Annotated in this window: 30 protein-coding genes and 1 pseudogene (1 of these 31 only partly in view); 10 read left to right on the top strand and 21 right to left on the bottom strand. The window is 72.9% G+C overall.

What is annotated here, in order from left to right; genetic code table 11:
* From ACZ4AA_RS31210 to ACZ4AA_RS31185, 6 genes and pseudogenes are all read right to left on the bottom strand, one after another.
* Positions 1-3097, bottom strand: the start of a protein-coding gene (locus ACZ4AA_RS31210; protein ID WP_467610154.1) for a type I polyketide synthase. The gene continues 3464 nt to the left of window position 1, outside the view; 3097 of the gene's 6561 nt are visible here — the first part of the coding sequence; the start codon lies at positions 3095-3097; its stop codon lies beyond the left edge, outside the window.
* 12 nt (positions 3098-3109) lie between these two features.
* Positions 3110-8689 (bottom strand): annotated as a pseudogene (locus ACZ4AA_RS31205) (type I polyketide synthase); the annotation flags it as partial.
* Between the two features lie 72 nt (positions 8690-8761).
* Positions 8762-11875: a type I polyketide synthase gene (locus ACZ4AA_RS31200; RefSeq protein ID WP_467610151.1), complete on the bottom strand. Its 3114-nt coding sequence runs from the start codon at positions 11873-11875 to the stop codon at positions 8762-8764.
* 158 nt (positions 11876-12033) lie between these two features.
* Positions 12034-12771 (bottom strand): thioesterase II family protein, encoded by a 738-nt coding sequence (locus tag ACZ4AA_RS31195; RefSeq protein WP_467610149.1) that lies wholly within the window; start codon positions 12769-12771, stop codon positions 12034-12036.
* Positions 12768-14018 (bottom strand): cytochrome P450, encoded by a 1251-nt coding sequence (locus ACZ4AA_RS31190; RefSeq protein ID WP_467610146.1) that lies wholly within the window; start codon positions 14016-14018, stop codon positions 12768-12770. The genes ACZ4AA_RS31195 and ACZ4AA_RS31190 overlap by 4 nt, the downstream gene beginning before the upstream one ends.
* The gene (locus ACZ4AA_RS31185; protein ID WP_467610144.1) at positions 14015-14329 is read right to left on the bottom strand and encodes a phosphopantetheine-binding protein; all 315 of its coding nucleotides are present in this window, start codon (positions 14327-14329) and stop codon (positions 14015-14017) included. The genes ACZ4AA_RS31190 and ACZ4AA_RS31185 overlap by 4 nt, the downstream gene beginning before the upstream one ends.
* A gap of 332 nt (positions 14330-14661) precedes the next feature.
* On the opposite strand from ACZ4AA_RS31185, the gene ACZ4AA_RS31180 reads away from it, so the two are divergent.
* On the top strand, positions 14662-15498 hold the full coding sequence (locus tag ACZ4AA_RS31180) for a putative nonproteinogenic amino acid hydroxylase (RefSeq protein WP_467610142.1): 837 nt from the start codon (positions 14662-14664) through the stop codon (positions 15496-15498).
* 140 nt (positions 15499-15638) lie between these two features.
* On the opposite strand, the gene ACZ4AA_RS31175 is transcribed toward ACZ4AA_RS31180, so the two are convergent.
* Complete coding sequence (locus ACZ4AA_RS31175; protein ID WP_467610139.1) at positions 15639-16565, bottom strand: phytanoyl-CoA dioxygenase family protein; 927 nt, start codon at positions 16563-16565, stop codon at positions 15639-15641.
* Between the two features lie 583 nt (positions 16566-17148).
* Between ACZ4AA_RS31175 and ACZ4AA_RS31170 the strand changes: the two genes are divergently transcribed.
* On the top strand, positions 17149-18534 hold the full coding sequence (locus ACZ4AA_RS31170; RefSeq protein ID WP_467610137.1) for an aminotransferase-like domain-containing protein: 1386 nt from the start codon (positions 17149-17151) through the stop codon (positions 18532-18534).
* A 53-nt stretch (positions 18535-18587) separates the two neighbouring features.
* Here ACZ4AA_RS31170 and ACZ4AA_RS31165 read toward each other — a convergent pair whose 3' ends face one another.
* Entirely contained in the window at positions 18588-19310 is a 723-nt protein-coding gene (locus ACZ4AA_RS31165; protein WP_467610135.1) for a class I SAM-dependent methyltransferase, read from the bottom strand.
* Between the two features lie 52 nt (positions 19311-19362).
* Positions 19363-19878 carry a hypothetical protein gene (locus tag ACZ4AA_RS31160; RefSeq protein WP_467610133.1) on the bottom strand — a complete coding sequence of 172 codons (516 nt, stop codon included), beginning with the start codon at positions 19876-19878 and terminating at the stop codon, positions 19363-19365.
* Between the two features lie 135 nt (positions 19879-20013).
* Here ACZ4AA_RS31160 and ACZ4AA_RS31155 point away from each other — a divergent pair, with 135 nt between their 5' ends.
* Positions 20014-21300 carry a sensor histidine kinase gene (locus ACZ4AA_RS31155; RefSeq protein WP_467610130.1) on the top strand — a complete coding sequence of 429 codons (1287 nt, stop codon included), beginning with the start codon at positions 20014-20016 and terminating at the stop codon, positions 21298-21300.
* Complete coding sequence (locus ACZ4AA_RS31150) at positions 21288-21938, top strand: response regulator transcription factor (protein WP_467610128.1); 651 nt, start codon at positions 21288-21290, stop codon at positions 21936-21938. The genes ACZ4AA_RS31155 and ACZ4AA_RS31150 overlap by 13 nt, the downstream gene beginning before the upstream one ends.
* A 117-nt stretch (positions 21939-22055) precedes the next feature.
* Here ACZ4AA_RS31150 and ACZ4AA_RS31145 read toward each other — a convergent pair whose 3' ends face one another.
* From ACZ4AA_RS31145 to ACZ4AA_RS31090, 12 genes are all read right to left on the bottom strand, one after another.
* Entirely contained in the window at positions 22056-22583 is a 528-nt protein-coding gene (locus tag ACZ4AA_RS31145; protein WP_467610125.1) for a GNAT family N-acetyltransferase, read from the bottom strand.
* Between the two features lie 188 nt (positions 22584-22771).
* A complete protein-coding gene (locus ACZ4AA_RS31140; protein WP_467610123.1) occupies positions 22772-23533 on the bottom strand; it encodes an ABC transporter permease in 762 nt (253 codons plus the stop codon).
* Complete coding sequence (locus ACZ4AA_RS31135) at positions 23530-24504, bottom strand: ATP-binding cassette domain-containing protein (RefSeq protein ID WP_467610120.1); 975 nt, start codon at positions 24502-24504, stop codon at positions 23530-23532. Before ACZ4AA_RS31135 ends, ACZ4AA_RS31140 begins: the two co-directional genes overlap by 4 nt.
* Before the next feature lie 229 nt (positions 24505-24733).
* Complete coding sequence (locus ACZ4AA_RS31130; protein ID WP_467610117.1) at positions 24734-25456, bottom strand: thioesterase II family protein; 723 nt, start codon at positions 25454-25456, stop codon at positions 24734-24736.
* A 44-nt stretch (positions 25457-25500) separates the two neighbouring features.
* The gene (locus ACZ4AA_RS31125; RefSeq protein WP_467610113.1) at positions 25501-30486 is read right to left on the bottom strand and encodes a non-ribosomal peptide synthetase; all 4986 of its coding nucleotides are present in this window, start codon (positions 30484-30486) and stop codon (positions 25501-25503) included.
* Complete coding sequence (locus ACZ4AA_RS31120) at positions 30483-38267, bottom strand: amino acid adenylation domain-containing protein (RefSeq protein ID WP_467610111.1); 7785 nt, start codon at positions 38265-38267, stop codon at positions 30483-30485. The genes ACZ4AA_RS31125 and ACZ4AA_RS31120 overlap by 4 nt, the downstream gene beginning before the upstream one ends.
* Before the next feature lie 10 nt (positions 38268-38277).
* The gene (locus tag ACZ4AA_RS31115; protein WP_467610109.1) at positions 38278-46047 is read right to left on the bottom strand and encodes an amino acid adenylation domain-containing protein; all 7770 of its coding nucleotides are present in this window, start codon (positions 46045-46047) and stop codon (positions 38278-38280) included.
* Positions 46048-46094: 47 nt separating this feature from the next.
* Positions 46095-47282 (bottom strand): NAD(P)/FAD-dependent oxidoreductase, encoded by a 1188-nt coding sequence (locus ACZ4AA_RS31110; RefSeq protein WP_467610107.1) that lies wholly within the window; start codon positions 47280-47282, stop codon positions 46095-46097.
* Positions 47283-47371: 89 nt separating this feature from the next.
* Entirely contained in the window at positions 47372-47599 is a 228-nt protein-coding gene (locus ACZ4AA_RS31105) for an acyl carrier protein (protein ID WP_467610105.1), read from the bottom strand.
* Positions 47599-49167, bottom strand: a complete 1569-nt coding sequence (locus ACZ4AA_RS31100; RefSeq protein ID WP_467610103.1) for an amino acid adenylation domain-containing protein — start codon at positions 49165-49167, stop codon at positions 47599-47601. The genes ACZ4AA_RS31105 and ACZ4AA_RS31100 overlap by 1 nt, the downstream gene beginning before the upstream one ends.
* Positions 49168-49359: 192 nt before the next feature.
* Positions 49360-50187: an LmbU family transcriptional regulator gene (locus ACZ4AA_RS31095; RefSeq protein WP_467610099.1), complete on the bottom strand. Its 828-nt coding sequence runs from the start codon at positions 50185-50187 to the stop codon at positions 49360-49362.
* Between the two features lie 108 nt (positions 50188-50295).
* A complete protein-coding gene (locus ACZ4AA_RS31090) occupies positions 50296-50514 on the bottom strand; it encodes an MbtH family protein (protein ID WP_467610097.1) in 219 nt (72 codons plus the stop codon).
* 464 nt (positions 50515-50978) lie between these two features.
* Here ACZ4AA_RS31090 and ACZ4AA_RS31085 point away from each other — a divergent pair, with 464 nt between their 5' ends.
* From ACZ4AA_RS31085 to ACZ4AA_RS31060, 6 genes are all read left to right on the top strand, one after another.
* A complete protein-coding gene (locus ACZ4AA_RS31085) occupies positions 50979-51773 on the top strand; it encodes a thioesterase II family protein (protein WP_467610095.1) in 795 nt (264 codons plus the stop codon).
* A gap of 270 nt (positions 51774-52043) precedes the next feature.
* On the top strand, positions 52044-53219 hold the full coding sequence (locus ACZ4AA_RS31080; protein ID WP_467610093.1) for a serine hydrolase domain-containing protein: 1176 nt from the start codon (positions 52044-52046) through the stop codon (positions 53217-53219).
* A 41-nt stretch (positions 53220-53260) separates the two neighbouring features.
* Positions 53261-54289 carry an N-acetyl-gamma-glutamyl-phosphate reductase gene (gene argC / locus ACZ4AA_RS31075; protein ID WP_467610090.1) on the top strand — a complete coding sequence of 343 codons (1029 nt, stop codon included), beginning with the start codon at positions 53261-53263 and terminating at the stop codon, positions 54287-54289.
* 55 nt (positions 54290-54344) lie between these two features.
* Positions 54345-55496, top strand: coding sequence for a bifunctional glutamate N-acetyltransferase/amino-acid acetyltransferase ArgJ (argJ, locus tag ACZ4AA_RS31070; protein WP_467610088.1), 1152 nt, complete (start codon positions 54345-54347; stop codon positions 55494-55496).
* A 56-nt stretch (positions 55497-55552) separates the two neighbouring features.
* Positions 55553-56824, top strand: coding sequence for an acetylornithine transaminase (locus tag ACZ4AA_RS31065; RefSeq protein WP_467610195.1), 1272 nt, complete (start codon positions 55553-55555; stop codon positions 56822-56824).
* Between the two features lie 145 nt (positions 56825-56969).
* Positions 56970-57656: a DUF4097 family beta strand repeat-containing protein gene (locus ACZ4AA_RS31060; protein WP_467610086.1), complete on the top strand. Its 687-nt coding sequence runs from the start codon at positions 56970-56972 to the stop codon at positions 57654-57656.
* The last annotated feature ends 15 nt before the right edge of the window (positions 57657-57671 follow it).

Raw genomic sequence — 57671 nt, 5'->3', positions numbered from 1 at the left:
CCAGGGAGCGGCGTCCGCTGTCGTCGGCGGCGCCGACGGCGACGCGTATCCGCAGCTCGCCGGTGTCGGGCAGGATCAGGGGGACGGCCAGGGTGAGTTCCTCGACGGTGCCGCATCCGGCGTGGGCGCCGGCCGACAGCGCGAGGTCCAGGCAGGCCGTCGCGGGGACGACGACGGTGTCGAACACGGTGTGGTCGGCCAGCCAGCCGTGGGTGCGCAGGGACCACAGGTCGGTGAAGACCAGCTCGCCGGTGCCGGGGTGGTCCACCACGGCGCCGAGCAGCGGGTGCCGGGGGGCGGTGAGGCCCGCGGAGGTGACGTCCGCGCTCCGGGTTCCGGCGAGGAAGTCCAGCCAGTAGCGCTGCCGTTGGAAGGCGTAGGTGGGCAGGTCGACCGTGCGGCGCGCGCCGAACAGGGCACGGAGGTCCACCGGGGTGCCGCTGACGTGCAGCTGGGCCAGGGCGCCGAGCAGTGCCTGCGGGGCCGTGCGGTCGCGCCGTGACGCCGGGACGACCAGGGTGTCGTGCGCGCCCTCGGCGGCGAGGGCTTCCTTGGTGATGCCGGTGAGGGTCGCGCCGGGCCCCACTTCCACGAAGACGCCCGCGCCGGTGGCGCGGGCGCTGTCCACCGCGTCCCAGTAGCGCACGGGGTCGCGGACGTGGTCGACCCAGTGGCGGGCGGACGTCAGCTCCTGGAGCGTGGCCGGGCGGCCCAGGCGGGTGGAGACGACGGGGATCGTCATCTCGCCGTCGGGCAGGTCGCCGAGCTCCGCCGCGAACGCGTCGAGGATCGGGTCCATCAGCGGGGAGTGGAAGGCGTGGCCGACCGGGAGGAGCTTGGCCGAGATCTTGTCGGCGGTGAGCTTCTCGCGCAGGGCGTGGATCTGGTCGCGCAGGCCGGAGACGACCACGGACTCGGGTCCGTTGACGGCGGCGACGCCGATGCGGTCGTGGCCGCCGAGGAGGGTGGCGATGTGCCGGTGCGAGGTGCGGACGGCGAGCATGGCGCCGGGTTCGGTGACCGTCTGCATGAGGCGTCCGCGGGCGGCGACCAGGCGGGTCGCGGTGTCCAGGTCCAGGACGCCGGAGACATGGGCGGCGGCGATCTCGCCGACGGAGTGGCCGATGAGCCGGGCGGGGGTCGGGGCGTAGCGGGTCAGGAGCCGGTAGAGGCTGACCTGGAGGGTGAACAGGGCGGGCTGGGCGATGTCCGTGCGGTCGCGGTCGCGGCCGGTGGGCTCGTCGGCGAGCAGGAGGGGCTTGAGCGGGTGGGGCAGGTGGGTGTCGAAGCGGGCGCAGATCTCGTCGAGGCTTTGCGCGAAGGCGGGGTAGGTGTCGTACAGCTCGCGTGCGGCGCCTTCCCAGGGGGAGCCCTGGCCGGGGAAGAGGTAGACCAGGTCGGCGGGGTCGCCGGCGGTGCCGTGCACGACGGCGGCGGAGTCCTGGCCCTGGCTCAAGGACTGGAGGGCGTCGAGGAGTTCGTCGCGGTCGTGGCCCAGGACCACCGCGCGGTGCTCGAAGAGGGTGCGGCTGGAGAGCAGTGACGAGCCGGTGCCCAGGAGGTCGGGGTCCCTCGCGGCGGCGACGGCGTCGTGCAGGGTGCGTGCCTGGTCGCGCAGTGCCTGGTCCGAGCGGGCCGACAGCGCCCAGGGCACCGGGGTGCCCTGGCAGTGGGGCGGGTGGTCCTCGTCGTCCTCGTCGTCCTCGGGGGGTGCCTGTTCCAGGACGACGTGGGCGTTGGTGCCGCTGACCCCGAACGCGGAGACGCCCGCGCGCCGGGGCCGGCTGTCCGCGGTGGTCCATTCGCGGGCCTCGGTCAGCAGTTCCACGGCTCCGGCCGACCAGTCGACATGGGTGGAGGGCCGGTCGACGTGCAGGGTCCGGGGCAGGACGCCGTGGCGCATCGCCATGACCATCTTGATGATGCCGCCGACCCCGGCGGCGGCCTGGGTGTGGCCGATGTTCGACTTCAACGACCCCAGCCACAGCGGGTCTTGGGTGTCGCGGTCCTGGCCGTAGGTGGCGAGCAGGGCGCCGGCCTCGATGGGGTCGCCGAGGGTGGTGCCGGTGCCGTGGGCCTCGACCGCGTCGACGTCGCCGGCGCTCAGGCGGGCGTCGGCCAGGGCGGCGCGGATCACGCGCTGCTGCGCGGGACCGCTGGGTGCGGTCAGGCCGTTGGAGGCGCCGTCCTGGTTGACGGCCGAGCCGCGGATCACTCCCCAGATGCGGCGGTTGTTGCGGCGGGCGTCGGAGAGCCGTTCCAGGACGAGCATGCCGACGCCCTCGGCGAAGCCGGTGCCGTCCGCCGCGTCCGCGAACGCCTTGCACCGGCCGTCGACCGACAGGCCCCGCTGCTTGGACATCTCCCGGAACACCTGGGGCATCCCGACGACGGTGACGCCGCCGGCCAGAGCCAGTGTGCACTCGCCCTGGCGCAGCGACTGCACCGCCTGGTGCACCGCGACCAGCGAGGACGAGCAGGCGGTGTCGGTGGAGACGGCCGGGCCCTCCAGGCCCAGGGCGTAGGCGATGCGCCCGGAGGCCACGCTGAGCAGGGAACCGGTCTGGGCGTAGCCCGCGATGGCCTCGGGGGTGGTGAAGTGGTTGCCGTAGCCGAAGTAGGCGAGTCCGGCGAACACCGCGGTGTCGCTGCCGCGCAGGGACTCGGGGTCGATGCCGGCCCGTTCCACGCACTCCCACGAGGTTTCCAGCAGCAGGCGCTGCTGCGGGTCGGCGGACAGGGCCTCGCGCGGGCTGATCCCGAAGAATTCGGCGTCGAAGTCACCGGCGTCGTAGAGGAATCCGCCCTTGCGGGTGTAGCAGGTGCCGGGGTGGTCGGGGTCGGGGTCGTGGAAGGTGTCCAGGTTCCAGTTGCGGTCGCCGGGGAAGTCGCCGACGACGTCCGCGCCCTGGAGTACGAGCTCCCACAGGTCCTCGGGGGAGGTGACCCCGCCCGGGTAGCGGCAGGCGGCGCCCACGATCGCGATGGGTTCGGCGGCGGCGTCGGTCAGTTCCTGAAGGCGCCTGCGGGTCTCGATCAGCTCGATCGAGGTGCGCTTGAGGTAGTCGAGGACCTCGGCGTTGTTGTCGTTTGTCATCTGCCTTTTCCCCTAGCCGAGCTCTTTGTCGAGCAGCGCGAGAAGCTCTCCCGCCGAGGCCGCGCCGATCTGGCCGACGATGGCGGCCGGCGAGGCGTCGTCGCCCGCCGTCGGGCGGACTCGGCCCTGCAAGGTGCCGAGCAGTGTGGAAATCGTGGTCCGGTCCCGCTCCGCGAGGGTGCGCAGCGTGTCGTCGAGCCGGGCGCCCAGTTCCTCGATCTCCTTGACCAGGTGATCGGCCGGTGACAGCTGCTGGGCGGCGCCGGGGTCCGGGGTGATGCGCGTGCCCAGGAAGTGGGCGACGGCGGTGGGGGTGGGGTGGTCGAAGACGAGGGTGGCGGGCAGTTTCAGGCCGGTGGCCGCCGCCAGTTTGTTGCGCAGTTCCAGGGCGGTGAGCGAGTCGATGCCCAGTGTCTTGAACGTCGCGGTGGGGCCGACCCGTCCGGTGTCGGCGTGGGCGAGGACCAGGGCGGTCTGTGCCCGTACGGCCTCCAGCAGCACGGTGTGGGCCTCGTCGGCGGGCAGTGAGCGCAGCCGCTGTTCCAGCGGCACGTCGGCGCTCCCGGGGCCGGCGGGGCCTTGGGGTCCGGGGGTGGTCCGGGCGAGGGTGCGCAGCAGCGGGGAGACCGTCTGCCCGGCCTGGGCGGTGCCGGTGGCGGCCAGGTCGAGGAGGGCCGGCACGAGGACGGGTTCGTCGGCGGTGACGGCCGCGTCGAAGAGGGCGAGGCCTTCGCGTGAGGACAGGGGTTTGACGCCGTGGCGGCGCATGCGTTCGACGTCGGCTTCGCCGATGGCGGCGCTCATGTCGCTGCGTTCGGCCCAAAAGCCCCAGCACAGCGCGGTGGCGGCGAGTTTCTGGCCGTGGCGGGCCTCGGCGAGGCCGTTGAGGAAGGCGTTGGCGGCGGCGTAGTTGGCCTGTCCGGGGGTGCCCAGGACGCTGGAGACGGAGGAGAACAGCACGAACGCGGAGAGCTGGAGGTGTGCGGTCAGTTCGTGCAGGTGCCAGGCGCCGTGGACCTTCGGCGCGAGGACGGCGTCGAGGCGGTCCTCGGTCAGGGCCTGGACGACGCCGTCGTCCAGGACGCCGGCGCAGTGGATCACCGCGGTCAGCGGGTGCTCGGAGGGGATGGCGGCGAGCAGGTCGGCGACGGCGTCGCGGCTGGTGACGTCGCAGGCCACGATGTCGGCGTGGGCGCCGGCCGCGGTCAGCTCCGCGCTGAGCGCGGTCGCGGCGGGGGCGGCCGGGCCGCGTCTGCTGGTCAGCAGCAGCCGGCGTACCCCGTGGCGTTCGGCGAGGTGGCGGGCCAGGATCGCGCCGAGGCCGCTGGTGCCGCCGGTGATGAGGACCGTGCCGGAGCCGAGCGCGGCCGCCCGTGGTGTCCTGTCGCGGGGCGGTGCGGGGCTGGCGTGGGCCAGTCGGGGGGTGCTCACGCGGCCGGCCCGGATCTTGAGCTGGGCTTCGCCGGTGGCGGCGGCCGCCGGGAGGAGGGCCAGGGACTCGGGCCGGCCGTCGGTGTCGATCAGGGTGAAGCGCTGCGGGTTCTCGGACTGCGCGGTGCGTACGAAGCCCCAGACCGCGGCCGCCGCGGGGTCGGCGTGGGCGACCTGGTCGTCGTGGAAGGCGTCGCGGGTCACCAGGGCCAGGCGGGAGGCGGCGAACCGTTCGTCGGCGAGCCAGTCCTGGGTCCGGCGCAGCACCTGGTGCAGGCGCTGTCCGGTGGCGGCGGGCGTATCGGTACGGTCGGCGTCGCTCTCGTCGAGGCGGGCGATGACGACGGGGGGTGGTGTCGCGCCGGAGGCGGCGAGCGGGGCGTTGGGGGCCGGTCCGTCCGCTGCTTCCGGCGCGGTGTCGTGGCCGGCCGGTGCTGCGGGGGGAACGGCGAGGGGGGTCCAGTCGACCTGGAACAGGGCGTCCTGGTGGTCGAAGCCCAGCGCGGTGAGCTGGTCGGCGTCCGCGGGGCGCAGGCTCAGTGAGGCGATGGCGCCGAGCGGTGTCCCGCTGCCGTCCGCGAGGGTCACGGACAGGGTGTCGTCCCCCGCGGGGGCGAGCCGCAGGCGCAGGCCGGCCGGGCGGGTGGAGCCCAGGCGCAGTCCGGTGCAGTGGACGGGCAGCAGGCCCTGGGGCCGGGAGGCGCCGGTGGGCTCGCCCGGGGCCGGGAGCAGGGCTGTGGTCAGCAGGGCCGGGTGGATTCGGAAGCCGCTGTGTTCGGCGCTGTCGGCCGCGGGCGGTGCGACCTCGGCGAACAGGGTGTCGCCCTTGCGCCACAGTGTGCGGGTGCCGCGCAGCAGGGGGCCGAGGGTGAGGCCGGCGGCGGCCAGGGCGGTGTGTTCGCCGTCGGCGGGCACGAGGCTCGCGCCGGGGGGCGGCCAGGCGGTGAGGCCGTCGAGGGCGGGGGCCTGCGCGTTGCCGCGGTCAAGGGTTCCGGTGGCGTTGCGGGTCCAGGGGCTGTCGCCGTCGGCGCGTGAGTGGATGCCGATCACGCCGTTGCCGTCGGCCAGGACGCGGATCTCGCGTTCGCCGGTGCGGGAGAGCACCAGCGGGGTGTCCAGGGTGAGTTCGCCGACGGTGTCGCAGCCGCTGCGGTGCGCCGCCCAGGCCGCGAGGTCGGCCAGCACCGCCCAGGGCACCAGGACGGCGCCGTGGACGACGTGGTCGGCGAGCCAGGGGTGGCGCTCCAGCGACAGACGTCCGCCGCCCACCACTCCCCCGCCGTCGCTACCGCCGTCGGCGGCGCCGTCGGGCAGGTCGATCACGGTGTCGAGCAGGGGGTGGTCCGAGGTGCTCGCGGCGGTGGTCTCGGCGGGGGTGTTCAGCCAGTAGCGGCGGCGCTGGAAGGCGTACGTGGGCAGCTCGGCCCCTGGTGCGTCGGTGTCGGGGAAGGCCGCGTCCCAGGAGACGGCGGTGCCCGCGACGAAGGCCTCGGCCGCCGACCGGTAGAGCCGGGCGAGGCCGCCCTCGCCGCGGCGCAGTGAGCCCACCACGTGTCCGGTGGCGCCGGGGGTGGTGTCGAACATCTCCTGGACGGTCATCACGAGCAGCGGGTGCGGGCTGAGTTCGACGACGGTGCTGTCGGGTTCCCGGGCGAGAAGGCGTGTCATGGCGGTGGCGAACTGCACCGGGCGGCGCAGGTTGCGGTACCAGTAGCCGGTGTCCAGTTCGAGGGGGTCGATCAGGTCGCCGGTGACGGTGGAGTAGATCGCCACCGGGGTGGGCCGGGGGGTGACGGGACCGAGTTCCCGCTGGAGGCGGCCGTCGAAGCGGTCCATCAGCGGTGAGTGGCCGGGGACGCTGGACTTGATCAGCCGGGCGCGGGCGCCCTGGGCCTGGCAGGCCGCGAGGAGTTCCTCGACCGCCGCGGTCTCGCCGGAGACCGTCGTGGAGCCGGGTCCGTTCACGGCGGCGATGCCGATGCGGGACTCCTGGCCCGCGAGGAGCTGCTGCACACGGTCCTCGGGCAGCAGGATGCCGGCCATGCTGCCCTGCCCGGTGACCGTGGCCAGCAGGCGTGAGCGCAGGGCGACGATCCTGGCGGCGTCCTCCAGGCTCAGGGCGCCGGCGACGTAGGCGGCGGCGATCTCGCCCTGGGAGTGGCCGATGACGACGTCGGGGCTGACCCCGAGCGAGCGCCACACCTGGGCGAGCGCGACCATCACCGCGAACAGCACCGGCTGGACGACGTCGATGTCCTCCAGGTCCGCGGACCGGGGCCCGCCGCAGACGGTGTCGATCAGCGGCCAGGACACCCACGGCTCCAACGCCTTGGCGCAGGCGTGCAGTTCGGCGGCGAAGACGGGTGAGGTCTCCATCAGTTCGCGGCCCATCGCGATCCACTGGGCGCCCTGGCCGGGGAAGACGAAGACCGTTCTGCCGACCGGTCCGGCGGTGCCGGACACCGCTCCGCCGGCGGGTTCCTGTCCCGCGGCGACGGCGGCGAGGCGGTCCAGGAGTTCGTCGCGGTCGGCGCCGATGACGACCTGGCGGTGCTCGAAGAGCGAGCGGGTGCGCACCAGCGCCCGTCCCACGTCCGCGGCGCTCGGGCCGGTGTCGGCGGCGACGTGCTCGCGCAGCCGTGCCGCCTGCTCGCGCAGGGCCTGCTCGGAGCGGGCAGAGAGCACCCAGGGAACGGCCGCGCCGGCGGCGGGCCGCACGGCGTCGGGGTCCGGGGCCGGGTGCGGTTCGGGTGCGGCGGGGGCCGGGGCCGGGTGCGGTTCGGCTGCGGCGGGGGCCTGTTCGAGGATCAGGTGGGCGTTGGTGCCGCTGATGCCGAAGGAGGAGACGCCCGCGCGCCGGGGCCGGCCGTCCGCGGTGGTCCATTCGCGGGCCTCGGTCAGCAGTTCCACGGCTCCGGCCGACCAGTCGACATGGGTGGAGGGCCGATCCACGTGCAGGGTCCGGGGCAGGACGCCGTGGCGCATCGCCATGACCATCTTGATGATGCCGCCGACCCCGGCGGCGGCCTGGGTGTGGCCGATGTTCGACTTCAACGACCCCAGCCACAGCGGGTCTTGGGCCTCGCGGCCCTGGCCGTAGGTGGCGAGCAGGGCTTCGGCCTCCATGGGGTCGCCGAGCCGGGTGCCGGTGCCGTGGGCCTCGACCGCGTCCACCGCGCCGGCCGGGAGTCCGGCGTCGGCCAGGGCGGCCCGGATGACCCGCTGCTGGGCCAGCGTGTTCGGGGCGGTCAGCCCGTTGGAGGCGCCGTCCTGGTTGATGGCCGAGCCGCGGATGACCGCCCAGATCCGGCGGTTGTTGCGGCGCGCGTCGCGGAGCCGTTCCAGGACCAGGACGCCCGCGCCCTCGGAGAAGCCGGTGCCGTCCGCCGCGTCCGCGAACGCCTTGCACCGGCCGTCGGCCGACAGGCCCCGCTGCCGGGCGAGTTCCACGAACATCCCCGGGGACGGCAGCGCCGACACCCCGCCGGCCAGGGCCAGCGTGCACTCCCCCGAGCGCAGGGAGCGTACGGCCTGGTGGACGGCGACCAGGGAGGCGGAGCAGGCGGTGTCGGTCGAGACGGCCGGGCCCTCCAGGCCCAGGACGTAGGCGACACGGCCCGAGGCCACGCTGAGATAGGTGCCGGTGAGCCGGAAGCCCTCCACCTCGCCGGCCGCGGCGCCGCCGACCCGGGGGCCGTAGTCGACGCCGTACAGGCCGGTGAACACGCCGGTGGGTGAACCGCGCAGACCGGCCGGGTCGATGCCCGCCCGCTCCAGGGCCTCCCAGGTCGTCTCCAGCATCAGCCGCTGCTGCGGGTCCGTGGCCAGCGCCTCACGCGGGCTGATGCCGAAGAACTCCGCGTCGAAGTCCGGGAGTTCGGACAGGAATCCGCCGGTGCGGGTGTACGTCCTGCCGTGCGCGGCGGGGTCGGGGTCGTAGAGCGCCTCCACGTCCCAGCCGCGGTCGGCGGGGAAGTCGCCCATGGCGTCCACTTCGCCGGACACGACGTTCCACAGGTCCTCGGGGGAGGTCACCCCGCCCGGGAAGCGACACCCCACCCCCACGACGGCGATGGGTTCGCGCGCGGACTCCTCCAGCTCGCGCACCCGCTCGCGCAGTTCCTGCGCGTCGCCGACGGCACGTCGCAAGTAGGAGCGGAGCTTGTCGACTTCCTCCACCAGGGGCCTCCCTCAACGGTTGATTGGAAGAACGGGTACGGCTGGACGTGTCCGCTACACATATCCGCGGTCGATCAAGGCGTAGAGATCGTCGTCGCTGCTCACGTCAGGGACCGGCTCCCTCACCGGCTCCACCGGCTCCCTCGGCTTCACCGGCTCCGCGGGGGCGGGGGCGGGGGGTTCCAGGCGGGAGAAGAGGTGGTCGGCGAGCGCCTGCGGCGTGGGGTAGCTGAAGGCGACGGTGGCCGGGAGCCGTACCGCGGCGGCCGCGTTGAGCCGGTTGCGCAGCTCCACCGCCGTCGAGGAGTCGAAGCCCAGGGCCTTGAAGCTCTCGCCCGCCCGCGCCTGGAGATCCGCGGGTGTCAGCGCCAGGCCCTTGGCGGCCAGCAGGGCGGCCGTCTCGGCGCACACCAGGGCGCGGGCCGCCGACGGCGAATCGGGGCCGGCCGTACGTGTGTCGGGGCCGGCCGCGGGCGCGGCGGGCCCGTTCGGGCCGGCGGGCGCGGTCAGCCAGTGGCGCAGGCGCTGGAAGGGATAGGTCGGCAGGCCGATCCGGCGGGTGCGGCCGGGGGTGAGGGCCGCCGTCCAGTCCACCGGGACACCGCGCACGTGCAGTTCTGCCAGCGACGCCAGGACCTTGCCGGCGCTCCCGTCGTGGCGGCTGAGGGTGCCCACCACCGCGGGCGGGACGGCCAGCGCGTCGGCGGCCTCCTCCATCGCCACCTGGAGCACGGGGTGCGGGCTGATCTCCACGTACACGCCGCCGCGTTCGCGCATCAGGTTCTCCACGACCTCGCCGAAGCGGACGGTCGAGCGCAGGTTGGCGTACCAGTAGTCGGCGTCGAGTCCGCGGGTGTCCAGCGGTGCGGCGGTGACGGTGGAGTGGAACTCCACGGCCGTCGTGCGCGCCGTGATGCCGGCGGCGGCCGACAGGACCTTCTCGCGGATGCGTTCGACCTGGTGGGAGTGGGAGGCGTACTCGATCCTGACGCGGCGGACGCGGACGCCGTCCTCGGCGGCCCGGGCGGCGAACTCCTCCAGTGCCGGGAGGTCTCCGGCGATCACCACGGAGGCCGGTCCGTTGACGGCGGCGACCGACAGCCGCCCCGACTGGTGCTCCAGGCGTTCCTCGACCCAGGTCAGGGGTGCGGCGACCGCGTTCAGCCCGCCCAGGCCCGCCAGTTCGGTCAGGGCCCGGCTGCGCAGGGCGACGATGCGTGCCGCGTCCTCCAGGCTGAGCGCGCCGGCCGCGCAGGCCGCGGCGATCTCTCCCTGGGAGTGTCCCACCACCACGTCGGGGACCACGCCCAGCGAGCGCCACAGTTCGGCGAGGGAGACCATCATCGCGAACAGCGCGGGCTGGACGACGGCGTCCCCGCGCTCCAGCGACGGCGCCGTCCCGGCCCCGGTGATCAGGTCCAGCAGGGACCAGTCGAGCCAGGGGGCAAGGGCCTTCGCGCAGGCGTCGACGGCGCGGGCGAAGACCGGGGACTGGGCGTACAGCTGCCGGCCCATGCCCAGCCACTGCGATCCCTGGCCGGGGAAGACGAAGACGACCGGTCCCGCGGGCCCGGTGGCCGTGCCGCGCACCGTCCGCGGGGCGGCGGTGCCGGCGGCCAGCGTCTCCAGGGCGGCCAGGGTCTCGTCGCGGTCGCCGGCCAGGACGACGGCCCGGTGCTCGAACAGCCGGCGGGTCGTGGCGAGCGCGTGGCCGATCGCCGGTGCCGGCAGGGAGGGGTCGGCGGTGACGAGGTCGTGCAGGCGGGCGGCCTGCCGGCGCAGGGCCTGTTCCGAGCGGGCGGACAGGATCCAGGGCACCGCCGTACCGGCGGCGAGCGCCGGGGTGGTGTCCCGGTGCGCGGCGGGCGGTTCGTCCTGCGGGGCGGGGGCCTGTTCGAGGACGACGTGGGCGTGGGTGCCGCCCATCCCGATCGAGGTGACCCCTGCCCGGCGGGGCCGGCCGGGTCGGTCCGGCCAGGGCCGCGCCGCGCGCGGGACGTCGAAGTCGTCGTGGAAGCCGGGGTCGGCGGGGGTGGTGAAGCCGGGGTTGGGGACCAGGTGGGCGCGGTCGAGGCAGAGTGCGGCCTTGACGAAGCCGGTGATGCCCGCGGCGGGCTCCAGGTGGCCGACGTTCGCCTTGACCGTGCCGATGGCCAGCGGGCGGCTGCGGCCGGCGGCGCGGAACACCTCGCGCAGGCCCGCCAGTTCGGCGGGGTCGCCGAGCCGGGTGCCGGTGCCGTGGGCCTCGACGTAGTCGACGTCCTCGAAGCCGATGCCCGCGCGGGCGACGGCGGACAGCACGGCCGCCGCCTGCCCGGTGGGGCTGGGGTCCGGCATCCGGGAGGAGGCGCCGGCGCTGTTGACGCCCCAGCCGCGGACCACCGCGTAGATGTGGTCGCCGTCGGCGACGGCGAGGTCGAGCCGTTTGAGGACGACGAACGCGCCGCCCTCGCCGCGGATGAAGCCGTTGGCCCGGGCGTCGAAGGGGAAGCAGCGGCCGTCGGGCGAGAGCGCGCCCAGATTCGCCAGGCCCGCGCCCGCCTCGGGGTCGACGATCAGGTGCACGCCGCCCGCGATCGCCGTGTCCACCGCTCCGCCGCGGATGCGTTCGCAGGTCAGTGCCAGTGACACCAGGGAGGAGGACTGGCCGGAGTCCGCGCACAGGCTCAGGCCGCGGACGTCGAACAGGTGCGAGATCCGGTTCGCGATCAGCGCGCCGCTGGAGCCGAGCGCCGCGTAGTGGTCGTCGCGGTCGCTGCCGGATGCTCGGCGCAGCAGGTCGTAGCCGGAGGGGGCGGCGCCGACCACGACGTCGACCTCGCGGCCGGCCAGGGCGCTCGCGGGCAGGCGGGCGTCCTCGACGGCCTCCCAGGCGAGCTCCAGGCCCAGGCGCTGCACGGGGTCCATGGCCGCCGCCTCGCCGGGCGCGATGTCGAAGAAGGCGGCGTCGAAACCGTCGACGGCATCCAGGAAGGAGCCGGAGCCCAGGGTGGCGGCGTCCGGGTGGGACCGGTACGTCGAGCGGGCGTCGTCGGCCCGCTGCCCGGGGAACGTGCCGATGGTCGACCGGCCCTCGCGCAGCAGGTCCCAGAACTCGGCGACGCCGTGCACACCGGGGAAGCGGCACGACATCCCGATCACGGCAATATCGGTGGCTGCGCCACTCATGAGTGTTCCTTCCGGTTCCTTCGGTGTACGGCGGGCACGGGCGGCGTCACGGGACGCACGGCCACCGCCGGTGCTGCGGGGCTCACGGCCGCCGGCGGTGGCAAGGGATTCACGGCGGCCGGCGGTGCTACGGGGCTCACGCCACGGGCGGGTGGGGCTCAGAGCCAGCGGGTGAGCAGCTTCGACAGTTCGTCGGGGGCGTTCATGAAGTCGTAGTGGCCGCCGCCGACCACCCGGAACTCGACGGAGTCGGCGTAGCGGCGCCAGCCGTGCAGGTCGCTCAGGGTCACGTCCAGGTCGTCCTGCCAGTGCAGGACGACGATGGGGCAGTCCACCGTGACCGGTGTCTGTCGCCGGTACTTCTTGGCGGCCGCGTGGTCGCGCAGCAGGACCATGAGGCCCAGGTCGATCATGTCGGGGCGCGGTTCGATGCCCCGGCCGCGGACGAACGCCTCGACCTCGTCGCGCAGTTGGTCCTCGGTCATGGTGAGCATCCGGTCGCGTCCGGCGTCGTGCGGGGCGACCTGGCCGGAGACGAACAGGCAGTCCGGTGTGGGCAGCCCGGCCTCGGCGAGGCGGAGCGCGGTCTCGTAGGCGGGCAGGGCGCCCGCGCAGTGCGCGAAGAACGCGAACGGCCGGTCGAGCAGGGGGGTGAGGGGTTCGACCAGGTCGGCGGCGAGGTTCTCGTAGGTGCCGTAGTGGGGGTGGCCGAGCCGGTTCTCGCGGCCGGGGAACTGCACCGGGCAGACCTCGATGTCCTCCAGCGCGGCCGGCCAGGCGCTGAAGGCGGAGGCGCCCGATCCGGAGAAGGGGAAGCAGAAGAGGCGGCCCTGGTGTCCGGTGGACGGCGGCCGGACGAACCACGGCGACGGGGCGAGTGCGGAGCCGGTTGTCATGGCGTCTTTCGTTTCTGCGTGACGATGGGGAGGTGGGTCATCCCGGCGATGAAGTAGGACCGCAGGTGCTGCGGTTCGCCGGCGGGCTCGATCGGTCCGCAGGCCTGGAGCAGTTCCTCGAAGAAGATCCGCAGGGTGAGCCGGGCCAGGGGCGCGCCGATGCAGAAGTGCGGCCCGAACCCGAACGCGACCTGCCGTTTGGCGTTGGGCCGGGTGATGTCGAAGGTGTGCGGGTCGGGGAAGAGGGAGGCGTCCCGGTTGGCCGAGCCGATCCAGGCGACGACCGCCGCGCGGGCCGGGATCGTGCCCCCGCCGATGGGGACGTCGTCCACGGCGTAGCGCATGAAGTTGCAGGCGGCCGAGGTCCAGCGCAGTCCTTCCTCGACCAGGTTCGGGATCAGGGTCGGGTCGGCCTGCGCCTTGTCGAACTGCTCGGGCCGCTCGATGAGGGCCTGCACGGTGCCCGAGACGGTGTGCGGTGTGGTGACGTTGGCGCCGAGCAGGATGCTGTAGCCGTCGAGGGCGATCTCCTCGTCGCTCAGCGGGGCGCCGCCCGCGCTGACGCTCATGAGGTGGGCGAGCAGGGTGTCGTCCGCGCCGCCGGCCGCGCGGCGCCGTTTGACCCACTGGGTGACGTAGTCGACCAGTTCGTGGTGGGAGATGGCCAGGGTGGCGGCCTCGTGGCCGACCATGAAGTGCGGGTCGCAGGGGGCTGTCACCATCGCGGTCAGCTGGACGAGTTCCTCCCAGTCCTTGGCGGGGATGCCCAGGAGCGGGCCGGTGACCATCGCCGGCAGGAGCAGGGCCCGTTCGGCGAGGTCGAAGGTCTCGCCGTCCAGGGCCGGCTCCAGGAAGCGCCGGATCGTCCCGCGGATGGAGTCCTCCCAGGACTTCACCGCGCGGGCGGTGAGCTTGGAGCCGAGCGGGCGGCGGACCTCGGTGTGCCGGGGCGGGTCGGTGGAGGTCAGCAGCCTGCCCGCCGCGGGGTCGTCGATCCCGACGTGGGTGGGGGTCGTGCCGCGTTCGGAGGTGAACTCGCGGTGGTCGCCGAGGACGCGGCAGACGTCCTCGTGCCGGGTCACCGACCAGAACTCCCGTCCGTCGGGCAGGACTTGATGGTGCAGCGGCGCCCTCTCCCGCATCACGTCCCAGACCCGGTGCGGATCGCCCGAGGTGTACAGGTCCAGGTCGAAGAGGTCGACGCCGTCGAGGTCGACGCCGTGCGCGGGACCCGGTGTCAGCCTCACGTCCCCGTCCTTGCCTGCTCGATCAGTTCGGCGACCCGGGTGGGGGTCTGCGCCAGGTAGAAGTCGCGGACGGACAGCTGGACGCCGTAGTCCCGCGCCACCTGCTCGATGATTTTGATGCCGGTGAGCGAATTGCCGCCGAGCACGAAGAAGTCGTCGTCCGGGCCGACTTCACGGTCACCGAAGTGCGCGGCCCACAGTGCGGAGACTTCCCCGACGAGCGAGGCCGGCGCACCGCAGGAAGCGGCCTCTCCTTCCGGTGTCCCGTCCTGTTCGTCCCGCTGGTCGATCACCTTCGGCGAAGATTTCATTTCCAGCCTTTCCTTCCTCTGTCGAACGGGAATTCCCGGGTGCCCGAAGTCACCGCGCTGCCACGGTAGATGGCCGGGGAAACGCCGGGCAAGAGATGACAGGGCGGGCCGTCCCGGCAGGAGCCGGCTGTCCTGCCGACGGGACGGACCGGTGTCTTCGCGGCCCTGCCCGGAGCATGCGGCGGACAGAATACGGACCGCCCGATGGGCTCAAGTCCGGCGCTTCGCCGCTTCGTTGCCTTGCCCGACCGGGAAGAAATATGGTGACGATCGGGTGGAACGCCCAGCGGTTTCCGGGCGCCTCGGACAATCCTGTGCTGGAGGAGATTTCCTTGCTGAAGTCGGAACGGCTCGCGGTACTGCCCATCGATTCGTACGACCTGGGCCCGGAACTGTCCATCGTGGACGAGCACGAATACGGCGGTGAATACGACACGTTCACCTTCGGGTCCTGGTCGTCCCATGTGCTGGCCAACGGCAGCGGCGCCGATTCCGACGTCGCTTTCCGTCCGCACGAGGGCAGCCTTTCCCTGACGGAACTGGGAAAGCGGCTGCCGAACGTCATGTCCCTGGTGGCCGCGCATTTCCCCCTGGACCGCCTCCAGTGGGTGCGGATCTTCGCGCTGCGCGAGGGGATCATCGCCCCGCACGTGGACTTCCTGGAGTGGGCGGAGCCGGGCCTGCGGGTGCAGGTTCCGCTGCGCACCAGCGAGGAGTCCCTGCACTCCGAGAACGACACCGTCTACCACATACGCCGCGGCGAGGTGTGGAAGATCCACTCGACCGATCCGCACTCCGCGCGCAGCACCGCCACGACGGCCCGGCTCTCCCTGTGCCTGGACTTCGCGGGATCCGAGGAGCCGCTGGCGATCCGGGGCGACATCCCCGCCACCCAGCCGGTCCTGCTGCCCGAGCGGCCCGAGGTCGGGGAGGCGGAGCTGGAGGAACTCATCGGCTCCGGGCGCCACTTCACGCCCGAGACGATGCGGGCGGCCTTCCGTCCGTTCGCCGCGCTCCACTTCGAGCGGCGCGCGCACGCCACCGCGGCGTTCGACTGGTATCTGGAGGCCGCGCGGCGCACCGGCGACGGGGACATCGTCGCCAAGGCGCAGGCCTTCCGCACGTACTGCATCGAGAAGCGGGGCGACGGCGAGGCGTTCGTCTGGTGAGAGCTCCTGCCGCGCACTGACGGCGGGCCGGGATCCGGGGCGGTGCCCTGGATCCCGGCCCGTCGCCGTACCCGTACGAACGCCGATGGCCGGGGGGTGCGCCGCACGTGGCGGCGCGCCCCTCGGCCGGTGCGGGCGGGTCATCCCTTGGTGGTGCCCGCGCGCAGCCGCTCGATCATGTGCCGGGTCGTCTCGATGGGGCTCTCCTCGGGCAGGTCCCGGGTGCGCGAGGGCAGTGCCGCGTTGAGCTTGGTGACGTGGTCGTTCCAGTCCTCCTGGCCGGCGAAGGGGATCGTCTCGCCGTCCTGGTAGGTGGGGAACGGGCGGTAGTTGTTCAGGCCGGCCGCGTCGGTCCCGCGTACCAGCAGCGGGTCGAGGTAGATGCCCTCGCTGTGGATGCGGGTGGTCGTGGCGATGTAGCCGATGTCCAGACCGCAGCGCCGCTTGGCGGAGGTGTTCGCCTCCGAGTGGTGCAGCAGGTGGGGGTGGTGGATGGAGACGTCGCCGGGCTGGAGCTCGATGTCCACGACACCGGCCTTGTCGATCCACTCCCGCACGATGGTCTCGTCGGAGGCGGAGAAGAGCATGTTGTCCGTGTCGGTGCGCGACGACGGCTTGTGCAGGGGCAGTCGGTGGCTGCCGGGGATCATGCGCAGGCAGCCGTTGTGCGTGGTGCTCTCGTCGACGGCCAGCCACACCGTCAGTGCCTCCATCGGGCTGAGCGTCCAGTAGGCGCCGTCCTGGTGCCACAGCACGGGCTGTCCGTTGTAGGGGGGCTTGCAGATGTAGTGGGCGGTGAAGCACGCCAGGTCGGGGCCGAGGAAGAACTCCGCGATGTCCACGAGGCGGGGGTCGGAGACCAGGCGGGCCCAGAAGGCGTCGTTGCGGATCAGCGGGTGGTGGAAGTGCTCGGGACGCAGATCCGGGTATTTCCGGGTGAGCCAGTCGACATGGGCGGCCGCCTCCTCCAGGACCTCCGGGGGAATGACATTGCGGATGATGGAGAAGCCCTGCTCGGCGTATTCCTTCGCCGCCTTCTCCAGTACGCCTTCGTCAAGTGTGGTCATGCGTCAACTCCTTCTCGGGTGTCGGATACCGCTTGCCGCGCGGAAAAGGCGTGGAGCCGTCTCGGCGTACCGTCCGCCGGCTCCGCGCATTCGGCGCGGGCCGTGCGCAGGTGGTCGAATGGAGGGTCGACGCGGCATCGCCCTGATATGCGGCCGCTCATCATCCGGGCGGGCGGGCCGCGAAAGGGGCTTCGCTGCCCGGCTGTTCACGGGGTGACGGCTGCCGGTCGCGGCGGCGGTCCCCGGGGCTTCTCACGGCTCGCCCAGCAGTTCCATACTCTTCTCCGCCGCCCGAGAGGGTGTCAATGTCTCGCGGAACTCGAGGCTTTCTCGATGACGTACCGCGTTTCGGGCGGGGCGGGCCGGTCCGGAGGCCGGTCCGCTCTGTCCCGCTGACGGGACGGCGTGCGCGACACCCCCCATTTTTTTCCGGTGCGTGGGAACAGCGGGAATCGACCCCTTCTCCAGTCATCGTCCTTCAGCGTTCGAGGGGGGCCACATATGTTCTTGAGACCCGACGAGGCGGCATTCAACCGACACCGGCTCAGGGCTGATCTGTCCGGCGGACGAGGATGACGTGACTATGTCCAAACAACCAGGGCCGTTCCGGCTGAGTGTCACCGACCTGCACGCGTCGGTCGACGATCCCGCGCTCACTTCCATGACGCTGCTCAACGAACTCGCGGGACGGTATCCGGACGCGGTGTCGTTCTCCGCGGGGCGCCCGTTCGAGGGCTTCTACGACGTCGATGACCTCGCCCGTCATCTGGCGACGTTCCGCGGCTATCTGGAGGGCGAGAAGGGCCTGGCCGCGGAGCAGATGCGGCGCACGTTCTTCCAGTACGGGCGCACGAAGGGGTTCATCCACGAGCTCATCGCCCGTCAGCTGGAGGTCGACGAGGGCCTGAGGGTCGACCCGGAGAGCATCGTGGTGACCACCGGCTGCCAGGAGGCGATGGTGCTGCTGCTGCGCGCCCTCGTCCGGGACGCGCGTGACGTGATCCTCGCCGCCACCCCCAACTACGTCGGGTTCATCGGCGCGGCCCGGGTGGCCGGCGCGCCGGTGCGCTGCGTGCGCGAGCACGAGGGGGGCATCGATCTGGAGGACCTGGAGCGGCAGATACGGGCGGCGCGGCGCGAGGGGCTGCGGCCGCGTGCCTGTTACGTCGTCCCCGACTTCGCCAACCCCAGTGGCGCGAGCATGTCCCTGGCGGACCGGATCGCCCTGCTGGAGCTGGCCAGGCGGGAGCGGATCCTCGTCGTCGAGGACAACCCGTACTCCCTCTTCCGTGCGGACGGTTCCTCGCTGCCCATGCTCAAGGCCCTGGACGAGCGGCATCAGGTGATCCACCTCGGGTCGTTCGCGAAGTCCGCGTTCGCCGGTGCCCGCGTGGGCTACGTGATCGCGGACCAGCCGGTGACGGCGGCGGGCGACGGGCAAAAGGAGCCGGTGCTGCTCGCCGACCTGCTCGCCCGGCTCAAGTCCATGGTCACGCTCAACACCTCGACGGTGGCGCAGGCGGTGATCGGCGGGTACCTGCTGGAGAACGGTTGCAGTCTCAAGCGGGCCACCGCCCGCGAGGCCGAGGTCTACCGCCGCAACCTCGCGACCCTGCTGGAGCGTCTGCGCTGCGTGTTCGCGCCGGTGCCGGGCGCCGGGCAGGACGTCTCGTGGAACACGCCCGAGGGCGGGATGTTCGTCGTCCTGAGCCTGCCGTTCCGGGCGGACGACGCCATGCTGGAGTACTCGGCGTCCCGGTTCGGGGTCCTGTGGACGCCCATGGACCACTTCTACGGTGGCACGTCCGGGTTCCACCAGGCCCGGCTCTCCTTCAGCGTGCTCACCCCCGAGCAGATCGCCCTGGGCGTCGAGCGCCTCGGCGAACTCGTCCAGGACCAGCGCACCCGCCACCTGCCCGGCCTCGCGCACACGGGGGCCGGCCGGCTGCTGGAGCCGCAGAGCGCCTGACCCCTGCCGCGGGCTTGCTGCCGGAGAGGACCCGGCACGATCGGAGACCGGAATCACGCAGCAGAAGCCGCAGGACTCCCCTCTCGCCTTGCGGGGGCGAGGTGCTCGCCCTGGCGAACGGGCGCGTGGGCTCCGCAGGGTCGGAAGCGGGCGAGGTATGCCGGGCTCGGGCCGCGGCGCTCGGTCAGGTGGAGGCCGGCGGCGTCGGCGAGCCGGTGCAGCCGGCCGAAGGGGATCCAGTGCCGGTCGAAGAACTCGCCGATCACCAGCCGCCCGCCCGGTGCCAGCACCCGTGCCGCCTCGCGCAGTACCCGTTCCGGCTCGGGGATCTCGCCGAGCGCGGTCACGGCGTATACGGCGTCGAATGTCCCGTCGGCGTAGGGCAGTTCACGTGCGTCCGAGCGGGTGGGCCTGATCGTCGCCAGGCCGTCGCGCTCGGCGCGGCACATCACGTGGTCGAGCATCTCCTGCTGGATGTCGAGCACATCGAGCCGTCCCTCCGGCCCGAGCTGCGGGGCGACGTGCAGCGACTGCAGTCCGGTCCCCGGGCCGATCTCCAGGATCCGCTCCCCCGGCCGCGGTTGCAGTACGGCGTCCATACGGTCGGCCGTCAGGAACGGCAACGGCACGCCGAGGAGGCCGCGTTGGGCGTACGGATAGGGCGCCGTGTCGCCCAGCCACCAGGCGGCGGCCAACGCGGCGCCCGCGCCGGCGGCGACCGCCCAGCGGGTCCGGGACGGGATCGGGGCGAGCGGGGCGGTGGTGATGCGGTGCATGGTGTTCTCCGGTGGATCGATTCGGTCGTGGCATGTGGCCGGGCGGTCGGTGTCACGCGGGCCGGCTCAGCGCCCGCAGCGCCAACCGGCCGCACAGCGCGGCGAGCGGCAGCTCGGCGCCGAGCGCCATGGCGACCGCGGTGGCGAAGTCGCCGCCCGGGGCCGCGGTCGCGGTGTCGAACCAGGCGTCCACCACAAGCAGCGTCGCGGTCGCGGCGGCCGCCAGGGAGTGCCGCCGGTCACCGCGGGCGGCGAGGAGGCCGGTGGCGATCAGGCCGAGCGCCTCCAGCGCGTCGAGCCCGACCCAGGCGACCGGCCAGTGCGCCGCGGTCGCGGTGGCCGGCAGGCCGGTGGCCAGCGCGTACAGCCACGGCAGCAGAGCGAGCCCGCAGGCGACCAGCAGGCACCCGGCCCGCCGCATGCCCCGCGCCGGGCGCGGCTCCTCCGCCTCTTCGTGGAGCGGGATGACCTCGGCGCGGTCGAAGCCCTCGGCACCGGCCAATTCGTCATTGCACAAATCCAGTTGACGCATCGTCTTACCCCGTTCCCCGCCGGCTCTCCCCTTCACGTGCTCAACCCTCCGCCGCACACCAGGGCGCCGTCAGTCACGCAGGGTTCCGACCCGGGGTGGAGAAAAGTGCACCCCCGAACCGGGCGGCAGCGTCATGGCACGGGGATGGCCTGCGGCTTTACCGTTTGACGCATGCAACTCACGACGTGGCTGCGGCTGGTGCCGGGCCGGCCGTTCCGCAGGGCTGGACACCGGACCGCGCTCGTCGCCGCGGGCCTGCCGCTCCACCTCGCCGTGGTGCCACTGTGGCTCTGGCTGCTCGGCACGATGGCGGCGTTGGTGCCGGCCGCGACTGCGCTGCCCGTGCTGCTCGCGCTCGGGGCGCTGCCCGTGCTGTTCACGCTCGCGGTGACACCCCTGCTGACCGTCGGGCAGCGGCGGCGTTACCGGGCGCTCGTCGGCAAGGACCTCCCGCGCCCCGCCGTACCCGGGCCGGGACGCAACGGGAAGCCGGCCGTGCGCCGGCTGACCACGCGGGCCTGGTGGCGGCAGGTCTGCTACCACGCCGTGGCGGGTCCACTGCTCGCCGTCCTGGACCTCGCCGTCCTCGCCGTCTGGGCCGTCGCTCTCGTGGCCGCCTCCATCTACGTGTGGATCTGGGCGCTGCCCCCGCAGTGGCGGGTCACCGATGTCGGGTACACCACGCAGGCCGCGTACATCACCGCCGGTGGTCTCGCCCTGCTGTTCCTCGGGCCCCGGCTGACCGGCGCTCTGGTGCGGCTGGAGACCCGGGCGGCCGAGGTCCTGCTCGGCCCCAGCCGTACGGAGAAGCTGTCCCGCCGGGTCGCCGACCTCGCCGAGAGCCGGGCCGGCGTGCTCGACGCCGCCGACGCCGAGCGGCGGCGGATCGAGCGCGACCTGCACGACGGCGTACAGCAGCGCCTCGTCTCGCTCGCCGTCAACCTGGGCCTGGCCAGGGCCACCCTCGGCGACCTGCCGGCGGACGCCCGCAAGGTGATCGACGAGGCGCACCGCGAGGCGAAGGAGGCGATCGCCGAGCTGAACAACCTGGTGCGCGGCCTGCATCCGGCCGTCCTCGAGGACCGCGGCCTCGACGCCGCGCTGTCCGGGGTCGCCGCCCGCCTCCCGATCCCGGTGCGCGTGGCGGTGGACCTGCCGCGGCGCCCCTCACCCACGGTCGAGGCCGTCGCGTACTTCGTGGTCTCCGAAGCCCTGACGAACGTGGTCAAACACGCCCAGGCGACCCGGGCGGACGTGACCGTGGAGCGGATCGGGGAGACACTTCTGGTGGTCGTCGCGGACGACGGCGCGGGCGGCGCGGATCTCGCGGCGGCCGGCGGTGGCACCGGGCTCGTCGGGCTCGCCAAGCGCGTCGCGTCCGTCGACGGCGCGTTCTCCTGCCGCAGCCCCGCCGGGGGCCCGACCGTCATCACCGTGGAGCTGCCGTGCGCGCCGTGATCGCCGAGGATTCCCTCTTGCTGCGCATCGGCGTGGTCAAGGTGCTGGAGGCGGCCGGCTTCGAGATGTGCGCGCAGGCCACCGACGCAGAAGGGCTGCTGGCAGCGGTCGAGGAGCACCGGCCCGACATCGCCGTGGTCGACGTGCGCATGCCGCCCGGCTTCACCGACGAGGGAGTGCGCGCCGCGCTGGTGATCCGCCGCCAGTACCCGCGTACCGCCGTGCTCCTGCTGTCGCAGTACGTGGAGGAGCGGTACGCCGCCGATCTGCTCGCCGCCAACACCTCGGGCGTCGGCTATCTGCTCAAGCAACGGGTCGCCGACGTCGAGGAGTTCACCGAGGCGGTACGCCGGGTGGCGGCCGGCGGCACCGCGCTCGACCCGCAGGTCGTCGCGCAGCTGCTGGTGCGCCGGCACAGCGATCCGCTCGACCGGCTGACACCGCGCGAGCGGGAGGTGCTGGAGCTGATGGCGGGCGGCCGGTCCAACTCCGGCGTCGCCGCCGAGCTGGTCGTGAGCGAGAGCGCGGTCGCCAAGCACATCAACAGCATCTTCACCAAGCTCGACCTGCCCCAGGCCGACGCCGACCACCGCCGCGTCCTGGCGGTGCTGCGCTTCCTGGGCGTCGCGACCGCATAGTGCGCGATCACGCCCGCATGCCCGGTCGACAACGGTGCTGAGCAGCACTGAGTGGGGAATGCGGCGCCCTTCGGACAGGTGCTCTCCACCAGTCGGAGCCGGGGAGGACGGGCCTGCCTAGTCGCCGAGGATGCGTTCCCACAGCAGTGCGTCCCGCCAGCTCCCGTCGAGGAGGATGGAGGAGTGTGCGACGCCGTACGGGCTGAACCCGTTGCGGCGCAGCACCCGTTGCGAGGGCAGGTTCTCCAACTGGGTGGACGCCTCGGCGCGGTGCAGTTCGAGTTCGTCCGTCATCACCCCGAGGACGAGCCCGACGGCCCGCCCGGCGTGCCCCTGGTTCTGGGCGGCGCCGGCGATCCAGTATCCGAGGGAGCCGCGGCGCAGGTGCGGCTGCGGCAGGATGCCGCCGACGGTGACCTGCCCGATCACCTGATCGCCGGCGAGCACCACGCCCGGCCAGACCGAACCGGCCCGGTGTCCGGCCAGCAGGCGGTCGATCCGCTCCGCCTGGCCCTGCGGGGTGAAGAAGCCGGCCGGCTGCGCCGGTTCCCACAGCCGGAACGCCTCGACGTCGCGGGCCCGGTGGGCGGCGATCGCGGCGGCGTCGGCGGGCTCGATCAGGCGGATCCTGGTACTGCCGGTCATGAACTGGACCTCGTGGCGGTGTGTCGGACTGGACGGCCAACCTACGCGGGCCTCGTGGCGGTGCGTCGGACTGGACGGCCAACCTACGCGGAGAGGCCGGGCGGCGAGCCCCGTGGGGTGTGCGGCAGCGTGAAGCCGCCCCGGTGGCGTGTGTCGCCGGGGCGGCTCGGGTGGGGGCTTGCCGGTGATCAGGCTCGCTTCTTGAACGTGGACAGTGCCCAGACGTAGCCGAGGACGGCGAAGCCGACGCACCAGGCGATGGCCGCGGTCGCGTCGCCGCTGGAGACGTGGCCGGCCAGCAGGCCGCGCAGTGTCTCGATGATCGGGGTGAAGGGCTGGTACTGGGCGAACTGCTTGACGCCGGCGCCCATCGTGTCCGCGGGGACGAACGCGCTGCTGAGGAACGGCAGCATGATCAGGGGCACGGTGGCCAGGCCGGCCGACTCGGTGGTCTTGGCGGCCAGGCCCATGGCGACGGTGAGCCAGCTGGTGCCGACCGACAGGAGCACGAACAGGCCGAGGACGCCGAGCCAGTCCAGGGCGCTCGCCTTGGGGTCGAAGCCCATCGCGAAGGCCACGCCGACGATGGCGGCGGAGGCCACCAGGCAGCGCACGGTGGTGACGACGACGTGTCCGGTGAGCATGGCGCCGCGGGAGACGTCCATGGTCTTGAACCGGTTGATGATGCCCTTGGTCATGTCGTCGTTCACGGCCGTCGCGGTGGCCCCCAGGCCGTAGCTGACGGCCATCACGAGCAGGCCCGGCGTCGCGTAGTCGATGTAGTGCTGGCCGACGCTGAAGGCGCCGCCGAACACCTTGACGAACATCAGCATGATGACGATCGGGAACAGGACCGCGTTGAACATCGTGGTGGGGTTGCGCAGGGTGTGCTTCACGTTGCGGCGCAACATGATGCTCGAGTCGGCGAACGCCGTCGCGACCGTGCTCATCGCGCGATCGCCTCCTTCTTCTTGCTCGTGTCCTCGGCCGCCTCGGTGTCCTTGCCGGTGTGCTCGGTCAGGGCGAGGAAGACGTCGTCGAGGTCGGGGGTGTGCACGGAGAATTCCTGTGCGTCGAGGGTGTGTTCGTCGAGGCGGTCCAGCAGGGCCCGCAGCGACCTGGACCGGCCGTCGCTGGGCACCCGCAGGGTCAGCTCCTCCTCGTCGCGCGTGGCGCCGGCGAAGATCCGCGCGGCGCCGTCGAGCTGGAGGGTGTCGGCGAACCGGAGCCGTACGTGGGTGCCGGGGATCTGGCGCTTGAGTTCGTCGGCCGTGCCCTGGGCGACCAGGCGGCCCTGGTTGAGGACGGCGATGCGGTCGGCGAGCTGGTCGGCCTCCTCCAGGTACTGGGTGGTGAGGAAGATGGTGGTGCCCTCGGCCACCAGCTCGCGGACGATCCCCCACAGGGTGCGCCGGCTGCGCGGGTCCAGACCCGTGGTCGGCTCGTCGAGGAAGATGATCTGCGGGCTGCCGACGAGGGTCATCGCCAGGTCCAGCTTGCGGCGCATACCGCCGGAGTAGGTCGAGGCGAGCTTGTCCGCCGACTCCCCCAGGTCGAACCGCTCCAGCAGCCGGGCGACCACCTTGTCGGCGGATCGCACGCGCTTGAGGTCCGCCATCAGTTGCAGGTTCTCGCGGCCCGACAGCAGATCGTCCACCGCTGCGAACTGGCCGGTCACACCGATGGCGGCGCGTACCTCCTTGGTCGCGGTCGCCACGTCGTGCCCGGCGACGCGCACCGTGCCCGCGTCGGCGGTGAGCAGCGTCGTGAGGACGTTGACGGTGGTCGTCTTGCCCGCTCCGTTGGGACCGAGCAGGGAGAAGACCGATCCGGCGGCGACTTCGAAGTCGATGCCGTCGAGCACGGCCTTGTCGCCATATGCCTTGCGCAGCCCTGTCACTGCGATAGCGGAACTCTTCATGCCCCCACTGTCGGGCCGGGCGCTGACAAGGTCCTGTCACACCCCTGACACGGTCCTCGAGTCCTCCTCGACGCCGCGGATTCCCGTACCCGGAAGCGGAATCCGGGACGGGCGCGGGGCGGGAGCGGGGCGGGAGCGGGGGTGGTGGGGGCGGACGGGGGATCGCGAGAAGGGCGTCCGCCGAAGCGGACGCCCTTGTCGTACACCGCGGCCCGGGGCCGTCAGCGTGTCAGCGGTCCCGGGCGCAGTCGGCCTCGATCACGTCGAGGATCTCGCGGCCCCGGTCGACCAGGTACATGTGATCGCCCGGGAACTCGGTGCAGCGGAACGCGGCCGTGGTCGCGTCCCGCCACTGGCGGGCCTCGGCGGCGGTGACCAGGCCGTCGGCCTCGCCGCGCAGCGAGGTGATCGGCACGGACACGGGGACGTCGGTGCTGGGGACGTAGGCCTCGTGCATCTCGCAGTCGGCCTGGAGGGTGGGCAGGATCAGTTCCCGCATCTCGGGGTGGTCCAGGGCTTCGTGCCGGAACCCGGCGAACTCCTCGACGCGGGCGAGGAATTCGTCGCCCTCAAGGCCTGCTGCGCGGCGTTCGCGCTGGGTCCAGGGGCCCGGTGAGCCGCTGACGACGAGGCGCTGGACGTACACGCCCCGGGCGCCGAGCAGGTGTGTCAGTTCGTAGGCGAGGACCGCGCCGAGGCTGTGCCCGAACAGCACGACGGGGCCTGCTCCGCCGAGGCCGGCGGCGATGTGGTCGATCTCGTTCTTGGCCGCCTCGACGACGTTGCGGTAGGGCTCGTCGAGGATCCGCCGTTCCCTGCCGGGCAGTTCGACCGAGGTCACCCGCCACCGGCCGGCGGCCAGGTCCTGCCAGGGGTGGAAGAAGGAGGGGCCCGCTCCGGCGAACGGTACGCACAGCAGTGTGGTCCGCTCCCCCGGCTCCGCTGACGTCATGCCGGCCGACTCCTTCCGTTCGTGTCCCTGTTCGTCCGGGCGGCTCACCGCTCGGCCAGCTTCCGGGCGATGACCCGCATGATCTGGCCCGCGGGCCTGGGCATGTGCAGGTCGTGGTGGGTGGCGTCGATGTCGTACTCCTCGATGGTGCCAAGGACGTGCGGCCGCCAGTCGGGGCCGTAGGAGGTGAGTCCGTCGACCTTGTCCAGCCGGGCGTTGAAATACAGCACGTCGCCGCGGTAGACCGGTGACTCGAAGACGCCCATCTTCTGGAGGTTGTTGGCGCCCACCTGCGACATGGTGTCGAGGAAGGCGTCCATGTTGCCGGTGTTCATGAACTTGCCGAAGACTTCCTCGACATCGGCCCGGTAGAGCTCCTTGGTGCGGCCGGCGACCTCGCGGAAGCCGTTGTTCGTGGCGGAGTTGGCGGGCTGGGAGTCCAGGACGGCGATGAGGCCGACCTCCAGGCCGCGCCGGTCCATCGCCTCGGCGACGGCGTGCGCGATGGGGCCGCCGAAGGACCAGCCGACAAGGTAGTAGGGGCCTTCGGGCTGGACGGCGAGGATCTGGTCCAGGTAGTCCTCGACCATCTCCTCCACCGAACTCGCCATCGGCTCATGGCCGTTGGAGCCGCGGGACTGCAAGGAGTAGGACGGCCGGTCGGGCACGTGGGGTGCGAAGGTGAAGAACGCCCAGCCCAGGCCGCCGCCGCCGTGGAAGAACCAGACCGGTTCCTTGCCGGTTCCGGGGTCGCGGTTGAGCGGCAGCACGACGTCGAAGGAGTCGTCGTGGTTGCCGGGGATGCCGCCGATGAGCAGCAGCGCGGCGAGTTCGGCCACGGTGGGGTACTGGATGATCGTGCGCAGCGGCATGTCGACGCCGAAGTGCTTGCGGATGCGGGCGCTGAGCCGGGTGGCGAGCAGGGAGTGGCCGCCCAGGGCGAAGAAGTCGTCGTCGATGCCGACCCGCTCCAGCTTGAGGAGTTCGGCGAAGAAGGAGCACAGCTGCTCCTCGTGGGAGTTGCGGGGCTCGCCCTTGCTGACGGTGGTGGTGTGCTCGGCGGGCAGCGCGGCCCGGTCGATCTTGCCGGCCGGGTTCAGCGGTAGCCGGGACAGCGGCACCATCGCGGCCGGGACCATGTAGTCCGGCAGCCGTGCGCCCAGGTAGGCGGGGAGTTCGGCCAGCAGCGGGCCGATGGCGGTGGCCAGGGCGGGTGCGTTGGCGCGGACGCGTCCGGCGATCCCGCTGGGGACGAACGAGGCGGTGACGGTCTGCCGTGGGGGCAGCAGCACCGCGTCGAAGGCGTGGGCGCTCTGGCCGGACCAGGTCAGGACGGCGTCCAGGCCCTGGTGGTGTGCCCAGGCGGTGACGTCCTGGGGGTCCAGGGGCCTGCCGGTGGGCGTGTCCTCGGCGACGACGCCGGCGAAGCCGGCCGCGGCGGCCTCCTCCACCAGGCGGGCGTTGGGTATCCCGGTGATCCGCAGCGGGCCGCCCGCGCGCTCCAGGTGTCCGGTGAGCTCCTCCAGGGCGGAGATCTCGCCGCCCCAGGGCAGCGCGGGCACGGTGCTCAGATCGAGGGCGTCCGCCGGTTCCTTGTGCAGGACGACCTCGTAGCGGTGGCGGGTCAGCGCGTTGTGTTCCTGGCCGGCCTTGAGGCGGATGTCGGCGCCGGCGTGGTGGCGTGCCGCCCATTGGGCGAACCACTCGGGGGCGATGAGCAGTTCCCGTTCGGCGAGCAGTGCCTGTTCCACGGCCGCCCGGATCTCCTCGTGGGAGGCGTAGGGCTGCTGGGCGCGTTGTTCGGCCGTCGTCAGGATCCGCTGGGTGGCGGCGTTGCGGACGTCGCCGACGATGATCCGGCCGCCGGGTTCGAGGAGGTCCAGGGCCTGGGTGAGTACCTGGTCGAGGTAGTCGGCGCTGGGGAAGTACTGGACGGTGGAGTCGAGGACGACGGTGTCGAAGCCGCCTGGGGGCAGGCCGGTGAGGTCGTCGGCGGCCTGGACGGTGAGGCGGACCCGGTCGCCGTGGCCTGCCTGGCCGGCCTGGGTGCGCAGGCGGTCGATCGCCGTGGCGGACAGGTCGGTGCCCCAGTAGGTGTCGACCTGGCCGGCGATCCGGGACAGGAGCAGGCCGGAGCCGACGCCGATCTCCAGGACCCGGTGTGGTGCGTGGCGCAGGACGTGGGCGGCCGCGGCGTCCTGCCACCGGCGCAGTTGCTCGTGCGGGACCGGTTCGCCGCCGTAGAGGTTCTGCCAGGGCTGGAAGTCCTCGCCCCAGGTCTCGTCGGCGGCGTCCGCGTGGGCGTCGTCGTGGATCCGGCGCCATTCCTCGATCCGGGCGCCGGTGTCGGCGACGGCGGCGTCGGGGTCGGGTTCGACGTAGGCGACCAGGCGCTGGTCGCCCTTGTGGTCCTCGCGGACCACGACGGCGGCCTGCGCGACCAGGGGGTGTCCGGACAGGACGTGGTCGATCTCGCCGAGCTCGATGCGAAAACCGCGGACCTTGACCTGGGAGTCGGTGCGGCCCAGGTATTCGACCTGGCCGTCCTTGTTCCACTTCACCAGGTCCCCGGTGCGGTACATGCGGGCGCCGGCCGGTCCGAAGGGGCAGGCCACGAACCGCTCGGAGGTCAGACCGCTCTGGCCGAGGTAGCCGCGGGCCAGGCAGGTCCCGGCCAGGTGGAGTTCGCCGGCGACGCCGGGGGCGACGGGGCGCAGGGCCGCGTCCAGGATGTAGACCTGGTTGTTCCAGATGGGGGTGCCGATGGGGACGCGGTCGGCGCCGGGGACGTGCTGCCAGCCGGTGACCTCGACGGTCGCCTCGGTGGGGCCGTAGAGGTTGTTGGCGGAGCAGCCGGGCAGCAGTTCGGTGAAGCGGTTGGCCAGGGCCGCGGGGAAGGCTTCGGCGGCGACCTCGATCCAGCGCAGGCTGGAGCAGTCCGCGGCGGCGGGTTCGGTGACGAACGCGGAGAGCAGGGAGGGCACGAAGAACGCCGCGGTCACCTGCTCGCGCTGGATCAGCTCCGCGAGATAGCCGGCGTCGCGCCGGCCCTCCGCGCTGGCGACGACAACACTGGCGCCGGTCTGGAGGTTGGAGAACATCTCCGGGACGGAGGCGTCGAAGCTCGCCGAGGTGCTCATCAGCATCCGGTCCTCGGGCGTGACACCGAAGTGTTCCAGTCCCCATTCGATCCGGTTGGTGATGGAGCGGTGGGCGACCGGGACGCCCTTGGGGCCGCCGGTGGAGCCGGAGGTGAAGATGACGTAGGCGGCGTTGTCGGGCGACAGGGTCCGCTGGGGATCGGTGTCCGGGTAGGCGGAGACGTCCGGCAGGGTGTCTTCGAGGAGCAGCAGCGGGTCGGCGCTCGCGAGGATGTGGCGTACGCGTTCGGCGGGCAGTTCGGTGTCCAGCGGTACGTAGGCGGCGCCGGCCTTGACCACGCCGTACACGGCGGTGAGCAGGTCCACCGAGCGGGGGATCTTCACCGCGATCAGCCGCTCGGGGCCCGCGCCCTGTTCGATGAGCCAGTGGGCGAGCCGGTTGGCGCGGGCGTTGAACTCGGCGTAGGTCAGCGTCTCGTGCTCGCCGATCACCGCGATGCGCTCGGGGGTCCGGGCCGCCTGTGCCTCGAAGGCGTCCGGGAGGGTGGTCGCGGCGACCGGGCGGGCGGTGTCATTGACCTGGCGCACCAGGCGGTCGCGTTCGTCCTCGCCCAGCACCTCGATCGAGCCGATCGGGGCCTTGGGCGTGGCGGCGACCTGTTCCAGGACGCGTACGAACCGGTCTGCGAGGGCTTCGGCGGTGTCGCGGTCGAAGAGCTGGGTGGCGTACATGAGGTCGCCGCGCAGTGCGCCGGTGGTGTCGTAGGCGAGGCTGAAGAACAGGTCGGCCAGCGAGGTGTTGGTGAGGTACTGCTCGAACTCGACCTTGAGGCCGGGCAGTTCGAAGTCGGCCTTCTCGAAGCTCTGCCAGGCGAACATGACCTGGAACAGGGGCTGGTAGGCAGTGGAGCGTTCGGGGTTGATCAGTTCGACCAGGGTCTCGAAGGGCACGTCCTGGTGCTCGTAGGCCGCCAGCGCCTTGTCGCGGACCTGTGGGAGCAGGTCGGTGAAGGAGGGGTTGCCGGTGAGGTCGACGCGCAGGACCTGGGTGTTGACGAACAGGCCGACCAGGTCGGCCAGGCCCTCGTCGGTGCGTCCGGCGATCGGGTTGCCGATGGTGACGTCCTCGCCGCCGCTGAGTTTGCCCAGCAGGACGGCGAGCGCGGCCTGGACGACCATCGACATGGTCATGCCGCGCTCGTCGGCGAGCCGCTGGAGGCGGGCCGCGACCTGCGGCTTCACCAGGAGCGGGAGGGAGTCGCCCTTGGAGTCGCGGGCGGCGGGCCGCGGGCGGTCCAGCGGCAGGCTGAGCGGCTGCGGTACCCCGGTCAGTTCCTTGCGCCAGTGGGTGGCCTGGGCGGCGGCCAGCGAGCCGGGGTCGGTGACGTCGCCGAGGAGTTCGCGCTGCCACAGCGCGTAGTCCTTGTAGGTGACGGCCAGCGGCTCGAAGGCGGGTGCCTCGCCGGTGAGGCGGGCGGTGTAGGCGGTGGTCAGGTCGCGGGCGAGGGGGCCGCCGGAGACGCCGTCGGAGGCGATGTGGTGGATGAGCAGGACCAGGACGTGTTCCTCGGGCGAGCAGCGGAAGAGGCGTACCCGAAAGGGGATGTCGGCCATGAGGTCGAAGCGGTGCGCGATGAACGCGTCGACCGTCTCGTCGAGGCGGCCGGGTGCCACCTCGATGACCGGCACCTCCACGGGGGCCTGGGCGGCGGGCAGGATCCGCTGGTGGGGTTCGTCGTTGTCGTCCAGCACGTAGGTGGTGCGCAGCGTCTCGTGCCGGGCGACGACGTCCTGGATCGCGGCGACGAGGGCGGCCCCGTCCAGCGGTCCTGTCAGCCGGAAGGCCGGGGAGATGTTGTAGGTCTCCGCCCCGCCCTCCAGCTGGTGCGTGAGCCACATGCGGCGCTGTGCGAAGGAAAGCGGAATCACGGGGTCTGCTCCTCTGGGATCATCCTGCGGAGAGCGGGGCGAAGGGGTACAGCCGATTCCTCCGACCAGGCGGCGAGCGCCGCGACCGTCGGCAGGTCGAAGATCTTGCGGATGGGTATCTCCATCCCGATCTCGGCGCGGGCGCGGGTGATCAGCCGGGTGGCGAGCAGGGAGTGGCCGCCGAGTTCGAAGAAGCCGTCGTCGGCCCCGACCTTCTCCAGGCCGAGGATCTCGGCGAACAGGCGGGCCAGTGCCTGTTCGCGGGGGGTGGCGGGCGCCCGGTAGGGGGTGGTGGAGGTGAGGTCGGGTGCGGGCAGGGCCTTGAGGTCGAGCTTGCCGTTGGGTGACAGCGGCAGCCGCTCCAGCGGCACGTAGGCGGCGGGCACCATGTACTCGGGCAGCCGGTCGGCCAGGTGCTGCTGGATCTCGGCCGGGCCGGGCAGGCTCGCGCCCTCGGCGGGCACGAGGTAGGCGGCCAGGTAGGGGGTGGTGTCTCCGGGCTGCTGGGTGACGACGGCGACCTGGGCGATGTCCGGGTGGGTGGTCAGGGCGGCCTCGACCTCGGCGGGTTCCACCCGGTAGCCGCGGATCTTGACCTGGGTGTCGATGCGGCCCAGGTGCTGGAGCTGGCCCTGGGGGGTGAAGCGGGCCAGGTCGCCGGTGCGGTACATGCGGGAGCCGGCGGGCCCGTAGGGGTCGGGGACGAACCGGTCGGCGGTCAGGGCCGCCTGACGGTGGTAGCCGCGTCCGGCGCCCGCCAGGTACAGCTCGCCCGGGGTGCCCGCGGGCAGCAGGCCGAGGCCGGGGCCCAGGATGTAGGCCCGCACGCCCGGGAAGGGGCGGCCGATGGGCACGCCCGTGGGGTAGGGCTCGTCGGCATCGAGGAGGAAGCCGGTGGCGTAGAACGTCTCGCTGGGGCCGTAGCTGTTGATGACGCGGGCCTTGGGCCAGCGGGTGCGGACCCGCTCGGCGAGGACCGGGGTGAGGACCTCTCCGGAGATGTTCAGTGCGGTGGGGTCGATGCGGTCGGCGAGCTGGTCGACGAGCTCGGCGAAGGCGGAGGGCACCGAGCAGATGACGTCGACGTCCCAGTGGTCGCGTTCGGCCAGTTCCAGCACGTCGCGCACGATCTCGGCGGTGCCGCCGCGGGTGAGGGCCGCGAACGTCTCGAAGGTGGCGACGTCGAAGCCGAAGGAGGCGGCGACCAGGACGCGCCGTCCGTCCTCGGCGCCGGCCTGGGCGACCATCGTGTCCACGGCGTTCACGACGGTGGCCTGGGTGACGCCCACGCCCTTGGGCACGCCGGTGGAGCCGGAGGTGTAGATGACGTAGGCGAGGCTGTCGGGTCCGGCCTCGGGGCGCGGCGCGGCGTCCGGGGTGTCCGCGGGCGGGGCCGTCAGGTCGATGTGGTCCAGGAGGAGGACGGGGATGTCGGTGGCGGGGACGAGGGGGCGGGTGGCGGTGTCGGTCAGGACCAGGTGGGGCCGGGCGGTGGGCAGGACGTGCGGGAGGCGGGCCGCGGCGTAGGCGGGGTCGACGGGCAGGTAGGCGCCGCCCGCCTTGAGGACGCCCAGCAGGGCCACGACCATGTTCACGGTGCGCGGCAGGACCACGCCGACCACGGTCTCGGGGCCCACTCCGTGCCGGGCCAGTTCGCCGGCGAGCGCTTCGGCGCGGGCGTCGAGTTCGGCGTAGGTCAGCGACTGGCCGGCGGCGACCACGGCGGTCCTGTCCGGGAGGCGGGCCGCCTGTGCCTCGACCAGTTCGGTGAGGGTGACGCGGCGGGCCCGGGCGGCGTCCCGGTCGAAGGGGGCCAGCATCCGTTCGCGTTCGCCCTCCTTGAGCGCGTCGATCCGTGCGATCCTGCGCGCGGGGTCGGCCGCCAGCCGGCGCAGGAGGAGCACCAGGCGGTCCGCGTAGGTCCGGACCGTGTCGCGGTCGAAGACGCCCGGCGCGTACTGGATGACGAGCTGGAGGTGCGGGTCGGCGGCCGCCGTCAGGCACAGCGCGTAGTGGTTGCCGGCGAAGGGGCGCAGGCCGGTGAAGGTGATGCCGTCGGCGGCGTCGCTGGCGTCCTCCAGGCCCTCCCGGTCGACCGGGTAGGACTCGAAGACGACCAGGGTGTCGAACAGGGACCGTACCCCGGCGGCCCGCTGGATCTCCGCGAGCCCGTGGTGGTGGTGTTCGGCCAGGGCGGCCTGGCGGCGCTGGAGCCGGTCAAGGAACTCGCCGGCGGTGTCGCCGGGCGTGTGGGACACCCGTACGGGAAGGGTGTTGATGAACATGCCGACCATCGACTCCACGTCGGTGACCGCGGGCGGGCGCCCGGAGACGGTCGCGCCGAACACCACGTCCTGGCGGCCGGTGAGCTGGCCAAGCAGCAGCGCCCAGGCGCCCTGGACCAGGGTGTTGACGGTGATGCCCAGTTCGGAGGAGCGGCGCACCAGTTCGTGTGCCTCCTCGGTCCCCAGCGCGACCTCGACCTGGTCGCGGATCCCGTCGTCGGTGTCCGCGGAGTCGGGGGCGAGCAGGGCGGGCTCGTCGATCCCGTCGAGTTCGGCGGCCCACGCCCGTGCCGCCTCCTTCGGGTCCTGGCGGGTGAGCCAGGACAGGAAGTCGCCGTAGTCGCGGGGGGCGGGCAGCGCGGCCGGGTCGCCGTCGGAGGCGTACAGCAGCAGCAGGTCCTGCATCAGCAGCGGGGTGGACCAGCCGTCGTAGAGGGCGTGGTGGGCGGTCAGGACGAGTTCGGGACGGTCGGGGTCCAGGACGGCCAGGGCCAGGCGCATCAGCGGGGGCCGCCCGGCGTCGAAGTAGTCCTTCTGGTCGCGGGTGAGGAACTCCTCGAACCTGCGGGTGCGTTCGTCCTCGTCGAGGGCGGTCAGGTCCAGGTGCTGCCAGGGCAGGGGCACCGACTGCGGGATGACCTGGACGAGGTCGCCGTCCGCGCGGTCGGCGAACGCGGCGCGCAGGACGGGGTGGCGGTCCAGGAGTGCCTGTCCCGCGCGGCGCATCCGCTCGGGGTCGACCTGGCCGGACAGGTGGAAGACGAGCTGGATGTGGTACGGGTCGAACGACGCTCCGGCGAGTTTGGCCTGGAAGAGGATCCCGGACTGGGCGGGGGTGGCCGGCCAGATCCTGGCCAGCTTGCCGAAGCGGGTCTCCCAGGCGTCGATCTCGCTCTGGCCGACGGTGACCAGGGGGGCGTCGCTGGGGGTCAGGCCGCCGGCCTGGGGGGTGGTGGCGTGGCGGGCCAGGGCGGTCAGGGCCTGCGTCCACAGTCCGGCGAGTTCGGTGACGTCCTCGCGGGTCAGGACGCCGGTGGGGAAGCCGAAGTAGGCGCTCAGTTCGTCGCCGTCGCCGGTGTCGGTGGCCACCGCGTTGATCTCCAGCGCGGACAGGACGGGCATGTCCGCGTCCGGTGCGGCGATCAGGTCGCGGTGGGTGGTGTCGGGGGTGAAGCCCAGGCCCCGCAGGTGTTCGGGGATGTCCGCGGCGGAGGCCTTGCCGAGGTAGTTGAAGCCGATCTGCGGGCGGCGCAGGCGGGCCAGCGCCGGTGCGGTCTTCGCGTTGAGGTGGCGCAGCAGGCCGTAGCCCATGCCGTGGTCGGGGACGGCCCGCAGCTGTTCCTTGACGGCCTTGACGGCGCGTCCTGCGGCGGGGCCGCCGGCGAACGCCTCGTCCAGGTCGATGCCGGTGACGTCGAGGCCGACCGGGTACATGGCGGTGAACCAGCCGATCGTGGTGGACAGGTCGGCGCCGGGCACGAGGTGGTCCTCGCGGCCGTGGCCCTCCAGCCGCACCAGCGTGGGGGCCGCGCTCACGCCCCGCGTTCGGCGCCAGCGGGCCAGGGCCAGGGCCAGGGCGGCCAGGAGGCCGTCGTCGGGGCCGCCACGGAAGAGGGCGGGCACGGTGTCCAGGAGGGTGGCGGTGACATCGGCGGGCAGTTGGACGCGGACGGTGTCCACGGTGGAGGTGACATCGCGTGCGGGATCCAGGGGGCGGGTGCCCAGGACCGGTTCGTCACCGGCCTGCGTCTGCTGCCAGAAGGGCAGTTCGGCGATCCGCCCGGCGGTGGCCGCCTCCTCGGCGAGCGCGTGCGTCCAGCGGCGCAGCGAGGTGCCGGTGGGGGCCGGCCGGGGTTCGAGGCCGGTCTTGACCCGCTGCCAGGCGGCGGCCAGGTCGGGCAGCAGGATCCGCCACGACACGCCGTCGACGACCAGGTGGTGCAGCACGATCAGGAGCCGGTCGGCCTGGGCGGGTGAGGTGAAGCGGACGAACTGGGCCATCACGCCGGTGTCCGGGTCCAGGCGGTCGGCGGCGGCGTCGAGCTCGGCCTGGACGTTCGCGGCGTCGTAGGGGACCTCGCGTATCAGCGTGGCGGCCTCCACGGTGCCCGGCTCCCCCATGCGCAGGCCCTTCTCGGCCCGGTCCAGGCGGGAGCGCAGTACGTCGTGCCGGTCCAGGACGGCCTGGAGGGTCGCGGCCAGGCCCGTGCGGTCGATGTCCTCGGGCAGGGTCAGCAGCGCGGACATGCAGAACCGGCCGACGGGGCCGCCCAGGGCGAGGACGTGGGCGGCGGTCGGCGGCAGCGGGGCCCAGCCCACCCCGCCGCCCGGCAGTTCGGCCAGCGTCACGCGCTCCTGTTCGGCGCGGTTCTCGACCAGTTCGGCGAGCCGGGCGACGGTGCGGTGCTCGAAGATCTCCCGGGTGGTGATGAGGACGTCGCGGGTCTTGGCGCGGGCCACGACCTGGATGGAGCGGATGCTGTCGCCGCCGCCGGTGAAGAAGTCGTCGTCGGCGCCCACCTGCCCGGCGCCCAGGACATCGGCGTACACCTCGGCCAGCACGCGTTCGGTCTCGGTGCGCGGCGCCCGGTACCGGGCTCCGGTGAACTCCGGTGCGGGCAGGGCGGCCCGGTCGAGTTTCCCGTTGGCGGTCAGCGGGAGGCGGTCCAGGACCACCAGCTGGGCGGGCACCATGTAGTCGGGCAGCCGCTTGGCCGCGAAGCGGCGCAGGTCGGCCACCGACACGCCGGCGTTGATGTCCACGTCGCCGCCCGTGGCACCGGTGCCCGCCTGTGCCACGTAGCCGACGAGGCGCCGGGTGCCGGTGTGGTCCGCGCACACCGTCACGACGGCCCGGGTGACGGCGGGGTGCTGGGCCAGGACGGTCTCGATCTCGGTCGGCTCGACGCGGATGCCGTTCACCTTGACCTGGTCGTCCGCGCGGCCGGCGTATCTGAGGCGGCCGTCCGCGTCCCACCGGGCGAGGTCGCCGGTGCGGTACATGCGGGTGCCGGCCGGTCCGAAGGGGCAGGCCACGAAGCGCTCCGCGGTGGCGGTCGCGCCCCGGTGGTAGCCGCGGGCGAGGTGGCCGGCGACGTACAGCTCACCGATCACGCCCTGGGGGGCCGGGGCGAGCGAGGGACCGAGGACATGGGCGCGCATGTTGGCCAGCGGGGTGCCCACCGGTACCGCGCCGCCCTCGCTCCCCTGCCCCGGGACGGTGAACGTGGAGGCGTAGAAGCTCTCGGTCTGGCCGTAGGCGTTGACGACACGGGTGCCGGGCAGCATCTGGCGCACTCTGCGGACCAGGTCGCCGGAGAGCGCCTCACCGGCGAACACCACGGTGTCGACGTCGAGACGCAGGCCTTCTCCGGCGCCGTCGGCGGCGACCTGGTCGAGCAGGGCGGAGAACACGGTGGGCACGGCGCTGATCGTGGTGCCCGACCAGGCGTCGCGTTCGGCGAGTTCGAGGACGTCGCGGACGATCTCGACGCTCGCGCCGCGGGTCAGCGCGGTGAAGATCTCGAACACCGAGACGTCGAAGTTGACCGAGGTCGCCGCCAGCATCCGCGAGCCGGCCCGGACGTGGGTGCGCCGGGCCAGGTCCTGTACGCCGTTGACGACGGCGGCGTGGGTGACGGCGACGCCCTTGGGGGTGCCGGTCGAGCCGGACGTGAACATCACGTAGGCCAGGTGGTCCGGGCCCACGCCGGCCTGCGGTGTCCGGTCGGCGGGTCCGTCGAGGTCGAGGCCGTCGAGGTGGAGGACCTGCGGTGCGGGCCGGGCGAGGGTGGGCGCCGTCGCCCGGTCGGTCAGCACCAGGGCCGGGTCGGCGGCGGTGAGCAGCAGGCCGATGCGCGCGGCCGGGTAGGCGGGGTCGATGGGCAGGTAGGCGCCGCCGGCCTTGAGGACGGCCAGCAGGGCGACGGCCAGGTCCGCGGAGCGGGGCAGGGCGACGGCGACCAGGACGTCGGGGCCGACTCCGTGCTCGCGCAGCACGGCCGCCAGCCGGCCGGCGCGGTCCTCCAGTTCGCGGTAGGACAGTTCCGTGGTCCCCGAGACCACCGCGGTCGCCTCCGGGGTCCGTGCCGCCTGGGCGGTGACCAGTTCGGGCACCGTCGTGCCGTGCACGGGCCCTGTCGTGTCGTTGAGCCGGGCCAGCCGGTCCTGTTCGGCGGTGGTGAGCAGGTCCACGCGGTTCAGGCGGGTGGCGGGGGCGGCGGTGACCTGGCGCAGCACGCGGACGTAGCGCTCGGCGAGGCTCTGGGCGGTGGTGTGGTCGAACAGTTCGGTGGCGTACTCCAGCCGTCCGTGGGCGCGGCCCGAGGGGTCGGGGACGATGTTGAAGAACAGGTCGAACTTCGCGGTGTCGGTGCCCAGCGGGACGGGGGTGACCTTGAGGCCGGGCACGTCGAGCGGGGACCAGGCGAACTGCCAGGCGAGCATGACCTGGAACAGCGGCTGGTAGGCGGTGGTGCGGTCGGGGCCCAGGAGTTCGACCAGGTGCTCGAAGGGGACGTCCTGGTGGTCGTAGGCGCCCAGCGCCCTCTCGCGGACCTGGTCCAGCAGGTCGCCGAAGGTGGGGTTGTGGGAGAGGTCGACGCGCAGCACCCAGGTGTTGGCGAAGAACCCGACGAGGTCTTCGAGCTGTTCGTCGGGGCGTCCTTCGATGGGGCTGCCGATGGTGAGGTCGTTGCCGGCGCCGAGGTGGTGCAGCAGGACGGCCAGGGCGGCCTGGGCGACCATCGGCGCGGTGGCTCCGTGCTCGGCGGCCAGGCGGCCGATCCCGGCGACCACGTCGGGTTCGAGTTCGAGGTCGACGTGGCCGCCGCGGTGGGAGGCCGAGGTGGGCCGCGGCCGGTCCAGGGGAAGCTGTACCGGCTGCGGGACCCCGGCCAGCTCGCCGCGCCAGTAGTCGAGTTGTTCGAAGGCGACGCTGTCGGGGTCGTCGTCCTCGCCGAGCATCTGCCGCTGCCACACGGTGTAGTCCTTGTACTGCACGGCCAGCGGCTGCCAGTGGGGGGCCTGGCCGCGGCCGCGGGCGGCGTAGGCGGCCAGCAGGTCGCGCAGGAACGGGGCCATCGAGGCGCCGTCCGCGGCGACGTGGTGCAGGACGAACACCAGCACGTGCTCGTGTGCGGCCAGGCGGAAGACGCGGGTGCGCAGCGGCAGGTCCGTATCCAGCTCGAAGCCCTCGCCCACGAAGTGGCGCATCGCCTCGTCCACCGCGTCGGCGGCCACGTCGACGACCCGGAAGGCGGGGTCCGCCTCCTGGGGAGTCAGGATGCGCTGCTCCGGTGTGCCGTCCTGGTTCTCGACGAGCAGGGTGCGCAGGCTCTCGTGCCGGGTGACGACGTCGGTCACCGCCGCGGCCAGGGCCTCGGTGTCCAGCGGCCCGTCCAGGCGCAGCACGAACGGGATGTTGTACGTCGCGGACGGCCCCTCCAGACGGTGGAGGAACCACAGCCGACGCTGGGCGAAGGACAACGGGATCATCGTGCTACTCCTAAACGTTCATCTGACGCAGCTGGAGGCGGTTCGACTTGGCCGACTTCTCGATCAGGGCCGCCAGTTCGGCGACGGTGGGGCTGCGGAAGACGGTCGTGACCTTCACCTCGACGCCGAGCTCGTTGCGGATGCGGCCGACCAGCCGGGTGGCCAGCAGCGAGTGGCCGCCGTTGTCGAAGAAGTCGACGTCGATGCCGACCTCGTCCGCGCCGAGGAGCTCGGCGAACAGCCGGCACAGGACGTCCTCGTTGTGGTTGCGCGGTCCTCGCCCGGTGGCGGTCCCGGCGCGGTCCGGTGCGGGCAGGGCGCCCCGGTCGAGCTTTCCGCTGGGTGTCTTGGGGAACGCGGCGAGCGCGACGAGCGCGGTGGGGACCATGTACTCCGGCAGGCGTTCGCGGGCCAGGGCGGTCAGGTTCGTCAGGTCAAGGTCTGCCGGGTCCGTGCCGGCGGCCGCCGTCACGTAGGCGACGAGCCGCTGGTCGCCCGCGGTGTCCTCGCGTACGAGGGCGACCGCGCCGTCGACGTCCGGGTGCGCGGCGAGGGCCTGTTCGATCTCGCCGAGCTCGATGCGAAAACCGCGGAGCTTGACCTGGAAGTCGGAGCGGCCGATGTACTCCACCTGGCCGTCCTGGCTCCAGCGCACGACGTCGCCGGTGCGGTACATGCGGCTGCCGGGTGTTCCGAAGGGGCAGGCCACGAAGCGGTCCGCGGTCAGGGCGTTCTGTCCGAGGTAGCCGCGGGCGAGCTGGTCGCCGGCGAGGTAGAGCTCTCCGGCGACTCCTGCGGGCACCGGGCGCAGGGCCGCGTCCAGGACGTAGACCTGGGTGTTCCACACCGGGGTGCCGATCGGGAGGCGGTTCGCGCCGGGCACGTACTGGTGGGCGGTGACCTCGACGGCGGCCTCGGTGGGCCCGTAGAGGTTGTTGGCGGTGCAGTCGGGGAGGAGTTCGGTGAACCGCTGGGCGAGCGCGGGCGGGAACGCCTCGCCGGCGACCTCGATCCAGCGCAGGCTCGTGCAGTTGCCCGCGGAGGGTTCGGCGACGAACGCCTCCAGCAGGGAGGGGACGAAGTCGGCGCCGGTGACGTGTTCGCGGCGTATCAGCTCGGCCAGGTAGGCGGGGTCGCGGCGGCCGTCGGGGCGGGCGATGACGACGGCGGCGCCGGCCTGGAGCGGGGCGAACAGTTCGGGCACCGAGACGTCGAAGCTGGCCGTCGTGCTCAGCAGCACCCGGTCCTCGGGGGTGACGTCGAAGTGTGCCAGGCCCCACCGGAGCCGGTTCATGATGGCCCGGTGGGCGACCGGGACGCCCTTGGGGCCGCCGGTGGAGCCGGAGGTGAAGATGGCGTAGGCGGCGTTGTCCGGTGACAGGGTGCGTCCGGGGTCGGTGGCGGGGCGGCCGGTGAGGTCCGGGAGCCGCTCGTCGAGGACCAGGAGCGGGCGGGCGCTGTCCAGGACGTGCCGCACCCGGTCCTCGGGCAGTTCGGTGTCGATGGGCACGTAGGCGGCGCCGGCCTTGACCACGGCGTAGATGGCGACCATCAGGTCCACCGAGCGGGGGATCCTCACCGCGATCAGCTGCTCGGGGCCGGCGCCCTGTTCGATGAGCCAGTGGGCGAGCCGGTTGGCGCGGGCGTTGAACTCGGCGTAGGTCAGCGTCTCGTGCTCGCCGATCACCGCGATGCGCTGCGGGGTCCGGGCCGCCTGTGCCTCGAACGCGTCCGGGAGGGTGGTCGCGGCGACCGGGTGCGCGGTGTCGTTGACCTGGCGTACCAGGCGGTCGCGTTCCTCCTCGCCCAGCACCTCCACGGCGCCCAGGGGCAGCGACGGGTCCTGGAGGATCTGTTCCAGGACGCGCACGAGCCGGGCGGCGATCGTCTCGGCGGCCTCGTGGTCGTAGAGGTTCTTCTGGTAGTCGAGGGACAGGCGCAGGTAGGGGTCGGAGGCGTTGAGGGTGAGGGGGTAGTGGGAGCCGGCGAAGGGGCGGATGGCGTCGATCGTGAAGCCCGCGGAGGTGTTCGCGTCGACGATGCCCTCCCGGTCGACGGGATAGTTCTCGAACACGACGATCGTGTCGAACAGGGCGGGCAGGCCGGTGCCGCGCTGGATGTCGGCCAGGCCGTAGTAGTGGTGGTCGAGCAGGCTGATCTGCCGGTTCTGCAGATCGGTGATGACCTCGGCCAGGCTGAGGCCGGGCCGGCACAGGGCCCTGGTCGGCAGGGAGTTGATGAACAGGCCGACCATCTCGTCGCTGCCGGTCAGATCGGCGGGACGGCCGTTGACCGCGGCGCCGAAGACCACGTCCGGCTGTCCGGTCAGCTGGGAGATCAGCACCGCCCACGCGCCCTGGAGCAGGGTGTTGAGGGTGACGCCGAGCTGTGCGGCGCGCCGGGCCAGTTCGCGGCCCTTGTCGATCGACAGGGGTACCTCGACGCGTCCCAGGGAGGATGCCTGCCCGCGGGAGGTGAGGCCCGCGGCGACGAGGGTCGGCTCGTCGAAGCCGTCGAGTTCGGCCTTCCACCGGGCGGCGGAGGCCTCCTTGTCCTGGCGGGTCAGCCAGGCCAGGTAGTCGCCGTAGGAGCGGACGGGCGCGAGGTCGGTGGTGCCGGCGTACAGCCTCACCAGGTCGGTGATCACCAGGGGTGAGGACCAGCCGTCGAAGAGGGTGTGGTGCGCGGTGAGGATGAGTTTGGCCTGCTGCGGGCCGCAGGTGAGCAGGGCCAGGCGCAGCAGCGGCGGCCGGGCGGGGTCGAGCTGTTCGGCGCGGTCGGCGGCCAGGGCCGCGTCCAGGGCCGTGTTCTGTTCGGCCTGGCTGTGGCCGGTCAGGTCCAGGTGCCGCCAGGGCAGGGTGACATGGTCCGCGACGACCTGTACGGGTTCGCCGTCGGCGGTGGTCAGGAACGCGGAGCGCAGGTTGGGGTAGCGCTCCAGCAGGGCCTGTCCGGCGGCCCGCATGCGGCCGGGGTCGACGTGTCCGGACAGGTGGAGCACGAACTGCATGTGGTAGACGTCGAAGGTGCCGTCGGCGAGCGCCGCCTGGAACTGGATGCCGGACTGTCCCGGGGCCTGGGGCCACACGTGGGCCAGCGGGCCGTAGCGCTCCTCCCAGGTCTCGATGTCGCCCTGGCCGACGGTGACCAGCGGGGCGTCGCAGGGGGTGAGTCCGCCGATGTCCTCGCTCGCGGCGTACGCGGCCATGCCGTGCAGCACCTCGGTCCACAGCTCGGCCAGTTGTGCGGTCCGCTCGCGGGAGAGGACCCCGGTGGGGAACATGAACGCGGCCTGTAGGCGGGGGCCCTCGGCGGTGTCGGTGGCGACGGAGTTGACCTCCAGGGCGGACAGTGCGGGCAGGTCCGGGTCGGGCTCGGCGATCAGTTCGGCGGACCAGGACGCCGGGCCCCAGCCGCCGGTGCGCAGGTGCTCGGGTACGTCCGCGTCGGAGATCCGGCCGAGGTAGTTGAACCCGATCTGCGGCACCGGGAGGCCGGCGAGCCGCTGGGCGGTCCCGGGGTTCAGGTGGCGCAGCAGTCCGTAGCCCAGGCCCTTGCCGGGGATCTGGCGCAGCTGTTCCTTGACCAGCTTGATGGCCTTGGCGGCGGCGGGGCCGCCGGCCAGCACGCCGTCCAGGTCGACCGTGCTGACGTCGACGCGGGCGGGGTACATGGTGGTGAACCAGCCGACGGTGCGGGAGAGGTCGGCGCCGGGGACGGCGTCCTCCTCGCGGCCGTGTCCTTCGAGGCGGACCAGGGTGGAGCCGTCGGCGGCGCGCCACCGGTCCACGGCCAGGGCGAGCGCGGCGAGCAGCACGTCGGTGCCGGTGCCCTTGAACGCGGCGGGGAGCTTGGTCAGCACGGCGTCGGTGACGTCGGCGGGCAGCTGCACCCGTACGGTCTCGACGGTGGACCACAGGTCCTGTGCCGGGTCGAACGCCCGGCTGCCCAGCGGGGGGTTGGGTGAGGCGAGGACCTCGCGCCAGTACGGCAGTTCCGCTTCCCGTTCCGCGGAAAGCGCCTCGTCGGCCAGGGCGGCGGCCCAGCGGCGGGCGGAGGTGCCGACGGCGGGCAGTTCGGGGGCGGCGTCGGTGCGGGCCTGCTGCCAGGCCTCGGCGAGGTCCGACATGAGGATGCGCCAGGAGACGCCGTCGACGACCAGGTGGTGCAGCACCACGAGCAGCCTGCCGGCGCCCGAGGGCGGGGCGAACCAGACGAAGTCCGCCATGACTCCGGCCTCGGGGTCGAGCCGGCCGACCGCGTCGTGCAGTTCCCTCTTCGCCGCCGCGAGCGCGGACGGCTCCTGCCAGCGGCCCTCGCAGTCGACCCGGCGGAGGAGGTCCGCGGCCCGCACGGTGCCGGCCTCACGCGCGAGGAGGGTGGGCTCCTGGCCGGGGATCAGGCGGGCGCGCAGCAGGTCGTGCCGGTCCAGGACGGCGTCCAGGGTCATGGCCAGGCCGTCCGCGTCGATGTCCGCGGGCAGTTCGAGGACCATCGACATGGCGAACCGGTTCGTGCCGCCGCCGTGCTCGAACACGTGCCGGGCCACCGGCTGGAGCGGCATCGGGCCGACCCCGCCGCCGGCGTCCTCCGCCAGGACGGGGGTGTGGCCCTTGCGGGCGGAGGCCACCTCGGCGAGTCGGGCGGCGGTGCGGCATTCGAAGATCTCCCGGGTGGACAGTTCCAGGCCGCGGGCGCGGGCCCGGGCGACCACCTGGATGGAGCGCAGGCTGTCGCCGCCGACCGCGAAGAAGTCGTCGTCGGCGCCGATCCGTTCCACGCCCAGGACGTCCGCGTAGGCGGCGGTGATGACCGCTTCGGCCTCGGTGCGCGGCTCGCGGTAGGCCTCGCCGAGGAACTCCGGTTCGGGCAGCGCCGCGCGGTCCAGCTTGCCGGTCGGGCCGAGCGGGAGGCGGCCCAGGGCCACGAAGGCGGCGGGCACCATGTAGTCGGGCAGCCGGGCCGCGGCGAACTTGCGCAGTTCGGCGGAGGAGGCGCCGGCGAGGACGTCCACGTCGCCGATGCCTCCGGCGCCGTCGTCGCCGACGGCCCCTTCGCCGGTGTGCACCACGTAGGCGACGAGCCGCTTGCCGCCCGCGGGCACCTCCCGGCTGATCACCACCGCCTCGCTGATCCCGGGGTGCTGGGTGATCGCCGCCTCGACCTCGGCGGTCTCGATGCGGAAGCCGCGTACCTTGACCTGGCCGTCGCCGCGGCCGACGCACTCCAGCCGGCCCTGCGCGTCGTGGCGGGCCAGGTCGCCGGTGCGGTACATCCGCTCGCCGGCGGGGCCGTAGGGGTCGGGGACGTAGCGTTCGGCGGTCAGGGAGGCCCGGCCGTGGTAGCCGCGGCCCAGGCAGTCGCCGGCGACGTAGAGCTCGCCGACGACGCCCCGGGGCACCGGGGCGAGACCCGGGCCGAGGACGTAGGCGCGCATGGTCTCCAGCGGGGTGCCGATGGGTGCGACGTCGCTCTCGTCCCATTCCTCGAAGGGCGCCAGGGAGAAGGCGGTGGCGTAGAAGCTCTCGCTCTGCCCGTAGGAGTTGACGATCCTCGCGCCGGGCAGCGCCTCGCGCAGCTGGCGCACCAGCCGGCCCGGGAGGACGTCGCCGGCGAGGACGACGGTGCGTACGCCGGGCGCCTTGCCGAGGTGGGGGACGAGTTCGCTCAGTACCGAGGGGACGCCGCTGACGATGTGCCCGTCCCAGCTGTCGCGCTCGGCCAGGGCGAGCGCGTTGGCGACGAGTTCGACGCTCCCGCCGGTGCTCAGGGTGGTCAGCAGCTCGAAGACGGAGACGTCGAAGTTGACGGAGGTGCCGGCCAGCATCCGCCACCCGGGCGGTGCGTCGAGGACGTCCACCAGTTCCCGTATCCCCGCGACGACGCCCCGGTGGGTGATGGCCGCGCCCTTCGGCTCGCCGGTGGAGCCGGAGGTGTACATCACGTACGCCAGGTTGTCCGGGCCCAGCGGCGTGCGGCGGGACGTGTCGTCGGGGGCGCCGGTGGCCGGCTGCCAGTCGGCGTGCCGGTCGAGGCGGACGACGGCGCCGATGTCGTCGGCGGGGATCTCCTGCCAGGTCGCGGTGTCGGTGACGGCGAAGCGCGGTGCCGCCTGCGTCAGCACGCTGCGGGCCCGCCCCTGGGCGTACTGGGGGTCCAACGGCACATAGCCGGCACCGGACTTGAGGATGCCGAGCAGGCCGATCACCAGGTCCTCGGTGCGGGGCAGGGCGAGGGCCACCAGGTCCTCGGGGCCGGCACCGCGGCGGATGAGCTCCCAGGCGACGGCGTTCGCCCGCTCGTCCAGTTCCCGGTAGGTGAGGGTGCGTCCGTCGCAGGCGAGGGCGGGGGCGTCGGGGGTGCGGGCGGCCTGGCGCTCGAACAGGTGCGGGATCGTCTCCCCGGGCGCCTCCTTCGCGGCCCGGCCGCGGGCCGGGGCGAGGAGCTGCCGGCGTTCGGCGCTGTCGAGGACGTCGAGGGTGGCGATCGGGCGTCCGGGGTCGGCCACGAGCCGGCCCAGTACGCGTACGAACCGCCGCGCGATGGCTTCGGCGCTGTCCCGGTCGAAGAGGCCGGTGGCGTACTCCAGCCGGCACTGGGCGCCGCCGGCGCTGTCCGGGAGCAGGTCGAAGAACAGGTCGAACTTGGCGGTGCCGGTCTCCAGCCGTTCGACCCGCACGTCCAGGCCGGGCAGTTCCAGCGGCGGCACGGGCGGCTGCCAGGAGAGCATGACCTGGAAGAAGGGGTTGTAGGCGGTGGAGCGGTCGGGGTTGAGGAGTTCCACCAGCCGCTCGAAGGGCATGTCCTGGTTGTCGTAGGCGGCCAGTGAGCGGTCGCGGACCTGGCCGAGGAGGTCGTGGAAGTCCGGGTTGCGGGAGAGGTCGACGCGCAGCACCCAGGTGTTGACGAAGAAGCCGACCAGGTCGCGCAGTTCCTCGTCGGTGCGGTCCGTGATCGGCGCGCCGATGGACAGGTCGTCGCCGCATCCGAGGTGGTGCAGGAGCACCGCCAGGGCCGCGTGCATGACCATCGAGACGGTGGTGTCCGCTCCGGTGGCCAGTTTCTCCACCGCGCCGAGCAGGTCGGGGTCGATGGAGAACGGGATCCGGTCGCCCTCGGGGTTGATCACCCGTGGGCGCGGGCGGTCCGTGGGCAGTGCCAGCGGCTGCGGGAGATCGGCCAGCGCCTCTCCCCAGTAGGCCAGTTGGCGGGCGGACAGGCTCTCGGGGTCGGAGGGGTCGCCGAGTACGTCCCGCTGCCAGAGCGTGTAGTCCGCGTACTGCACCGGCAGCGGTTCCCAGGCGGGGGCGCGGCCCTCGGCGCGGACGGCGTAGGCCGTGGTGAGATCGCGGAACAGCGGTCCGAAGGACTCGCCGTCCACGGCGATGTGGTGCGCGACGACGACGAGGGTGTGCTCGTCGGGTGCGTGGCGCAGCAGCCGGGCGCGGATCGGGGTGTCGGCGGCCAGGTCGAAGGTGGCGGTGGCGGTCTCCTCGACGGCCGCCGCCCGGTCCTGCTCGGTGACGTCGGTGACGGTCAGGCCGAACGGCTCGTCCCCCGGCGCCAGCACCCGCTGGTGCGGGACGCCGTCGCCGTCCTCGACGATCACGGTGCGCAGGACCTCGTGCCGGTCGACGACGTCACCGAGCGCCGCCCGGAGCGCGCCGACGTCCAGGTCACCGGTCAGCCGCAGGGCGAATGCGCCGTTGTAGGTCGGCGACGGGCCTTCGAAACGGTCCACGAACCACAGCCGGCGCTGCGCGAACGACAACGGGATCATTTGTTGTGTCTCCATATCGGCGGAACCAGGAGGGGGCGGGCCGCGGTTCAGTTCAGGTCGAGCAGGTCCAGAAGTTCGTCGTTGTAGAAGTCGTCGATGGAGCAGGCCCCCGACAGGGTCGAGAAGTAGCGGTCGATGTGCTCCTGGTGGCCGACCAGGTGCCGCAGCATCTCCACGCGTCCCTCGGGCTTGAGTTCGGCCACGTTCAGGGCGCCCTGGTAGTGGCTGAGGGCCTCGCCGCTCAGGTCGTTCTCGTAGCGCTTGAGCGCGGTGCGCAGTGCGGCGTCGTCGTGGAGCTGGGTGCCGACGTGGCCGACGAGGGACTGGGCCTGGACGAAGGCCTCGGTGATGCCGCGGGCGGTGATGGAGTCCTTGTGGTTGACCGCGTCGCCGACCAGGACCCAGCCGGGTCCGTAGGCCTTGCGGAAGTAGTTCTCCTGGTGACCGGTGCCGTAGATCTGCTCCACCCGCCGGCCCTCCCGCATCCGCTCGTACAGCTCGGGCGCGGTGGTGCGGAAGGAGTCGAGGTAGAAGGGCTCCACTCCCTTGCGGACCTCGTTGTAGAGGTCCTGGGGGAAGTAGGTCATCAGCAGGGTGAGGTCGTCGTTGGTGGGGATGACGCCGATCCAGCGGCCGGGCCGTTCGTACAGCTCGAAGTGCGAGGGGACGTCCGCCCAGTAGCTGTAGTAGGTGCAGCTCACCCGCGGGTGCTCGATGACGTTGGGGGCGCCGGTCTTGCGGGCCACCAGCGAGCGCATGCCGTCCGCGCCGACGACCAGGCGGGCCCGTTCCGTCGTCTCGGTTCCCTCGGGCGTCGTGCAGCGCACGCCGGTGACCCGGTCGTCCTCCCACACCAGGTCCTTGACCGCGCAGCCCTCGCGGAAGTCCACGCCGGCCTCGACGGCGCCCTCGGCGAGCAGCGGGTCAAGGACGTAGCGCCGGGGCGCGTAGGTGTAATCGAGGCCGTCGACGGGCAGGGAGAAGCCCTCGATGCGCACGCCCGGGCCCTGGTAGCTCTGGCGGGTGATCGGGCGGCAGCCCGCGTCGCGGAGCTTGTCGAGCAGCCCCCACCGGTTCAGCAGCCCCATGCCCTGCATGTGGATGTAGTGCGAGGACAGCGTGTCCTGCGGGAACCGCGCCTTCTCCAGGAGCAGGACCGAATAGCCCTGGCGGGCGAAGAGCATGGCCGTCGGCGAACCCGCGCAACGGGCACCGATGACAATCACGTCGTACATGGCGCGCCTCTCTGACCGGATAGTTTTTTGCACGCGACGCGGCCCGCGGGCCGGGGGGACCTCTGCGGATCCCTGTGGATTTCGGGGCGCTACCGCTGCGGCGGCAGGGATGCGATGTAGGCGGAGATCGACGCCACCGTGGGGTGGAGGAACATCTGGTCCATGGGGACCTCGGCGCCCAGTTCCTCCAGGAAGGCTCCCTGGATCCGGACCATGATCACGGACTGGCCGCCGAGGGCGAAGAAGTCGTCGTCGGCGGCGATGTCCTCGCGTTCGAGTTCCCGGCACCAGATGGCGCGCACGCTGTCGGCAGTCATCACTGTCCTCGGTTCTTGAGGGCGTCGACCAGCGCCGCGCGGTCGACCTTCCCGTGCGGGCTCAGCGGAATGGCCGGTACGCCGACGAAGCGGGCCGGGACCATGTTGCGCGGCAGTGTCTGAAGGAGGCGGGCGCGCACGGCGTCCTCGGCGAGAGCGCCCGCCTCCGGTACCACGAACGCGGTCAGCTCGGCCTCGCCGGCGTCGGTCCAGGTGACCGCGACGGCGGCCTCCCGCACCTCGGCCAGCCTGCCGAGCGCGCGCTCGATGTCGGTGGGGTCGATGCGCATGCCGCGCACCTTGACCTGGGCGTCCATCCGCCCGGCGACGACGAGGTCACCGGCCTCGGTCACCCGGCCCCGGTCGCCGGTGCGGTAGAGCCGGACCGGTGTGCCGTCGGCCTCGACCGTCGTGAACCGGGCGTTCTCGGGGCCGGCGGAGCCCAGGTAGCCGGCGCCGACTCCGGCTCCGGCGATGCAGATCTCGCCGTCCTGTCCCGGCGCGACCGGGCGCAGCCGCTCGTCCAGGAGGTGGATGTCGGTGTTGTACGCCGGCCGGCCCACGGGGGCGATGTCGTGGTCGCCGGCCCGGTATCCGGCGAGGTCGAAGGAGGTGGCGACGTCGGTGCACTCGGCGACGCCGTACTGGTGCAGCAGGGTGCAGGTGTTGTTCTCGCGGCGCATCCAGCCGGTGAGCCGTTCGGGCTTGAGCGCCTCGCCGCCGAACAGGATGTAGTCGAGGCGGGTGAGGGCGTCGCCGCCGCGCGCCTTCTCCCAGTCGATGAGCACGTACAGGGTGCTGGAGGCGCAGTGCACCACGCGGATGTCGTGCTCGCGCAGGGCGCGGTAGGCCAGCATGGCGTCGAAGTTGCGGCTGGGCAGCAGGTGTTGGGTGGCGCCGCAGAACAGCGGTGTCATCAGGGCGCGTTGGGAGAGGTCGAAGCCGAACGCGCTGACGACGAGGTTGTGCGAGCCGCTGTGCAGACCGTACTCGGTCCTCAGCCAGTTCATCAGGTTGAACCAGCCCGCGTGCCGCACCGCGGTCAGCTTCGGCGTGCCGGTGGAGCCGGAGGTGAAGACGGCGTAGCAGATGTCCTCGCCGGTGACCGACACGCCGGGCGAGGTGGCCGGGAGGCCTGCCAGGTGGCCGTCCAGCTCGTCGAGGCGTACGACGTCGACGGCCGCCGTCTCGACCATGGGGGCGGTGTCCGGGGAGGCCACGATCAGGGCGAGGCCGGGGACCTGGCCGAGGAGCAGCTGGAGCCGGGCGGCGGGGTAGGCCGGGTCGAAGGGCACATAGGCGGCGCCCGCCTTGAGGGTGCCCAGGAGGGCGACGAGCAGGTCGACGGAGTAGTCGAGGCACAGGCCCACCGTGGCGCCCCGGCCGTGTCCGCGCGCGATGAGGAAGTGCGCGAACCGGTTGGCCCGCGCGTCCAGTTCGGCGTACGTCACCTGCCGGCCGGCCCGGACGACGGCGACGGCGTCGGGGGTGGCCTGCGCGTGCGCCTCGAACTGCTGGTGGACGACGGGTGCCGGGGGCAGGGCGACCCGCTTTCCCTGAAGGATCATCAACTGACTCCGATATGAGGGGTGTCCGGTCGGACGAGCCGGTGAGCACCGCTCGTTCGGGCGGTGCTCGATCAGGCGGTGCTCGATCAGGCGGTGCTCGATCAGGCGGTGCGCCGGTCGCGGTGTGCCGGTCAGGCGCGTGCTGGTCGGCGGGGTGCCGGTCAGGCGGTGTGTCGGTCGGCGGGGTGCCGTTCAGGCGCTGCGCCGGACTGCCGTGTGCCGGTCGGCGGGGTGCCGGTCGGGCGTGTGCCGGTCGGGCGTGTGCTGGTCTGCGGTGTCGAGCATCCGGGTGATCCACTGGCCGACGGGCAGGCCGTGCGCGGCCGCCTGCCGGGAGTAGTGCTCCAGCCGGTCGGCGGGCAGCTCGATGGTGAGCGTGGTGGCCCCTCGCCGCGGCTCGCCGGCGGCGGGCCCGGCGGACGGCTCGGCGAACGGCTCCGCGGCCGGTTCGGCGGCCGGTTCGGCGGCCGTTTCGACGGGCCGGGGAGATGGCGGCTTCCCGGTGTCCGGGCCCGGGGCGATGCCGGCCTCGTCGCGTTGCGCGGCCAGGCCGGCGCGGACCGCCCGGCGCAGTTCGTTGCGCGACCACTTCTGCTGTTCGGCCCTGCGCAGCCAGTAGTCCTGCTCCGGCGGCGAGAGGCGGGTGACCTCGGCGTGGTGGGCGAAGCTGAGGCTGTCGCGCCTGCGGTGGTGCTCGAACCGCCGTGCCACCCATGCGTAGTTGCGCAGGGTCTGGTAGTCGAGCCCGGTGCGTTCGATGGCCTCCTTGTAGCGCCGCCACCCGTAGGTGGCCTCACCGTAGAGGAGCCAGTCGGCGAGCCACCACGCGGAGGAGTTCACCAGCTCGCGCAGGTTGGCGCCGATCCGCTCCCAGGACCGCTCCGGCAGGTTGGGAGGCAGGACCATCCCCGACTTCTGCACCGTGGCCTGCGATCCCACGAAGGACAGGACCATGTCGCCCTGCGCCGGCACGCGGCCGGCGTCCACGGGCCCCGGTTCGTGCCTGCCGGCGGTTCTCACAGCCCCCGTCACCACCTTCAACTCCCCGCTCGAAGTGTCTTCCTGGGCGCGGACCGGTCGGGGCGCACGACAGCGTCGTCCCGGCCGGGTCCGCGGGTGGGCCGGCTGTCAGTCCGCCGCCGCCATGGCCTCCCGCAGGCTCCTGGGCCGCAGGTCGGTCCAGTTCTGCTCGACGTACTCCAGGCACTCGGCCTTGGCCGCCTCACCGAAGACCACGCGCCAGCCCGCGGGCACCTCGGCGAACACCGGCCACAGGGAGTGCTGCTCCTCGTCGTTGACGACCACGTGGAAGCGGCCGTCCGCGTCATCGAAGGGGTTCGTGCTCAACAGGGCACCGTCCTTGTCGGTCAGGGGGTGGCTCGGGATGGGACATCGCCGGGCCGGGTGCGCGAGGGCACCGGGCGCGGATCCGCCGGCCGATCCCGTCCGGTCGACGGGACATGCGGCTGTCCGGTCGACGGGACAGCCGGCGCCGGTGGCGGGCCCCCGGCGATGCCTCGAAACCGTAGGGAGCGCGCCGCCGGCGCCACAAGGAGTGCCGGCCCCGCCGGTGTCCTGCCGCCCGCCGGCGGCCGCGCCCGGCGGTGATCCTCTGTACCGGGCCGGTTCCGTGTGCCACGATGCCGCGCCCGCGGGCCGGGCGGCGTCCTGTCCCGCAGCTGCGGCCGGGCGGACCTGAGGTTCGCTCGAGAGCCGCCTGACCAGTGGCGGAGTCGCTCCTGTGCCGCGTCCGCCGGGGCCCGGCGCCGTTCTATGGTGCGAAGCCGTGCGGCCCGATCCGAGGGGGAGCGATGGACGGCACCCGACCCGCCCTGCGTCTGTTCGTCCTGCACCACGCGGGCGGCTCCCACGTGCTCTACCGCCACTGGGCGGCCGGGCTGCCGGACAGCTGGGACGTACGGCTGCTCGACGCCCCGGGCCACGGGCTCCTCCTCGACCTGCCGCAGATCGACGACGCCCGCCGTCTCGCCGACTTCCTGCTGCGCGGCATCGAGGGCGAACTGGAGTGCCCCTACGCCCTGTTCGGGCACAGCATGGGCGCCCTCGTGGCGTACGAGATGACCCGGCGGGCCGTGGAGCGGGGGCTGCCGCCGCCGGTGTGGGTCGGTGTGTCCGCGCGCGCCGCGCCGCGGCCGGCGGAGCCGCGCAGCGGGTACCACGAGCTGCCCGACGCCGAGCTGCGCACACGGCTGAAGCTGCTCGGCGGCACCCCCGGCGCCGTCTTCGACGACCCCGGTCTGTGGGCCCTGTTCGCCCCGGTCATCCGGGCCGATCTGCGCATGGTGGACGGCTGGCGCCCCGATCCCGGCGCCCCCGCCCTGCCCGTGGCGCTGTCCGCCTACGCGGGCGGGCGGGACGGTTCCGCGTCACCGCGGCGGATGGCCGGCTGGGCGGAGCACGCCGAACGCTTCCTGGGCCTGCGGGTCTTCGACGGCGGTCACTTCTTCTTCCAGCCCGATCCCGCTCCCCTGCTGCGGCAGATCGCCCGGGACGCGGCCACGGCGCTGAACGCGACACCAGCACGAGCACAGGCACAAACACCGCCACCGGCACCGGCACGATCCTTCGCCCCTCCCCCACGGTGACCCGGCGCCGTACCCACGGGCCACGCGGGCGGTGTCCGCGCCGCACCCGGCGCACGGTGAACTCCCTTTCCCGCACGGGCTGAACGACCAGTTCCGGCCTTCGGCGGGGCACGGCGGCGGACGGCGTGAGGGCGGCGCACCTGCGTCTTTCCGGCCGCGGTGGCGCCGCGCGAGTTGCCCGCGAGGCAGGTGACCTACGTTTCCGCCACCAACCGCACCTGTGCGGATCCAGCCACCGTGCGGCCCAGACGAAGAGACGGGGAAACGACGATGACGATGCGGAACAGGCCAAGGGCCGGCATGGTCGCTCTGGCGGCGGTGGCCCTGACGGCCACCGTCTTCACGGGCCCCGCCCGGGCATCGGGTGACACCGCCGCGGGGGCGGGCGGGCATGAGAAGACACAGGCGGCGATCGAGGCGGCCGTCGCGGCCGGTGTCCCCGGTGTGAGTGCCGAGGCGCGGGACGGTGCCGGTGTGTGGAAGACCGCGGTCGGCGTCGGCAACCGGGCCACGGGCGCGCCGCGCGGCAAGAACGACCGGTTCCGCACCGGCAGCGTCACCGACACCTTCGTGGCGGTGGTCCTGCTCCAGATGGAGGCGGAGGGCAGGATCAGCCTCGACGACCCGGTCGAGCGGTATCTGCCCGGCGTGGTCACCGGCAACGGCAACGACGGCTCCCGGATCACCGTCCGGCAGCTGCTGAACCACACCAGCGGCCTGTTCGACTACCTCGCCGACGAGCCGTACTACCGGACGTACACGATGGGCGACAGCTTCCTGGCGCACCGCTACGACACCCTGACCGCCCAGCAGCGTCTCCAGGTGGCCTTCTCCCACGCTCCGCTGTTCCAGCCCGGCGCCCGGCACTCGTTCTCCCACACCAACGACGTCCTGGCGGCGCTGATCGTCCAGAAGGCCGGCGGCAGGACGTACGAGGACGAGGTGCGCCGGCGCATCATCGGGCCGCTGGGGCTGGAGGCGACGTCCAACCCCGGCACGAGCAGCGACCTGCCCCGGCCGAGCAGCCACGGCTATTCCAAGCTGTTCTACGACACCCAGCCGGAGCGGATCGACGACGTCACCGCGCTGAACGGCTCACAGAACTGGGGGGACGGCGACATCATCTCCAGCGCCCACGACCTGAACCTGTTCTACCGGGCCCTGCTGGGCGGGAGGCTGCTGCCGGCGCAGCAGCTGAAAGAGCTGAAGACGACCGTCGTCAACCCCGATCTGCCGATCACGTCCTACGGGCTGGGCATCGAGAAGCTGACGATGGGCTGCGGTGACGTCTGGTACCACGACGGGGGTGTGGTGGGGTCGCTGACGCTGGCCGCCTTCACCGAGGACGGCCGTCACGAGCTGACCTTCAACTACAACGGCGACTGGGACGCGTCGGGGATCGTGCCGATCCTGAACGCCGAGTTCTGCGACCAGGCGTCCGGCTGAGGCCGCGTCACCATCCGAGCGTGTCCCCTCAAGGAGGGCCGATGACCGTGCGAGCAGCCGTGGCCGGAGCGAGCGGCTATGCGGGGGGCGAGCTGCTGCGCCTGCTCCTCGCCCATCCCCGGGTGCGTGTCGGTGCCCTGACCGGGCACTCCAGCGCGGGCGGGTATCTGGGTACCCTCCAGCCGCATCTGGCGGCGCTGGCCGGGCGGGAGGTGGTGCCCACCACGGCCGAGGCCCTGCGGGGGCACGATGTCGTCTTCCTGGCGCTGCCGCACGGCCGGTCCGCGGCCGTGGCACGGGAGTTGGGCCAGGACACGCTGGTCATCGACTGCGGGGCGGACTTCCGGCTGGCGGACGCGGGCGACTGGGAGAAGTTCTACGGTTCGCCGCACGCGGGCACCTGGCCCTACGGTCTGCCCGAACTGCCCGGCGCCCGGGAGAAGTTGGCGGGTGCCCGGCGCATCGCGGTGCCGGGCTGCTATCCGACCGCGGTGTCCCTGGCGCTCTTTCCCGCCTACGCGGCCGCTCTGGCGGAGCCGGAGGCGGTGGTGGTCGCGGCGTCGGGCACGTCCGGGGCGGGCAGGGCGCCCCGGGCGGACCTGCTGGGCAGCGAGGTCATGGGGTCCATGCGGCCCTACGGTGTGGGCGGCGGCCACCGGCACACCCCGGAGATGGTGCAGAACCTCAGCGCCGTGGCGGGCCGGCGGGTCGCCGTCTCCTTCACCCCGGTCCTGGCCCCCATGCCGCGTGGCATCCTGGCCACCTGCTCCGCCGCCGCCCGGCCCGGCACGAGCGCCGGGCAGGTGCGGGCCGCCTACGAGAGGGCGCTGGCCGGCGAGCCGTTCGTGCGGCTGCTGCCCGAGGGGCAGTGGCCGAGCACCGGGGCGGTGTACGGGTCGAACGCGGTCCAGGTCCAGGTGGTCCTGGACCCGGCGGTCGGCCGGATCATCGCGGTCTGCGCCCTCGACAACCTCACCAAGGGCACCGCGGGCGGCGCCGTGCAGAGCATGAACATCGCCCTGGGCCTGACCGAGGACCTGGGGCTTTCCACGACCGGAGTCGCCCCGTGATCCGGGGCGGCACGGACACCGGCCGCCGACGCGGCGGACCTGCGAGGGAGTTGCATTGAGCGTCACCGCAGCACGAGGCTTCAGGGCGGCGGGCATCGCCGCGGGAATCAAGAACAACGGCGGCCTGGATCTGGCGCTGGTCGTCAACGACGGGCCGCGCCGTGCCGCGGCCGGTGTCTTCACCTCCAACCGGGTGCAGGCGGCCCCCGTCCAGTGGTCCCGGCAGGTCCTGGCGGACGGCGGGATCCGCGCGGTCGTCCTCAACTCCGGTGGCGCCAACGCCTGTACGGGGGCGCAGGGGCTGAAGGACGTGCAGGCGACCGCCGATCGGGCCGCTGGTCTGCTCGGCATGGACTCCGGTGAGGTGGCGGTCTGTTCCACCGGGCTCATCGGTGTGCCGCTGCCGATGGAGCGGGTGCTGCCCGGCGTCGAGAGCGCCGTCACGGCGTTGTCCGGCAGCGGCGGCGAGGACGCGGCCCGCGCCGTGATGACCACCGACACCGTGCGCAAGACGGCCGTCGTCCGCCGGGAGGGGTGGACGGTGGGCGGCATGGCCAAGGGCGCCGGGATGCTCGCCCCCGGCCTGGCCACCATGCTGGCCGTGCTCACCACCGACGCGGACGTGGACGGCGCCGTGCTCGACAGCGCGCTGCGGGACGCCACCCGCACCACCTTCGACCGGGTCGACTCCGACGGCTGCATGTCCACCAACGACACCGTGCTGCTGCTCGCCTCCGGAGCCGGTCAAGTCATCCCGGACCGGGCGGAGTTCGCCGAGGCCGTCCGGGCGGTCTGCGCCGATCTGGCCCGGCAGCTGATCGGGGACGCGGAGGGGGCGAGCAAGGAGATCCGCATCGAGGTCACGGGCGCGGCGAGCGAGGACGACGCCGTCGAGGTGGGCCGCTCCGTCGCCCGCAACAACCTCCTCAAGTGCGCGATCCACGGCGAGGACCCCAACTGGGGCCGCGTCCTGTCCGCCATCGGCACCACGCGGGCCGTCTTCGAACCCGACCGGCTGGGCGTCGCCATCAACGGCGTGCCGGTGTGCCGGGACGGCGGCATCGGCGAGGACCGGGCGCTGGTGGACATGACCGGCCGCGAGGTCGGCATCGGCGTGGACCTCGGCGCCGGACCGCACCGCGCGGTCATCTGGACCAACGACCTCACCGCCGACTACGTCCACGAGAACAGCGAGTACTCCTCATGAGCCCCCTCGGACCCGCGGACCCAGAACGCCCCACGGCCGGCGACACGGCCGGCGACATGGCCGGCAACGCGGCGCTGACCGGCCGCTGGCGGGACGTCATGATGGACACCTTCGGCACCCCCCGGCTACCGCTCGTCGAGGGCCGCGGCTGCCGGGTCCGCGACGCCGAGGGCAACGAGTACCTCGACTTCTTCGCCGGCATCGCGGTCAACGCGCTCGGCCACGCGCATCCCGCCGTCGTCCGGGCCGTCCGCGAGCAGATCGCCCGCCTCGGGCACGTCTCGAACCTGTTCGTCGCCGAGCCGACCGTGCGCCTGGCCGAACGCCTGCTGGAACTCACCGGGCGCCAGGGGCGGGTGTACTTCTCCAACTCCGGCGCCGAGGCCAACGAGGCGGCCTTCAAGATCGGCAGGCTCACCGGCCGCACGCACATGGTGGCCACGGCCGGCGGCTTCCACGGCCGCACCATGGGGGCCCTGGCGCTGACCGGCCAGAGCGCCAAACAGCGCCCCTTCCTGCCGCTGCCGGGCGAGGTGACCCATGTGCCGTACGGGGATGCCGCGGCCCTGCGCGGCGCGGTCACCTCGGACACCGCGCTGCTGGTCCTGGAGCCCGTGCAGGGGGAGAACGGCGTGGTCGTGCCGCCGCCGGGCTATCTGCGGGCGGCCCGTGAGATCACGGCGGCGACCGGGACCCTGCTGGTCCTGGACGAGATACAGACCGGCGTCGGGCGCACGGGCCACTGGTTCGCGGCCCAGGCCGAGGGCGTCGAGGCGGACGTCGTGACCCTGGCCAAGGGGCTGGGCGGCGGTCTGCCCATCGGCGCGACGCTCGCCTTCGGCACCGCCGCGCGTCTGCTCACCCCCGGCGCCCACGGCTCCACCTTCAGCGGCAACCCCGTGGTGTGCGCGGCCGCCCTCGCCGTGCTGGACACCATCGAGCGGGACGGGCTTCTGGAGCGGGTGGCGCGGGCCGGGCGGCGGCTGCGGCGAGGCCTTGAGGACCTGGCCCATCCGCTGGTGCGCGAGGTCCGCGGCGCAGGCCTGCTGGTGGGCGTCGTGCTGGAGGGGGAACTCGCGGCCCGGGTGCAGCAGGCCGCCCAGGACAGGGGTCTGCTGGTGAACGCGGCGGTGCCGGACGTGATCCGGCTCGCCCCGCCGCTGATCGTGTCGGACCACGAGGTGGACGTCTTCGTCGAGGGGTTCGGGGCGGCACTGTCCGCGGTCCACGCGGGGGCCGATGCCGTTGCCCGGGCCGATGACGATCCCGGGGCCGGGGCCGTCGCGGAGCGTTCACTTTCAGTTCATTGCAACACTCCGGTTCGCTGACGTTGCATTAGATTCAGATCTATTGCAACAATTGAACAGCTTTGAGCTGGGCAGATGCGTCTAGTGCGCAACAGGCTTGTTGCCAGCTCCTTGAATGCAACGTAGCGTTTTCCATATCGGAAAACACGAGTTCAAGGAGCTGGTCATGCAGAAGACCGAGTACGCGCCGCAGGAGTTCGCCACCCCCGCCCCCGTCCGCGCCGTGGTCGACATCCCCGCCGGGCGCATCCGCTTCGTCGCCGCGGAGCGCGGCGACACCGTGGTCGAGGTCCGGCCCGCCGACCCGGCCAGGAGCCGCGACGTGAAGGCGGCCGGCGAGATCAGCACCGTCTACGGCGACGGCGTCCTGCGGATCGAGGCCGCCGAGGCGGCCCACACGCTCCTCGGGCACCCCGGGTCCGTCGAGGTCACGGTCATGCTGCCCGCCGGCTCCCGGGTCGAGGCGAAGGCGGGGGCCGCCGAGTTCCGCGGCGTCGGACGCCTGGGCGAGGTCTCCTTCACGGGCGGCTGCCGCTCGGTGAAGATCGACGAGGCCGCGAGCGCCCGCCTCACCGTCCACGAGGGCGAGGTCTTCGTCGGCCGCCTCGAGGGCCCCGCCGAGATCAGTGTCGACAAGGGCGGCATCGAGATCGGCGAGGCCGTGCGCGGCACGGTCGACCTGGACATCCGGCACGGCGACATCACGGTGGGCGCCGCCCGCGGCGTCTCCGCCTGCCTGGACGCCCGAAGCGGCTACGGCCGTATCGACAACTCCCTGCGCAACAGCGGCACCTGCGACCTGGAGCTGCGTGCCGCCACCGCCTACGGCGACATCACCGTCCGCAGCCTCTGACCGCCCGCCGCCCCC

It is taken from the genome of Streptomyces sp. NPDC024698 (assembly GCF_055559015.1).
This window is presented reverse-complemented; position numbering and strand designations above follow the sequence as displayed.

Excerpts from the sequence above, each read along its gene's own strand:
- ACZ4AA_RS31200 (WP_467610151.1), bottom strand. The coding sequence starts at position 11,875 with ATGAGTGGCGCAGCCACCGATATTGCCGTGATCGGGATGTCGTGCCGC.
- ACZ4AA_RS31060 (WP_467610086.1), top strand. The coding sequence starts at position 56,970 with ATGCAGAAGACCGAGTACGCGCCGCAGGAGTTCGCCACCCCCGCCCCC.
- argC (WP_467610090.1), top strand. The coding sequence starts at position 53,261 with ATGACCGTGCGAGCAGCCGTGGCCGGAGCGAGCGGCTATGCGGGGGGC.
- ACZ4AA_RS31195 (WP_467610149.1), bottom strand. The coding sequence starts at position 12,771 with ATGACAACCGGCTCCGCACTCGCCCCGTCGCCGTGGTTCGTCCGGCCG.
- ACZ4AA_RS31145 (WP_467610125.1), bottom strand. The coding sequence starts at position 22,583 with ATGACCGGCAGTACCAGGATCCGCCTGATCGAGCCCGCCGACGCCGCC.
- ACZ4AA_RS31085 (WP_467610095.1), top strand. The coding sequence starts at position 50,979 with ATGGACGGCACCCGACCCGCCCTGCGTCTGTTCGTCCTGCACCACGCG.
- ACZ4AA_RS31100 (WP_467610103.1), bottom strand. The coding sequence starts at position 49,167 with ATGATCCTTCAGGGAAAGCGGGTCGCCCTGCCCCCGGCACCCGTCGTC.
- ACZ4AA_RS31065 (WP_467610195.1), top strand. The coding sequence starts at position 55,553 with ATGGCCGGCAACGCGGCGCTGACCGGCCGCTGGCGGGACGTCATGATG.
- ACZ4AA_RS31130 (WP_467610117.1), bottom strand. The coding sequence starts at position 25,456 with ATGACGTCAGCGGAGCCGGGGGAGCGGACCACACTGCTGTGCGTACCG.
- ACZ4AA_RS31105 (WP_467610105.1), bottom strand. The coding sequence starts at position 47,599 with ATGACTGCCGACAGCGTGCGCGCCATCTGGTGCCGGGAACTCGAACGC.
- ACZ4AA_RS31185 (WP_467610144.1), bottom strand. The coding sequence starts at position 14,329 with ATGAAATCTTCGCCGAAGGTGATCGACCAGCGGGACGAACAGGACGGG.
- ACZ4AA_RS31170 (WP_467610137.1), top strand. The coding sequence starts at position 17,149 with ATGTCCAAACAACCAGGGCCGTTCCGGCTGAGTGTCACCGACCTGCAC.
- ACZ4AA_RS31140 (WP_467610123.1), bottom strand. The coding sequence starts at position 23,533 with ATGAGCACGGTCGCGACGGCGTTCGCCGACTCGAGCATCATGTTGCGC.
- ACZ4AA_RS31135 (WP_467610120.1), bottom strand. The coding sequence starts at position 24,504 with ATGAAGAGTTCCGCTATCGCAGTGACAGGGCTGCGCAAGGCATATGGC.
- ACZ4AA_RS31080 (WP_467610093.1), top strand. The coding sequence starts at position 52,044 with ATGACGATGCGGAACAGGCCAAGGGCCGGCATGGTCGCTCTGGCGGCG.
- ACZ4AA_RS31115 (WP_467610109.1), bottom strand. The coding sequence starts at position 46,047 with ATGATCCCGTTGTCGTTCGCGCAGCGCCGGCTGTGGTTCGTGGACCGT.
- ACZ4AA_RS31110 (WP_467610107.1), bottom strand. The coding sequence starts at position 47,282 with ATGTACGACGTGATTGTCATCGGTGCCCGTTGCGCGGGTTCGCCGACG.
- ACZ4AA_RS31175 (WP_467610139.1), bottom strand. The coding sequence starts at position 16,565 with ATGACCACACTTGACGAAGGCGTACTGGAGAAGGCGGCGAAGGAATAC.
- ACZ4AA_RS31120 (WP_467610111.1), bottom strand. The coding sequence starts at position 38,267 with ATGATCCCGTTGTCCTTCGCCCAGCGTCGGCTGTGGTTCCTCCACCGT.
- ACZ4AA_RS31155 (WP_467610130.1), top strand. The coding sequence starts at position 20,014 with ATGCAACTCACGACGTGGCTGCGGCTGGTGCCGGGCCGGCCGTTCCGC.
- ACZ4AA_RS31165 (WP_467610135.1), bottom strand. The coding sequence starts at position 19,310 with ATGCACCGCATCACCACCGCCCCGCTCGCCCCGATCCCGTCCCGGACC.